The following is a 56,570-nucleotide window of genomic DNA, read 5'->3' on the forward strand; positions in this document are numbered from 1 at the left end:
GGCCGCAGGCTTGGCCAGCGTTTCGCCACCTGGCAGCGAGACACGCAGGAAATCAGGCGCCGCCACGACATCGTCCGGGTCGCGGCCAAGCAGCTCGCGCAACAGCTCGCTGCGCATTTGCGGATCGCGGCGGGACGATTGCATCAATTCGCGCAACCGGCATTGCGGGCCTTTGGCGAAGGTCACCTGATCCGTGGCGAGGCCGGTGACGCCGGCGACCGGTCGGTCACGGCTGTAATGCGGAATGACGACGAAGCGCGCGACGCGATCGACCGCACCGGTGAGCCGCCAAATCATGGGGTCGCCGGCAGCGGCCACGATCCACAATTTATCGTCGCCGGGTTGGATCGCGACCTCGCCCGACCAAGTGGATTCATCCTGACCCGCGACGCTGACGGTGGTGAGATCGCGTCCGCGCTGGGCGCTGAGCAGGACGAGGCGCTGGCCTTCCGGTATCGGCGGCAAGGTACAGCCGGCGATCAACTCACGCTGACGGTGGCGTAGCATGATGGCTTCATATTGCTCGGCCAGCGCTTTCCGCTCCACCTCGCCGATCTCGCCATCGCCATTGGTGTCGAAACGGGCGAAGATGGCTTGCGCCGCTGCCCGCACCTCGCGCAACGTCACCGAGCCATCACCATCGCCATCCATGGCGAGCAGCGCCGTGGCTCGGTCACCGCGCTGGTCGCCGCGTGCCGCAACCGAGTCCGCCGCGGCCTGGCGCATCTCTTCGAAGGTGATGACGCCGTCGGCATTCCCGTCCGGCGCCATGGCGCGGTCAAGTTCAGCGTTGCGCTGTTGTTCGATGATCGTCTGGTCTTGGGCCGTATTGCCATGCCTGCGCGAGGCCTTGCTCTTCTCCATCTCGGCTCGGGTCACCGATCCGTCGCCGTCAAGATCGGCGCGCAGGATCTCCTCGATCCTGTTGGCGCGCGACCCTGCCGCCGCGATCGCCGCCTTGTCGGCGATGATTTGCGCGTTCAGCACGCCGTCGCCATCGGCGACGTTGCGGAACTGGTTCAGCATGCCGGCGGAGAACTCCTCGACCGAGCTCTGGCGCAGGAGGCCGACCAGAAGTTCGAAGGGCATGGCATCGAGCGTTACGGTGGAGGCCGCGGCCGGGTTGGTTTCCTGTGCGGGAACGGGAGTGATCGGAAGCTCGAGAAGGAACGACAACAGCAAGGCCGATTGCAGTGGAATTCGCATAAATTTATCTCTTATAGTTAAATACTCGCATAAAGCGTAGCACCATAAATGCGCGATCGGAAAGGGAAAACCGTCGCGCCGACCGGCCCGCGACGCTGTTCGCCGTGGGGCCCGGCACGTGGAGACTGGCACGCGAGGCCGGACCTTGCGCCTTTGCCCATCGCGGTCTAGGGATCATCGCGATGTCGAGGAGATATCGAATGCCTTATTTCATGGTGATCGGCGCCGGCCTGATCGTCGTCCTGGTCATGTTTTTCGTGGTACTCTAGCCCCCGCCTGGGCCGGCATCCGTTGCTGCGCCGCAACAGTGACCTTCAAAATCCGTAATTACTTTTATTTTCCAATAGCATAACAAATCGGACATATATCCCACGCCACGCTTTACTCCGGGTGGGACCCGCTGATACATTCCGCGCGCCTTTCGACCCCCCGCATCCAAGATCCTGCGGCTTAGGGGAGGGGTTCTTTTGTCTTGTCATTGCTCGGCCTTAACCGGCGGCGGCGGGACGGAAGCCCGGATCGGAAGTTCGATATGGGTAGGCCGGCCGGGCCCCGCAAGGCTCCAGCCGCGTCAGATGCGGGATGAAGAGACGGCACAAGATGAAGATCCTTACCGGCAACAGCAACCGGCCCCTGGCGGAAGCGATTTCGGCCTATCTCAACCTGCCGCTGGTCAATGCCAGCGTGCGGCGCTTCTCGGACATGGAAGTGTTCGTCGAGATCAACGAGAACATCCGCGGCGAGGATGTCTTCATCATCCAGCCGACCTCCTTCCCGACCAACGATAACCTGATGGAATTGCTGGTGACGATCGATGCGTTGAAGCGCAGCTCCGCGCGCCGCATCACCGCCGTCATCCCCTATTACGGCTATGCCCGCCAGGACCGTAAGTCAGGGCCCCGCACGCCGATTTCTGCGAAGCTGGTGGCCAACCTCATCACCACGGCCGGCGTCGACCGCGTCCTGACCGTCGATCTCCATGCCGGGCAGATCCAGGGCTTCTTCGACATCCCGACCGACAATCTTTTTGCCGCCCCCGTCCTCACCAAGGACATCAAGGAGCGCTTCGGCACCGGCAACAATCTGTGCATCGTCAGCCCCGATGTGGGCGGCGTGGTGCGCGCGCGCGCCTTTGCCAAGCGCCTGGATGCTGAACTGGCCATCGTCGACAAGCGCCGCGAGCGCGCCGGCGTTTCCGAAGTCATGAACATCATCGGCGAAGTCGACGGCAAGCGCTGCATCCTGGTCGACGATATCGTCGATTCGGCGGGCACGCTGTGCAATGCCGCGGTGGCGCTCAAAGAAGCCGGCGCCCTCTCCGTTGCCGCCTATGTGACCCATGGCGTTCTCTCCGGCGGTGCCGTGGCACGCGTTTCCGCCTCGCCGCTCGAGAGCCTCGTCATCACCGATTCCATTCAGGCCACCGAAGCCGTGCGCGTGTCGCAGACGGTGCGCCAACTCTCGATCGCGCCGCTGCTCGCGGAAGCCATGGCGCGCATCAGTGAGGAGAAATCGGTCTCGTCCCTGTTCGACTAAAGAACTGGAAGAGACTGAAATCCGATCGGCACCCCTGGAGGTCGATCGGTCGAGGCCCGGATGGTCCGGGTTTCGGTAACTGCGATAATATAGGAGACAGCAATGTCCGCAGTTCAGTCCGTCAGCGCGGAAGCTCGCGACCGCGCCGGGAAGGGGGCCGCCCGTGCCACACGTCGCACTGGTCGAGTGCCCGCCGTTATCTATGGTGACAAGAAAGAGCCGACCCTGATCTCGCTCGATCCCAAGGAGATCGACCGTCACATCCACAAGAAGGGCTTCTTCGCGACCCTTCTGGATGTCGAGATCGCGGGCAAGAAGCATCGCGTCCTGCCGCGCGACGTGCAGTTCGATGTGGTCACCGACCGCACCCTGCATGTCGATTTCCAGCGCGTCGGCAAGGACACCAAGATCCACGTCAACGTGCCGGTCGTGGTCCGCAACGAAGCGGCCGCCCCGGGCATCAAGCGCGGTGGCGTCTTGAACCTGGTCCGTCACGAGATCGAGTTCATCTGCTCGCCCGATCACATCCCGCAGATGGTGGAAATCGACCTCACCGGTCTCGATATCGGTGGTTCGATCCACATCAGCGCCGTGAAGCTGCCGGAAGGTGCGACGCCGAACGTGCGTGAGCGCGACTTCACGCTCGTCACCATCGGTGCGCCGTCGGGCATGAAGGCCGAAGCGGAAGCGGCTCCGGCTGCTGCAGCAGCGGCGGCCCCGGCTGCCGGTGCGGCTGCCCCGGCCAAGGGTGCTGCGGCGGCGCCCGCCAAGGGTGCAGCAGCTGCGGCTCCGGCCAAGGCGGCGGCTCCGGCCCCGAAGAAGAAGTAAGACGCCGACATCCGTCGGGATTAGCGGGGCTCCTCGATGCGCCTTATCGTTGGATTGGGCAATCCGGGGCCCCGCTACGCCGACAACCGGCACAATATCGGTTTCATGGCGGTGGACACGATTGTCCGCCGCTATTCTTTTGGTCCGATCAAGGCGAAGTTCCACGGCGCCATTGCCGAAGGCACGATCGGCACGGAAAAAGTCATCTGCCTCTGCCCGACCACCTTCATGAACGAGTCCGGCCGCGCCGTGCAGGCAGCGATGCAGTTCTACAAGCTGGACGCCAGCGACATCACCGTCATCCATGACGAGATCGATCTGCCGCTGGGCAAGGTGAAGGTGAAGCGCGGCGGCGGTGCCGGTGGTCACAATGGCCTGCGGTCCATCGACGCCCATATTGGGCCCGATTACTGGCGCATCCGGTTGGGTGTCGGTCACCCGGGCGTCAAGGCAGCCGTGAAGAATTTCGTGCTGATGGATTTCGGCAAGGAAGAGCGCAAATTGGTCGACGAGATCAACGCGGTCTGCGCCGAGAACCTGCCGCTGCTGTTCGGCGCGGATGAGAACAAGTACATGAACAAGGTGAATGTGACCCTGTTCCCACCGGCGCCGAAGGACGAGACCGCGAAGGCGGATCGTCGGGCGAAGGCGGAAGAAGAGAAGAAGTAGAAGACTATTGCCGACCTATCTCATCCCCCTCTCCCCCGCCGACGAAGTCGGCATTAGCCTCCAGGCGGGAGAGGGTCGGGGTGAGGGGGTGGCGAGAGCGGACTGGTTGTGAGAGCCCCCTCACCCTGCCCTCTCCCGCGAGGGGAGAGGGTTCAAGAGGTGCAATCGGGCAGAGCGAAATAGACAGAAGGTAGAGTACCATGGGTTTCAATTGCGGTATCGTCGGCCTGCCCAATGTCGGCAAATCGACTCTGTTCAATGCACTGACGGCCACCGCCGCGGCGCAGGCGGCCAACTATCCGTTCTGCACCATCGAGCCCAATGTGGGCCGCGTTTCGGTGCCGGATGACCGGCTGGAGAAATGCGCGGTCATCGCCAAATCCGGCAAGCTCATCCCGACCCAGCTGGAATTCGTCGACATCGCGGGGCTGGTGCGCGGCGCCAGCAAGGGTGAAGGCCTCGGCAACAAGTTCCTCGCCAACATCCGCGAGGTCGACGCCATCGTCCATGTGCTGCGCTGCTTCGACGGCGAAGTGACCCATGTCGAGGGATCGGTCGATCCGATCCGCGATGCTGAGACGGTCGAGACCGAATTGATGCTGGCCGATATGGAAAGCGTCGAGAAGCGCCTGGATGCCGCCAACAAGAAAGCCAAGAGCGGCGACAAGGAAGCCAAGGCTCTGTCCGACATCCTCACCCCCGCGGTCGAAGCCCTGCGTGCCGGCAAGCCTGCGCGCACGGTGCTGAAGGATCTTTCGCCAGAACAGCGCCTGCAATTCCGCCAGCTGCAGCTGATGACCGGCAAGCCTGTCCTTTATGTCTGCAATGTCGACGAGTCTTCAGCCGCCACCGGCAATGCCTGGTCGGCCAAGGTTGCCGAGATGGCCAAGGCGCAGGGTGCTGCCACCGTCGTCATCTCCGCCGCCATCGAAGCCGAAGTGGCGCAACTCACCGACGAGAAAGAAAAGCAGGAATTCCTGGAGACATTGGGTCTTGAGGAAACCGGCCTGACCCGAGTCATCCGCGCCGGCTACAAGCTGCTCGATCTCATCACCTTCTTCACCATCGGGCCGAAGGAAGCGCGCGCCTGGACCGTGCGGCACGGCGCCAAGGCGCCGGAAGCCGCCGGCGTCATCCATACCGATTTCGAGCGCGGCTTCATCCGTGCCGAGACCATGTCGTGTGATGATTTCATCGCCTATGGCGGCGAAGCCGGGGTGAAGGAAGCTGGCAAGTTCCGTCAGGAAGGCAAGGAATATGTCGTCCAGGACGGTGACATTTTCAATTTCCGCTTCAATGTTTGATCACTGGGCCCGATCACTGGGCCTGATCACTGGGTCTGATCACTGGGCCTTGAGCCGGCGCAGATAGGCGGCGGCGGCGTAGTACTCGATATAGTGATAGACCTTGGTTTCCAGAGCCGCGGTGAAATATTTCGCCGCGGCTTCTTTATTGCCCTTCGTAAACTGACGCTCACCCAGATAGAAATTGGCTTCGCATAGCTGGTTCTGCACATCCTGGCGCGAGCCCTCATGCGCCTTCACCAGCAAGGTCTCGTCGTCATATTTGCCGAGCATCCAGCGTATCAGCATGCCCGGCCAATCATCCTTATGGTCAGCAACCGTCCGCTGCAGGAGCGTGCGCGCAGCGCCCGATTTACCGGCGCGGGTAAGCAGCATCGCCTTCCAGATCTGGCCGTAGCCATAGCCGCTATTATCCGCGATCTGCCGATCCGCCATGGCAAGCGCGTCCTTGTCGCGCTCGGCCAGATAGAGCACGGCAATGCTCTGCAGGCCGAAGCCGGTATCGTCATGGGCGACCGCCCGATTGGTGAATTCGATCGCCGCCTTCTCATTGCCGTCGGCCAGCGCCACATAGCCGCGCGTCGAGAGGATCTCGAAATTCTCGTCGATGGCGAGGGCCGCATCGAGGTCGGCGACGGCCTTCGCCGTGTCGCCGGTATAGAGATGGCTCAAGCCCCGATTGTAGAAATTCCAGGCATTCTTCGGCGCCAGTGCGACGGCCTTGTCATATGCGTCGATCGCCGCCGCATAATCACCTGCATCCGAGAGAGCGAGCCCGAGATTGGCGGGATAGACCGGTTCCTTGGGGTCGAGGCGCATCGCCTCGCGATAGGCCGTTTCGGCCGGCTCAAATTGCCGCAGATCGTAATGGGCGCGGCCGATTTCGTTGGTGAAATCGCCTTTGGCGATGTCGTCGAGGCCGCTCTTGGTGAGCGCCGCCTGGCAGGCCGCCAGGCGCTCTTCAGGGCTCTTGTCGTCTGTGTGGCAGATTTTGGCGGCCGCGTCGGGATCGACGTCAGCGGGCGTGGGTGCGGGTGCCGGTGCCGCCGCCTCCTGCACCGGCGCCGGATCTTCAACGGCCGGCGTCGGCTGCGCCTGCTTGGCCGGTGCCGTGGTCGCATCAGCGACACGGGTGCCGGTGAGCAGATTGAGGCGGTTCCTGGCGAGGCGCGCGAAGTTTCCTTGCGGATATTGTTCGAGATAGGCGACGAAATCGGCCGGGTCCTTGCTGTCCTTGATCGAGTTCCAGAAGGTGACCTCGACCGCGCGCGCGTCTTCCGCCGGCGCCGTGTTGGCTGGGGCTTGCGAAACGGCGGGAGCAGGCGCTGCCGGCATGAAGAAGAAGGGGGCGGTAAGCGACGAGGATTCCCACGGCGTCTGGGTATTGCCGGTTTCCTGCAACACGCTGCCACGCACATCGCGGAAGGCTTCCTCGATCGGCGCGCCCGGCGTGGTGATGGCGGCGGCGAGCGCCGCGGTGTAGGGCGAGTTCTGTCCAGCACCGTCGCTTGCCACCTCGCCCGGCGCCGTCGAATAGGCGACGAATGATCCGCGCGGCGCTTCCATGCGCGCCAGACCCATCTGTGCCGACCGGAAGCCGCGCGGCAGCGGGTTGTTGCGGCAGGCATCGAGGATGATGATGTTGACCCGCGCATCGGCGAATTGCATCTGCTTCAGGACGGTGTCCGCCGATATCGCTTCCAGATCGACATCGGCTTCCGCCGTGATATGCGCGTTCACGGGGATGAGGTAATTCTCACCGGCGACCTGCAGGCCGTGGCCCGAATAATAGAACAAGGCGGTCACGTCCGACCCGGCGGCCGTCAGCCGCTTGCCGAAATCGCTGATTGCCCGCTTCATCGCCTTCTGGTCGGCATCGGTGACGGCGATGATGTCGAAGCCCGCCTTGGTCAGGGCCTTCTTCATCAAGGCGGCATCGTTGACGGGATTGGCGAGCTGCCCCATCTCCTCGCCGTAATCGGCATTGCCGATGATGAGCGCCACGCGCGGCTCGGCATGAGCCGGCGCCCCGGCCAGCAGAGCGGCCAGAGAGAGGATTATGGCGGCGGCTTTAAGCTTTGCGACCGGCAACACGGCACATCATCCCGTCAAGGAGCCCCGGAGCCCAAAGCATAGCGCCGGGGAAGACCCTTGGCCATCGCCCGGAATGTGCCGGTGATCACACTTCGCGGCGTGGTTATGCGGCGGGAGGCGGCCCGTCGGGATGGCGCTTTGCCGGGCCCGTCGTTATGGTGAGGTTTCCCCATTGCCCATGAATCCTGCCCGTCCATGACCGCCCAGCCCAAAACGCCAATCCCGCACGCAGCCGACCGCCCGATCTTCGCCATCCTGTTGATGAATCTGGCGGTCCTCATCTTCACGTCGATGGACGGGTTGGTGAAGCATGTCTCGGAGGTCTATCCGACAGGCCAAGTGGTGTTCGTGCGCAACCTCTTCGCCTTCCTGCCGCTTATCAGCTACATGCTGGTGGTGGAAAAGCGCCTGCAGCTGCGCACCACACGGCCCTGGGGTCATGTCTGGCGGGGTGCTGCCGGCGTCTCAGCCATGTTCTGCTACTTTCTTTCCTATAAGCTGCTGCCGCTTTCCGACGCCATTGCCCTGGGTCTTTCCGGGCCGATCTTTCTCACCATCCTTTCCGTCCCACTGCTCGGCGAAAAGGTCGGCTGGCGGCGCTGGAGCGCCGTCACCGTCGGCTTCATCGGCGTCTTGATCATGACGCGGCCCGGCTCCGGCGTGTTCGATTTGGCTGCCCTGGTACCGCTCCTGGCATCGGTCTTCTATGCGCTCGCCATGGTGTCGATCCGCCGCCTCGCCGCCACCGAGCCGCCCACGACCATCGTCTTCTATTTCACCCTGTTCGCCACCGCCGCAGCACTTTTCACCCTGCCGCTAGGCGCGCTCGATGCCGATCTCGCCTGGCGCTGGCCGCAATCGCTGAATGAGCTTGGCCTTCTGGTCCTCATCGGCATCATGGGCGGCGCGGCACAGATAGCACTTACCACCGCGTTCCGCCGCGCCTCTGTTTCGGTGGTGGCGCCGTTCGATTACATGGCCCTGGTCTATGGCTTCCTGATCGGCTTCGTCATCTTTGGTGAGCGCCCCGACCGCTATCTCATCGTCGGCGGTACCGTCGTCGTGGCGAGCGGCATCTATATCATCCACCGCGAAACCTTGCTCGCCCGCCAGCGTCGGCGCGCGGCTTCCGTGCCGTCGATGCCGGTGACGCAATAGGAACGGCGCGCACTTCCCCCGCAGCCAACACCATGATCGGCAGGTCTGCGGAACTTTCCGAATGGAATCAGTTCCGACTTATTTTTCGCGCAGAAATGCCCGTTTTTCTTACACTTCCCAAGTCTTCAACTGTCTTGGGGAGTATGGATCATGGCGATTATCAACGGCACGAACGCACCCGAAGAACTCTACGGGACCGATGCTGCCGACACGATCAACGGCTGGGCGGCGAGCAACCTGCCCGGCGATTTCGGTCCGGCTGACGACAATGACACCATCTTCGGCTTTGCCGGCAATGACGCACTGAACGGCGGCAACGGCAATGATGCGCTGATCGGCGATGTGGGCCTCGACACGCTGAGCGGCGGCGCCGGCAATGACGGGCTCTGGGGCGGCGACGACAATGATTCCCTGCGCGGCGATGCCGGCGACGACCAACTCAACGGCGATGCCGGCAATGATTATCTTTCTGGCGGCAGCGGCAATGATTTCATCTGGGGCGGCGCCGGGATCGACACGCTGAAGGGCGAAGACGGCAACGATTACCTTTCCGCCGACGACGGCGACGATTTCGTCAATGGTGGTGCCGGCGATGACGATGTGCGCGGTGGTGCGGGCAACGATACCGCCTCGGGTGGCGATGGGAACGACCAGGTCATCGGCGACGATGGCGACGACAAGCTCAACGGCAATAATGGCGACGACCGGCTGTGGGGTGGCTTCGGTATCGACCGGCTCTATGGCGATGCGGGCCATGACCAGCTCAATGGCGAATTCGGCAATGATTTCCTTTACGGCGGCGCCGGCAACGACGCGCTGTTCGGCGAAGACGGCGACGACACGCTCAATGGCGATGCCGGCAATGACGCGTTGGTCGGCGGCAATGGCAACGACATCATCAATGGTGGCGACGATGCCGACAATCTGTGGGGTGCCGACGGCAACGACATCCTGTCCGGCGATGGCGGCGACGACTTCCTCGAAGCCGGCAATGGCAACGACACGGTGAATGGCGGCGCCGGCAACGACACGCTTTCCGGCGAATTGGGCAACGATACGCTCAGCGGTGGCGACGGCAACGACACCATGTGGGGTGGCGACGGTACCGATACGCTCGGCGGTGGCAGCGGCAATGACGGCATCCTCGGCGATGCCGGCAATGATACGCTGAACGGCAATGACGGCGACGACACGCTGTGGGGTGGCGACGGCACCGACAAGATCATGGGCGACGCCGGCAACGATTGGCTGGAAGGCAATGACGGCCATGATTCGCTGGATGGCGGCATCGGCGACGATACCTTGCTGGGCGGTGCCGGCAATGACAGCCTGACCGGCGGTGACGGCGCCGACCAGATGGTGGGTGAACTGGGCAATGATTCGCTCTATGGCGGCAATGATGGCGATACGCTGTGGGGATCGGACGGCGAGGACCGGCTGTTCGGCGATGGCGGTGATGACGCCCTTATCGGTGGGGTCGGCAATGACACGCTGACCGGCGGTGCGGGGGCCGACACCTTCATTTTCGGCCATGAAGCCGGCATCGACACGATCAAGGATTTCAGCGTCGCGGAAGACAGCATCGCCTTCGGCCGCGCCGATTATGGTATCGCCGATGATGCAGCGATCGAGGATTACCTGCTGTTCTCATCCAGCAAGACCTTGCCCACCCCACCCGATGCCGGTCATGGCTATTTCCTGGTCTCGACCGGAGCCGTCTGGTGGGATGCGGATGGCAGCGGATCGGAAAGTGCCGTGGCGGTGACGCGCTTTGCCGTCGAGACGCCGGGCCTCACCGCCGCCAATTTCGAGTTCGCGTGAGATAGACTGAGATTCCCCCTCACCCCACAACCGGGGTGAGGGCCGTGAAATCGCCTATTCTTGAATTCGTCATCCCCGGGCGAAGACCCGGGGATCCACCGGTGCAGTTGAGAAAGTGGATGCCCGGGTCAAGCCCGGGCATGATGACTTACGAAACCACAAGCGATGACTCGTCGGCGGTGCTGAGGGAGGAGCCTTTAGAGCCTTGCCTCGATCGCGTCCCAGATCTGGTCTTCGAGGCAGACGCCGTCGAAGCGGTTGATCTGCTGCAGGCCCGTGGGCGAGGTGACGTTGATTTCGGTGAGATAATTGCCGATAACGTCAATGCCGACGAAAATGAGGCCGCGCTTTTTCAGTTCCGGGCCGATGATCTCGCAGATTTCCTGATCGCGCTTGGAGAGGTCCGATTTAATCGCCTGGCCACCGACATGCATGTTGGAGCGTGCTTCGCCCTGCGCCGGCACGCGGTTGATGGCGCCCACCGCCTTGCCGTCGATGAGGATGATGCGCTTGTCGCCCTGGCGTACCGCCGGCTCATAGCGCTGGATCTGGATCGGCTCGCGGTAGAATTGCGTGAACATCTCGAGAAGCGAGGCCAGATTCTCGTCATCCGGTTTCACGTGAAACACACCGGCGCCGCCATTGCCGAACAGCGGCTTCACGATGATGTCCTTGTGCTCGTTGCGGAAGGCCATGATCTCGTACCGGTCGCTTGTGATGAGCGTCGGCGGCATCACGTTCCGGAATTCGGTGACCGACAGCTTTTCCGGCGCGTTGCGCACATGACCCGGATCATTGACCACCAGCGTGTCGGGGTGGATGCGCTCCAGGATATGCGTGGCGGTGATATAGGCCATGTCGAAGGGCGGGTCCTGGCGCATCAGAATGACATCGAGCGTGGCGAGGTCCAGCACCTCCTCCGCGCCCAGGGTCGCGTGGTTGCCGCGCTCGCGCCGGAACACCACCGGCCGCGCCCGCGCCGTCACCTTGCCGTCGCGCCAGGACAATTGCCGCGGATGATAGTGATAGAGGTGATGCCCGCGCGCCTGCGCCGCAAGGCCCAGCACAAAGCTGGAATCGCCGTCGATATCGATCGTTTCGACGGGGTCCATCTGGATGGCGACGGCTAGGGACATGGCAAATTCTCTCGGCTGGTTGGGCCGGCAGTTTAGCGGCCGGAAGTCGGGGCGCAACTCTCTTCGATGGGCTATTGCAGCCGCTGGGTAATGTCCTGCAGCAGGCGGGCCGCCTGGTGGCGCTGCGCGTCATTGTCGGCGATTTCGAGAAACCGCGACAAGGCGAGCTTGGCGGCGAGCAGATTGCCGAGCCGCGAATGGATGAGGCCGGCCTCGCGCCAGAAGGGGGCGGCAGCGGGGGCGATCAGCAGCATGCGTTCGACCACGGCGGCGGCGTGCGCCAGGTTGCCGTCCTGGATGAGGCGCACTTTGATGTTGTTCTGCAGGCGCAGCAGGATGTCGCGATTGCCGATGGCGGCATAATGGCTGGGCTGCAATTCGGCCGCCTCGCCGATGGTGGTCTTCAGGCGCTGCCGCAGATCGCCGGTTTCCAGCATGAGGCCGCCATCGAAGGGATCGAGGATCGCGGCCTTGCCGTCGTGAAACAGGCGAATGACAAAATGGCCGGGGAAATTGACGCCCTCGACCGACCAGCCCTGGCTGCGCGCGGCATGGATATAGAGGATGGCGAGCGCCACGGGCAGGCCCTGGCGGCGGTCGATCACCCGCATCAGGTCGGCATTCTGCAAATCGTCGTAATTGACCCGGTCGCCGCGATAGGCAAACTCGCCGGCCATGATGTCGGCGAGCAGCCGGCAGCGCGCCGACAACCCCTGCTGCCCGCCCAGCGCCAGCGACGGCAGGTTGGCGGCCAATGCCATCGCGTCGGCAATGGCCGCCAGATGTGCCTGATAGGCATGGCGGCTGGTATCGGGCCGGTCACTGGCGGCCAGCGCCAAGGCCGCTTCGGCAAGGTCGATCTCGGCATCGCTCAGGGCGCCGATCCGGGTCAGGTCGGCCTCGATATCGGCGCGGGCGTTGGTCTCTGGCATGTATTGCGTAGGCTGGGTCGGGGTTACGGCAGTGAAGCCGAAACGCCCTTCTGCGAAGCTGGTTGCGTCGATTTGGGCAAATCCGGCGGATTGAGGCTGGCGGATTGCGGGATGGGGCTTGCCGCCGGCAGCGGCGTTTGCGTCGTTGCCACCACGGGCGCATCGACCGGCCCCGGCTCCGTCGTCGGTTTTTGCGCCGGCACCGGCGGCAGCGGATCGCTGACGAGGCGCACGCGGCTCACTACCTCGCGCACATAGGCGATATCGCGGGCATGGTCGATGACGCGCTGGCGCTCGGTATCGTTCTGGGCGACGCCCATCAGATAGATGGTCGATCGGATGCAATCGATGCTGAAATTATTGGCGCGGATCTGCCGGTCCGCCATCAGTTTCAGGCGCAGGCGGTTGATCAGCCAGGCATCCTCCGAATAATCGCCAAGGTCGAGGCCGCGGCCAATCTTGATCTCGTTCATCACCTCGCGCACACCGCTCGAAGCCCACGCAATCTCAGAGGCGGCGAGGCGATCCTCAGGCTTCTGCACATAGCCGGTCAGCAGTACCCGGCCTTCGTGCACCTGCAGGCTGACCTTCTGGAAGAGATACTGGTCCTTGCGCAGCAGCCGTTCGTTGATGCCGACCCAGGTCAGGTTGTCGTCGACCCCTTTGACCAGGCCGCGTTCCTGGGTGGCAAGGTTGATGGTGGTGGCGGCCACGCCGACGGCGGTCCCGACCGGCGAACAGCCGGCCAGCAGGAAGGCAGCCAACAAACAGCCTGGAGCCCCCCCGGCGGCCAGGCGCAGCGGAAGACGTTCGACAAAACGCACAACGGGCGACTTGGCTGGCGACGGGGCCGGGTTCATGGGGCGAATCATGCCCGAACTCCGACTCGGGCTCAAGAGATGTATTAACGATCTCCGCTAACTATTTGTCAGAACTCGACTCGCCAGGCATCCCGGAGGTGGATCGGCCAGCCGAACCGGCCGAGGGCGATGACGTCGCAGCGCAGATCCAGCCCGGCAAGCTCCGGCCGGGTCTTCAAGTAATGACCCAATGCCCGCATCAACCTTTGCCGTTGGGGGGCCAGCACCGCACCGCTGGCCAGTCCCCGGTCGGCCCGGGTCTTCACCTCGACCAGGGCCAGGACCCTGCCCTTGCGCACCAGTATGTCGATCTCGCCCAGCTTCGAGCGCCAGTTGCGTTCCAGGACCCGGTAGCCCTTGAGACGGAGATAGGCCACGGCGAGGCTTTCCGCGAACAGCCCCCGCCGCCGCGCTTTCTTTCCCCGCTGCTGCCGCGCGCTAGTCATCGCCTCGTTCTGGGTCCCGTTCTTGTGCCTGCTTGAGCTCGAGCGCCCGCTGATAGACCTGCCGCTTCGGGAGGCCGCTGGCGGCGGCGACTGCCTCGGCCGCCTCCTTCACCCGCATCGCGGCCAGCGCCTTGAGGAGCGCTGCGTCGAGGTCCCCGGCATCGGCCTCGGCAGCGGGCAAAGGCGGACCGACGACGATGACGATCTCGCCCTTGGGCGGGCCGGCCTCCGTGTAATGGTCGAGCAGTTCCTGCAGCGATCCGCGGCGAACCTCCTCGAACATCTTGGTCAGCTCCCGCGCCACCGCTGCCGGCCGGTCGCCCAGAACCGCGCGCAGATCGCCCAGGGCCGCCACCAGGCGGGGTGCGGTTTCAAAAAGGATGAGGCTGGCGCGCAAGGCGGCCACCTCCTCCAGTTCCGAACGGCGCGCGGCCGATTTGGCGGCAAGGAAACCGAGGAACAGGAACCGATCGGTGGGCAGGCCGGAGAGAATGAGCGCCATGATCGGTGCCGAGGGGCCCGGCAGGGCCGTCACCGCCAAGCCTTGCGCTGCCGCCTCGCGCACCAGTTTGAAGCCGGGATCGGAGATGAGCGGCGTACCGGCATCGGAGACAAGGGCGATCTTCTCCCCCCGCCGCAGGCGCTCGATCAATCTGGGCCGCATCTCGTCGGCATTGTGGTCATGATAGGAGAGCAGCGGCTTCTTGATGCCCAGATGCTGCAGCAGGCGGATGGTGATGCGGCTGTCCTCGCAGGCGATGGAATCGGCCGCCTTGAGGTAATCGGCGGCCCGTGGCGTGAGGTCGCCCAGATTGCCGATCGGCGTCGCCACCAGCCCCAATTCGCCCGCTTCCCGGCCTGACGTCGGTTTACTTGAGGGGCCGCTATCGTTAGGCTTTGTCATCTGTTCTCAATTATTTGCCCGCCGGAGTGACCATGACGGAAGTATCGAAATCGCAGCGCCCCTTCTCTGCCTTGGCGGGTGCCGTCTTGTCGAGCTTCGTCTTGGTAACGAGCCTTGCCGCCTGTGCCCCCACCGTAGCGCCGCCGCCGCCGGTTAGCCAGCCGGCCCCGCCGCCGGTGGTGACGCCGCCGGTCGTCACCCCCAGCACCCCGGTCGAGCCGATCGATACCGATATCAAGGTGGGCCTGTTGCTGCCCCTCTCCGGCCAGCAGGCGAGCCTCGGGCGGTCGATGCTGCAGGCGGCCGAGATGGGCCTGTTCGACGTGGGCGGCGACAATTTCAAGCTGGTGGTGCGCGACAGCGCCACCTCGGGCGGACCGGCGGCGGCGGCGCGTGAAGCGCTCTCCGACAAGGCCGACATCGTCTTGGGCCCGCTCTTCGGCGCGGAACTCAAACAGGCCGCGGCCCCCGTCACCGCCGCGCGCGTGCCCATGGTGAGCTTCAGCAACGATTCCTCCCAGGCGCAGCCCGGCGTCTATATCCTGGGCGTCACGCCCGAAAGCCAGATTGCCCGCGTCGTCGCCTATGCCGCCAGCCAAGGCGTGAAGCGCTTTGCGATCATGACGCCCAATTCCGCCTATGGCCGCCTCGTGCTCGCCGCATATCAGGAATCGGTCGTGAAAGCCGGCGGCACCATCTCGCAGGTCACCTTCTATGACCCGAAATCGCCTGATCTCACTTTGCCGGTCCGGGAAATGGCTGACGCCTACAAGCGCAGCGGCTTCGATGCGCTGATGATTCCCGAAGGTGGGCAGCGCGTGCGCGCCTTCGCCGCCATGCTGCCGGCCTTTGAAATTCCCACGGGCCTCGTGCGCCTTCTCGGCACCGCGCAATGGCAGGACCCGGCCGTGGCCGCCGAGCCGGCTTTGGTCGGCGGCTGGTTCGCGGCCCCGGCGCCGGAGCGTTTCCAGAGTTTCGCGCAACGCTATGCCAACCTTTACGGCAGCCAGCCGGATCCCCGCGCCGGCATCGTCTATGACGCCGTCACCCTCGCCGCCGCACTCGCGCAGTCGAAAGAAGGCGGCGATTTCACCACCACGCGCATGACCGACCCTTCGGGCTTCTCCGGCATCACCGGCGTCTTCCGCCTCAGCGCCGACGGCAAGACCGAACGCGGCCTTGCCGTGATGGAGATCGCCCCCGGCACCTTCACGGTGAAGGACCCGGCACCCGGCACCTTTGCCGCCGCGATCAACTGAAGGCCGGCCAAGCAACCTGGCAGGACCAAAGTCCGTCCATTAAGTTCATGGAATAACAGCCTAATTCGGCTCCCGCCAAACCTAGATCGCGGTCACCTTTTCTTAGCTTTTGTATGACACAAGCAAACCTAAGTTTGCTTCGCGGGCGCGCTTTTTTACCGCCCGCGTCGCCGCCATTTTTGGAGGCTGTCCTACATGTTTAAGAAGATCTCTATCGCCGGGCGCATGACGATCGCCATCGGCGCCTTTCTGGTTTTGCTGTCGGCTGGCCTCGTTGTGTCGGCCTATCTCCTGGTCTCGGACAAGATGGCCGAGCAGGCGACGGCGGCACAGCAGACCAGCATGCGCGTGGCTTGGGATGTGTTGAAGCAAAGCGGCACCACTTTCAGCGTGAAGGACGGCAAACTTTATGCCGGCGAGACGCTGCTCAACGACAATCTGGCCGTCGTCGACAAGATCAAGGAACTGGTCGGCGGGACCGCCACCATCTTCATGGGCGACACCCGTGTCGCCACGAATGTGATGAAGCCGGATGGATCTGGCCGCGCCGTCGGCACGCAGCTCGCAAAGAACGCGGCCTATGATTCCGTGCTGGTCCAGGGGAATCCCTATCACGGCACCGTCGATATTCTCGGCCAGACCTTCTTCACCGGCTATGACCCGATCAAGAACGAGGCCGGCGAAACCATCGGCATCCTCTATGTCGGCGTCAAGAAGAGCGACTATTTCGCCCTGGTCGACAGTCTGTTGATCAATTTCGGCCTGGTGACGCTGGTCATCACGGCGATCCTGGTGATCCTGGGCTTCTGGGTCACGCGCCGCCTGTTGCGGCCGCTCACGCAATTGCGTGAATCGCTTTCGGCGATCGGTGCGGGCAACCTGTCGGTCGAGGTCGGGCATACCGATCGCCATGACGAGATCGGCGTGATGGCGCGCACGGTCAGCCTGTTCAAGACCGGGATGGAAGAGCGCAATCGCCTGCAGGCGGCCCAGGAGACCGAGCGGGCTGCGGCTCAGGCGGACCGGGCGAAGGCGCTTCAGGGTGTCGCCGAGCAGTTCCGCCAATCGGTGCTGGGCGTCGTCGACCGCGTCGCCGATGCCGCCAACAATCTCAAAGGCGGCGCCGATTCCGTTGCGACGCAGGCCGGCAGCACCACCGGCGATGTCGGCTCGGCCAATGATGCGGCCGAACGCGTGGCGCGCAATGTCGAGGCCGTGGCCGCCGCGACCGAGGAATTGACCGCCTCGATCGGCGACATCTCCCGGCAGGTGACGGAGACCTCGGCCGCGGCGGAACGCGCTGTCGGCGAGGCCAATGAGACCAGCGGCACCATGCAGAACCTGGCCGCCGCCGCCAACCGCATCGGCGAGGTGGTGAGCCTCATCAACCAGATCGCCAGCCAGACCAATCTGCTGGCACTCAACGCCACCATCGAGGCAGCGCGCGCCGGCGATGCCGGCAAGGGCTTCGCCGTCGTGGCGTCGGAGGTGAAGAACCTCGCCACTCAGACGGCCAAGGCCACCGACGACATCCAGGCGCAGATCCAGGACATTCAGACGGAGACGCAAAAGGCCGTCGGCGCGATCGGCGGCATCACCACCTCGATCAACGACATCAGCGGCAAGGCGACCGCCGTGAGCGATGCCGTCAACCAGCAGATGGAAGCAACCAACGAGATTGCCCGCAACGTGCAGCAGGCCTCGTCGGAAACCGAAACCGTGAGCAAGCGCATCTCGACCGCCGCCGCCGGCGCCCGCGAATCGGGCGCGGCAGCAGAGAAGCTGCGCGAGGAAGCGGTGGCCCTGGCGGGCGATGTCGACCAGTTGCGGGCCCTGTCGGGTGAGTTCATCAGCCGTATCGCCACGGTTTGAGATCGGCCGCACGTAACAGCCCGGTCACAAGGCTGGAACGCCGCGGCGCGCGTGGAATGAAAGGGCACCCAGCCTCGCAGCGGTGCCCTTTCGCCACTTCGGGGTTGAGAAAGCGTGGGATTTCCGCGATGTCGGATCGCTTTATCCGAATAGAATAGCTGCCCCCGTCTGTGTGCATTTTGTCGTTTGCCGCTAACGTCACGTTCAACCTAGAGTGCCCCTGTCAGTTCATCGGGGTGGGTAGGCGATTTACATGGCCGGCAAGGCGGGCGCGCTGTTGGAGCGTGGGGCGACGGCGGTACACAGGCTGATCAGCCGGCAGGTACCCAGTCACGTGGCATTCAACTATTGCCTTGCTTTGCCGCGTTTCTGCACCGGCAACCGCCGTTTGCCGCGCCGGCCGGTTCACCCGCGCGCGACCCTCAACGACATCATCTTCCATCGCATGATCCGGGATGAATGGTCGCCCCTGCAGCAATCATGCGTTGATAAAGAGCATGCCAAGGCCTTCGCGCAGGCCAGGGCACCGGGCGTGAAGGTGGCGCGGACCGTGGCCATATTCCATCTGCAGGAATCGACCGGCATGGGCGAGGTCGCCGCCTGGCTCGCGCCCTATCTGGGCCGCAAGCTGGTGGTCAAGCCGACCCATTCCTACGGCAGCATCCTCTATCTCGACGAGATGCTTGAAACCCGGCGCCTGGCGCAATTTGTCCGCTATGCCAAGCGGAACTTCTTTCATGCCGCGCGCGAAACGCAGTACCGCCATCTCAAGCACAAACTGATCGTCGAGGAAAACCTCGCCCCGGACCAGCGGATTAATGACTACAAATTCTCCTGTAGCGACGGGCGCGTTCTGCATGGCCGCATGGATGTGGGCCGCTTTACGCCGGATCATCGCCGTGCACTTTTCACCGTGCCTGATTTCACCATCATTCCGGTGCGCTGCGGCGGGCTCGATTTTCCGGACCGCATTGTCGAACCACCACATCTTGCCGAGATGATCGAGATTTCCGCGCAATTGTCGCGCGGCTTCGACTTCGTGCGCATCGACCTCTACGACACGCCGAACGGCGTCTATTTCGGCGAATTCACCTTCACGCCCAGCGCCGGCGGCTGCTCCTATTCGGATGAAGGCATCGCCATCGAGATGGCAAGGCGCCTGCGCGCCGCCTCAGCCGAGCAATTCCCCCAGAAGGGCATCGAGGCGCTGGCGCCCGGCATCGGTGGCCATGAGCCGGCCGTCACGGCTCTCGAGAAATCCGCCCTCGCCTAGGCGTCTTAGTCGCGCGGGATCGAGGCATTCGGCGAAAGGCCGGCCGGCCTCCGCCTCGAAGCGCGTGAACGGAATCCCTTCGGCCAGGCGCAGGCCCATCATGGCGAGTTCGCTGATGCGCGCGTCCACAGGGACGTCATCGGATTGCCGCGTGGCGTGACCCTGCGTCGCCACCATTTCCAGCCAACGCTCCGGCGCCCGGTGCTGGCGCGTCGCCAGCTTCCGGCCGTCGATGGTCAGGCGGCCATGGGCGCCGGGGCCGATACCGACATAATCGCCATAACGCCAGTAAGTGAGATTGTGGCGCGATTCGGAGCCTGGTCTGGCGTGATTGGAAATCTCGTAAGCCGCCAACCCCGCCGCACCGAGCATCGCTTGCGTCATCTCGAAGAGCTCGGCCTGCATATCCTCATCCGGCAGCACGAAATCGCCGCGCGCATAGGCCTGCTCGAACACCGTGCCCGTTTCGATGGTGAGCTGGTAGAGCGAGATGTGATCGGCGGCGAAGGTCAGCGCACGCGCCAGTTCCTTTTCCCACAGCTGCGGCGTCTGGCCGGGCCGCGCATAGATGAGGTCGAAGGTGAACCGATCGAACGTGTTCGCCGCGAGGTCGAGCGCCGCCAGCGCCTCCTGATGATTGTGCTGCCGGCCGAGGAATTTGAGGTCGACATCGTCGAGCGCCTGGATACCCAGCGACACGCGGTTGATGCCGGCTGCACGGAAGCCCTTGAGCTTGGCCCCTTCGACCGAGGTCGGGTTGGCTTCCAGCGTGATCTCGACATCGTTGGCCATACGCCAATGCCGCGCCACCGCATCGATCACCGTCTCGGCCGTCTTGGGGTCCATCAGCGACGGCGTGCCGCCGCCGAAGAAGATGCTGGTGACGGTGCGTCCCGGCGTCAGCGCGGCGTAATGCGCCAGTTCCTTGAGATAGGAATCGCGCCAATCCGCCTCCTCAATCCGCTCGCGCACATGGGAATTGAAATCGCAATAAGGGCATTTGGCCTTGCAGAAAGGCCAATGGATATAGATGCCGAAACCGCGGGGATCAGATGCCTGGGTCATGGCCGCAAGGGAAGCTTTCGGCGTGCCGTCGTCAAGATTGAATCTGGATCGCCCCCACCCAACCCTCCCCCTGAAGGGAGAGGGCTTTGCTGCCCGAGTCTGCACAGGTCACCTCGCTCCAACTCCCTCTCCCTTCAGGGGGAGGGTCGGGGTGGGGGCGGCGACTGAAGGTTACCCCCGCCGCCGTCGCCGTCTTCCGCCTTCGTCGCCGCCTTCCGGCTGCGAGGCGGCTTTGGGTTCGGGGAGGTTCACGGCCTTGGCAAGATGCGGATAGGGGGCCGTCTTGTGCGGCAGCGCCATGGCGTCGATGAAATGCTCCTGGAATTTCGCCTCGACCGCGGTTTCGATCTTTTCGACCTGCTTCACCACGCGCGCGATTTCATCGCGGGCACCCCGGTTGAGGAGGGCGATGCGGGCACCGGTCCCGGCGGCGTTGCCGGCCGACGTGACCTTGGCGAGGTCACAATCGGGAATCATCCCCAGCACCATGGCGTATTTGACATCGATATGGCTGCCGAAGGCGCCGGCGAGCGTAATGCGCTCGACCTTGTCGACGCCGAGCTTGTCCATCAGCAGCCGGGCACCGGCATAGAGCGCTGCCTTGGCGAGCTGGATGGCGCGGATGTCGTTCTGCGTCACCTTCAATTGCGGCTGGCCGTCATGCAGCAGGTAGAAGAAGGTGCGACCATCGGCCTGGATGCGCGGGCTCTTGGCCGCCATGCCGCCGTCGATGACGCCGTCCTGGGTGAGGATGCCGGCGAGGAACATTTCCGCCAGCGCCTCGATGATGCCGGAACCGCACACACCGGTAACACCGAAGGCTTCCGTCTCGCGTGGGAAATCCGGATGATCCGACCACAGATCGCAGCCAATCACCTTGAAGCGCGGCTCCAGCGTGTTGCGGTCGATGCGCACGCGTTCGACGGCGCCGGGTGCGGCGCGCTGGCCGCAGGAAATCTGCGCACCCTCAAAGGCCGGGCCGGTCGGCGAGGAGGCCGCCAAGAGCCTGTGCTTGTTGCCGAGCACGATTTCCGCATTGGTGCCGACATCGACGATGAGCGTCATCTCATCCGCCTCATAGGGCGTCTCGGACAGGATGACGCCGGCCGTATCGGCGCCGACATGGCCGGCGATGCAGGGCAGCACATAGATGCGGGCATTGGGGTGCACCTTGAGGTCGATCTCGCTGGCCCAGATCTGCACCGGCCCGTCGGTCGCCAGCGCAAAGGGCGCCCAGCCAAGCTCGATCGGATTAATCCCAAGCAGCAGGTGGTGCATGATCGGGTTGCCGACGAAGGTGCATTCCAGCACGTCTTCCTGGGTGCAGCCGGCTTCCTTGACCACCGCCTGCACCAGATCGTTCAAGGCTTCGCGCACGGCCTTGGTCATGTCCGCATCGCCGCCCGGATTCATCATCACATAGGAGACGCGGCTCATCAGATCCTCACCGAAGCGGATCTGCGGATTCATGAGGCCGGAGGATGCCACCACTTCGCCGGTGCCGAGATCGCACAGATGGGCGGCGATGGTGGTCGAGCCCACATCGACGGCAAGGCCATAGATCTTGTCATGGAAGCCCGGCCAGACGGCGGTGATCTGCTTGCCCATATGGACGGCGACGGTGACCTTCCATTCGCCCTTGCGCAACGCCTGCTGCAGGCCCTGGATGGCGCGCACGTCGCAATCCAGCCCTTCCAGGTCCCATTGGCTTTTGAGCGCCTTTTCCAGGCGCTGCAGGTCGCCGGTCGGATCATGCATGTCCGGCTCCTGCACCTCGACATAGTGCAGGCGGATGACCGGATCCAGCGTGATGTCGCGCATCTCGGCGCGCTTCCTGACCACCTGCTTGTGCACCTGGCTGTCGGCCGGCACGTCGATCACGAGATCGCCCAGCAGCTGGGCCGAGCAGGAGAGGCGCCGCCCCGGCTTCATGCCGCGCTTGTCGGCATAGCGCTGCTCGACGCTGGAGAAATCGGAGAGGTGATGCGCATCCGAGGTGACGCCGAGCTTGGCAAACTCGCCTTCCGACACCACGACCTGACAGCGCCCGCAAATGCCGCGCCCGCCGCAGACGGAATCGATGTCGACACCGAGCTGCCTGGCGGCGGTGAGAATCGGCGTGCCCTTGGGGAAATGCCCGCGCTTGCCGGACGGCATGAAGACGAGCGACGCCGTTTCGACGTTGCCATTGCCGTTTTCCAAGGTCGCCGTGCCGACATCCGCCATGATGCAAGTTCCTACAATAATCGTGTGGTCTTTTGGGGCCCAAAAATGCCAAACCCCATCCTTGGGTTCAAGGATGGGGAAGAGAGAATAGTCAGTTGCCTCGAGCCCTCACCCCATCCCCCTTCGGAGAGAGGGGTTGGGGTGAGGGGGTGTTTCAGAGCTTGTTACGCGCCGGCCGTCTCTGGCGCGGCACCACCGCTCGCACCGCCGCCACCGCGACGGCCCGAGCGTTCGCGGCGGCCGCGGCCGCCGGCAGCGTCGCCCTCGGCGGCGGGTTCGCGGAAGCGCTTGATCCAATGGGCGCAATGCGCGTCCGTGCCCATCAGCACGTCGGCGCCCCAGATGCCGGTCATTTCCTCCGGGTGCAGCGGGTTCATGATCGCCGAGGTCATGCCGGCGCCGATCGCCATCGCCAGGAAGGACTGGTTGAGGCCGTGGCGGTTGGGCAGGCCGAAGCTGATGTTCGAGGCGCCGCAGGTGGTGTTGACCTTGAGCTCTTCGCGGAGGCGGCGAATGAGGCTGAAGGCCGCCTTGCCGGCATTGCCGAGGGCGCCGATCGGCATGACCAGCGGATCGACCACGATGTCCTTATAGGGGATGCCGTAATCGGCGGCGCGCTGCACGATCTTCTTGGCGACTTCGAAGCGCACGTCGGGATCTTCCGAGATGCCGGTCTCGTCATTCGAGATGGCGACGACGGCGGCGCCATACTTCTTCACCAGCGGCAGCACGACTTCGAGGCGTTCCTCCTCGCCGGTCACCGAATTGACCAGCGCCTTGCCCTTGTAGACGGCGAGGCCGGCTTCAAGGGCCGCAACGATCGAGCTGTCGATCGAGAGCGGCGTGTCGGTCAGCGACTGCACCAGCTGGATGGCTTCGGCCAGAATGCGCGGCTCGTCGGCCATCGGGATGCCGGCATTGACGTCGAGCATATGGGCGCCGGCTTCAACCTGCGCCAGGGCGTCGGAACGCACGCGGCTGTAATCGCCCTGCGCCATTTCGGCGGCGAGCAGCTTGCGGCCCGTGGGGTTGATGCGTTCGCCGATCACGCAGAAGGGGCGATCGAAGCCGATCACGACTTCCTTGGTGGCCGAGCTGACGACGGTATCGGTCATAACGAACAATCCTTTCTGAGAACAAATACTGTGTTTAGGCCAGCACGCTGACGGGTTCCGCGGGCCGCGGGGCGCGTCTGGGCTGGCGATTCTTCATCACGCCCGAAGCGTGGATGATTTCGTTGACGAATTCTTCCTGGCGATAGGCCATGACATGGACGCCGTGGACGCCGTCGATTTCCTTGATCTCCTGGATGAGGTCGATGGCGAGCTGCTTGCCCTCCGCCTTCTCATTCTTGGATTTCTCCATCCGCTCGATCACGGCATCGGGGATATGGACGCCCGGCACGTTGGAGCGCATCCAGCGCGCGGTCTTGGAGGACGGCAAGGGGCCGACGCCGATGAGGAAGAACGCCTTTTCGTGGAGGCCCTGCTCGCGCACCTTGTCCATGAAGCTGCGCAGCATCGGCACGTCATAGCAGTACTGAGTCTGGATGAACTGCGCCCCGGCGGCGATCTTCTTGCCGATATGGATGGCGCGGTGCTCATAGGGCGGCACGAACGGATTGGCGGCACCGCCGAGGAACACGCGCGGCGGCACCGTGATCTTGCGCCCTGAGAGGAACTTCCCCTCGTCGCGCATGCCGCGGATGCATTTGAGGAGCGAGGTCGAATCGAAATCGAAAACCGGCTTCGCCTCCGGCTGGTCGCCGGCCTGCACGCCGTCGCCGGTCAGGCACAGGATGTTCTGCACACCCATGGCGGCAGCACCCAGCACGTCGCCCTGGATGGCGATGCGGTTCCGGTCGCGGCAGGAAATCTGCATGATCACGGCATAGCCGGCCCGCGTCAGCAGCGAGCAGATGCCGACCGATGACATATGGCAATTGGCGCCCGAGGCATCGGTGGCGTTGATGGCGTCGCACACTTCGGAGAGCACCAGCGCGCGGTCATAGACGTCGCGCGGATCGGCGGAATCGGGCGGGTTGAGCTCGGCCGTCACGGCGAATTTGCCGGCACGCAGGATGCGTTCCAGGCGTCCGCCCGAGGAATGGCCGGGCAGCGAGGGGAGCGGGGCTGCGGGATCGATCTGCGGGTCCATCACGCGGCCTTCCCTTCGCCGGCAGGCTTCGGTGCCGCGGCGACGTCAGGTTTTTTCGCGGGCGGCGCTTTAGGCGGCTTGGGCGCGAATTCGCCCACTTTCTTTTCCATGCGCACGACACGCAGCCAGGAGGAGCGGCCCTTCAACTTGTTGTCGACCTGGAGCTGCACTTCCTTGATCTTCGAGAGATCGCCCATCTGCTCGGCGCCCATCCAGCCCTGGACCCAGACGCATTTCATCTCGGGCTTCACTTCGCAATGACCGTTCGGTCGCACACCACCACAGGGGCCGTTGCGCAGGGTCTTGGGGCAGTTCATCGGGCAGGACATGCCGGTCGAGGACAGCGCGCATTGCCCGCACATCTGGCAATCGAACAGGAAGCCCTTGGTGGCTTTCTCGAAGGACTGGAACGGACCTTCGACCTTCTCATAGCCGATCTTGTTCCACAGCGGATGCAGCGCCACGAGCGCGCGCTCGAAGGCTTTGTAGAAGCGGTTGAGGCCCTTTGCGTGGCGCACCGACCAGAGGCGCACGGCGTACATCGGATCAGCCCTCGTTCGCAGCGATGGCAACGCCGCCGGTTTCGACCAGTTCTTTCAGCTTCTCTTCCGGAAAGGCCGCTTCGAGGGCAGCCTGCGCCTTGGCCGCTTCGGCTTCCAGATCATCGCTCACCTCGATTGGGGCGGCGCGGCGCCATTCCGCCAAGTACGAATCCGTATCGCGCAGATTGGCGCGCATGGCGGCGCGGTCGATCGCCTTCTCGAAGCGCTCGTCGAGCTGGCGTTTGGCGCTGTCGCGACCCTTTTTCACGATGACCTGGGCGGGGATGTCGCGCCAGTAGACGGTGATGAGCTGAGCCATCTTTTCTTTCAATCCTGCTTTGCTTCGCCGGCTGCCTGCTTCATGAAGGTCGCAAGCTCGCCATAACCTGTAAATCGCCGCTCGAACGCCAGACCCAATCTCTCTGCCGCCGCTTCCGCCTTCTTCGTCAGCGCCGGATCATCGACCTGCGCCAGATAGACGACCCGGCGGTAATGGCTGAAATAGGCGTCGCGCAAGTCGGGATGGCGATCCAGCCCCATGCCCTGCCAGATCAGCCGGTCGAAATGGCGGGTGATGTAGTCGGTGAGGAAGAACGTCCCCAGTTCCTCTTCCATCATCCCTTCAAAGACCGCATGCCCCGCGAAGAAATCGTAGCAATGCGGGCCTTCGATCCGTTCAACCCCTTCTTCCTTCAACACCTCGTCCAGCATGCCGCCGGTGCCGCAATCGCCATAGAGCACGAAGATCTCTTGAAAGTGCTTCCTGCCCCAGCGAATTTTAGCGCGCACCCCCTCCGGGATCTTTTCCGGGCGGTTATGCCAGATCGCCGGCAGGCAGGTCACCGCCAATTGACTGTCCGACCAGCCATTCGCCGCGCGCACGGCCATAAACTCCTTCGCCAGCGCACCGCAGGCGATGATCAGGCAACCGCTCTTGGCCTCATTCGACATTCCCACTCCAACAATCGGCTTATTGCTAGGCCCTCCACTATAGGATGGCTGCAATTGGGGCGACCGCTGATAGTCGATTAACGACTAGGTGTCATGTCGCAAACTGAACTTTTCTCACCGCCAGGTGAGGCTGGGTCATGGCCCGCCGCGGATCGGGCGGATCTTGATGCAAGATACCGCACGGATTTGACGCAGAGCGCGTTTGAAGGAGCACCTTCAGGAGAACAGAATCCCCAGATCCTGGGCTTTTCGGGCGGCCTCGGTGCGATTCCGGGCCCCCAGCAGGCGCAGGATGCGATGCACATGCACCTTGGCGGTCGCCTCGGCGATGCCGAGGCGGGTGGCGATCTGCAGATTTGTGGCGCCTTGGCACAGTTCGGTCAGCACCTGGCGGTGGCGCGGCGTGAGCTCGGCCGGCACGGTTGGGGGCCGGGACGCATCGAGACGGGCGAAGATGCCCGCGCCGGGTTCGCCCTCCAGCGGGTGCCCGGCCGACTGCGCCAGCAGGAATTCCGGCGAGACATAGCGATTGCCGGCAACGACGAATTGCAGAGCCGGCACCAGCATGTCGAGTTCGACGCTGCGCGCGAAATGCCCGCCAAAGCCCAGGCGCAGATCCGTGGCGATATCGGCCAGGGTGTATTGCCCGTAGCGCAGCAGTACCGGACGATCGCGCCGCTGTGCCGCCAGATCGGCCAGCTGCCGCCGCTCCTCCAGCGTGAGCTCGGCCGCGAGCAGCACCAGCCGCAGCGGTTCATCAAGCGAGACCAGCTCGCAAAGCTCAAGGAAGTCGGCGATGATCTTCGGCCGCGCCACGACGCCGGCGCTGCGGACGAAGGCCCGCAACGCCAGATGATCGAGACCGCCCGGCTTTACCAGAATGAGGCCGCGGGCGAGTGAGGTGACAGCGTTCATCAGCACTCGGATCTCATCAATCGCTCCGGCGGTGTGGTGGTGGCCGGCCGGCGGGGCAAAAAACCCGCCTCTCCTTAGCAAATATCCACACAGTCAGCACTGGAATTCTCCGGCACCCGCCGCATTTCTTCCGCTCCGGCCGGATGACATCGGACTTTCAACCCAACGCCCTAAGCAGAAATGTGTATTCATTCCCGAGTTAGGACTTCAGATAGTTTTTCGCGTGTATAGCATCGGAAATCGTTACGTTTATTCAATTTTTTTGCACCTGGCCTTGCCCTCTGATTAACTAGAGCAACTTCTGGTAGGCCATTTCCGCAAGGTGACCTTCGCGCTCAGCCATCCCCTTAAACCGTTGTAGTTAGCAGGTAGGGATCATGCAGACAGCCAAACAGGATCTTCATATTGCCGAGCGCCTCGCCTTTTCCGGTGTCGATGAAAAAGTCCTGAATACGATCGGCAGCTTCCGCGCCGAGATCGAGGCGGTCCTGCCCCACGCCTTGGAAGATTTCTATCAGTACCTGGCCAACTGGCCGCAGATGACCGGCATGTTCGCCGACGCGCAGCGCATGGAATATGCAAAGTCGGCCCAGGCCGCGCATTGGAAGCGGCTCTTTTCCGGCACACTCGACGAAGCCTATTTCCAATCGGCGCTGAAGATCGGCCTGGTGCATGCGCGGATCGGGCTGGAGCCGCGCTGGTATATCGCTGCCTATCAGCGGACCCTGTCGCACCTCATCCGCCGCGCCGTCATCGCCTGCTATTCGCGCCTCCATGCGCACCGCGCCACGGTGGAGCTGGGCGACATCGTCTCGGCCATGACCCAGCTGGCACTCCTAGACATGGACATTGCCGTTTCCGCCTATTTCGAGGAATTGCAGAACCGCCATGCCAAGGAGATCGAACGCATCGGCGAGGAATTCCGCAGCAAGGTGGGCAGCGTCATCGCCGCATTGAAGACCGTTTCGACCCATCTGCAATCCGGCTCGACCGAATTGCTGAGCAGCGCCAATTCGGCGGCCAGCGACGCGCAGGCTGTTTCGGAGGCCTCGCGCATCACCGCCGAGAATGTGGAAAGCGTTGCCGCCGCCGCCGAGGAGCTGACCGCCGCCATCAGCGAGATCCAGCGTCAGACCACGAGCGCCAGTGCCATCGCCCACCAGGCGGTCGCCGAAGCCAACTCATCCAACGATTCCGTGGCGTCGCTCGAGCAGGCGGCCGGGCATATCGGCAATGTGGTGAAGCTCATCGACGATATCGCCGGGCATACCAACCTGCTGGCGCTCAACGCGACCATCGAGGCGGCGCGCGCGGGCGATGCAGGCCGCGGTTTCCAGATCGTCGCCGCCGAGGTCAAGGGCCTGTCGCGCCAGACGGCCGATGCGACCAGTCAGATATCGGGCGAGATCAAGGCCATGCAATCGGCCACCGGGCAATCGGCCAGCGCCATCCATACCATCGCCAGCACCATCAGCCGCATCAGCGACACCACCACCGCCATCGCTGCGGCGGTCGATCAGCAGGGCGCGGCCACAACCGAGATCGCGCGCAGCGTCGAAAATGTGTCGCAAAGCACCACCGCCGTCACCAACCGCATCGCCGCCGTGGCGAGTTCGATCAGCGTCGCCAACCGCATCGCCGACAGCGTCTCGCACGAGATCGCCGATCTGATGGCCCAGACGAGCGCGCTGGAGCGCGAAGTGGAAGGGTTTCTCGCCAGTCTGTCGGCCAAGGATTGACGCACCGCGTCCAGCGGTTAGTTACGTAAAAAATGTTTCACGTGAAACATTGCAGTCCGGGCGGCCCATTCCCATATCGCTTTGTATGACGGATGGAGCCGCCCCAAGCGGCCGTCCTGGTCGAATTGGCCAGATGGCTTTAGGCTCCGCGCGATCCCAACCGCGCGACAGCGCCATCAGGCCCGCCGCCCAACCCTTTGCCAGATCACGGATGTACTGACTGGCAAGGCGCTGGGCCGGCGATGATTGTTTCCCGATAATCCTGACCTATAGCCCAGCCTCGTCGCGTTTCAGCGCGTTGAGGCTGTGGCTGATCCATTCGCGGGTCAGCTTCTCCTGGACCGATTGCTGGCCGAGACGCTGGCGGAGGCCCGCAAAGTCGACATGGTCGAGTTCCTGGTCCTGGTTGAAACAGGAGAAGACCACTGTTTCCTTGCCGGTTACCGGGTCCCTATGCGGCTGCAGGCACTGGGCGCAGATTTCCTTCATCATGCATTGCATGGGCGAGTTGATCGAGCCCACCGCGCAATGGCTGGGCTTGAGGTAGGGTTTCAGCACCCCATGCCGCGCGCGCTGCACCGCCGCCATCATGCCGTCGGAACCGATGGCGATGATGCGGTCGACATCGCCCAACGGAATGGCCGGCGCGCCCAGCTTCCCCTCGGCGTAATAGAGAATGCTGTCGATGATGTTGCCGACATGGGATTTGTCCTGCGGGCGCGTGGGCGTGAAGCCCGGCGCCTCGTCGGATGACCAGATGACGACATCGGCCGCGGCTTCGATATCGGCGACCTTGTAGCGATCCTCCAACTTCTTGTAGCCGGCGAAATAGAGCACCTTGGAGCCAGCGGCGCGAAGTGCGCGGCCGATCGAGAAGAGAACTGCATTGCCGAGGCCGCCGCCGGCCAGCAACACGGTTTCGCCCGCCGGCGTTTCGGTGGGTGCCCCCGTGGGGCCCATCAGGATCACCGGCTCGCCCGGCTTCAGGGACGCGCAGAGCGACGAGGAGCCGCCCATTTCCAGCACGATGAGGCCGACCAAGCCATGTTCGGCATCGGTCCAGGCGCCGGTCAGCGCCAGTCCTTCCATGGCGAGCACGGTGTCCTTGGTGCGCGGGGCCAGGGCCTCGAAATTCTGCAGGCGATAGAATTCGCCGGGCTGGAAATTGCCCGCGGCCTGCGGCGCCTCGACCACCACTTCGACAATGGTGGGGGTCAGCCGGTTGACGGCGCGGACGCGCGCGCGCAGGCGCCGGTTGAGATCCTGCAGGAAGGTGTCGCGCTCGGCACCGCCCCCGACCTGGCGCCTGGCAAGCGACGCCGAGACCACCGGCCAGCCCTGCTTGGCGCTGCCCATCGCCTTCACCACATTGCCGGCGAAGGAGGGATGAAGATCGCCGAAGAAACTCACCGCCCGTCCGTCGGCATGGGTCTGGGTGATGACGCGGACCTCGTTGGGCTTGGCCAGCTTTTCCGGTGTCACCACCGCGCCACCGGCGTCGAGTGCGCGGAAATATTGGCCGTCGAGGCCGAAATTGACGCCGTCCTCGCGCGCCAGCACCGTGTTGGGCCGCGTGCCCGCCGCCACCAGGATGGCGCGCGCCGGCAGCACATGTTCGCTGCCATCGGCATGTTTGAGATGAATGCGCTCGGCAAAACCCTGCGCATCGACATCGATCCGGGTGGGCGTCAGGCATTCGGCGAAGCGGATGTTCTCCTCGAGCGCCTTCTCCACTTCCTCGTGATTGAGCGTATAGGACGGTGAATCGATGAGGCGCCGGCGATAAGCCAGCGTGACACCGCCCCATTGCTGCAGCATTTCCGATATGCGCGGCGGCGTTCCGGCAGCAACGGCGCGGGCGCGCTCAGTGCGGAGCTTCTTCGCATGGTCCAGGAACTCGTCAACCACCACAATTTCCGCCGCCGACCAGGCGGCGCGCAAGGCAGCTTCGCCCTTCTCGCCAGCGATGGTCTCATAACGCTGCAGGAATTTTTCGACCTGCAGCGGGTAATAGGCCATCGCCTCGGTCGCGGTGTCGATGGCGGTGAGGCCGCCGCCGATGACGACCGCCGGCAGTCGCAGCTGCAGATTGGCAATGGAATCCGTCTTGGCAGCACCGGTGAGCTGCAGCGCCATGAGGAAGTCGGATGCCATACGGACACCCTTGGCGAGGCCACCTGGCATGTCGAGCAGCGTGGGCTTTCCGGCACCCATGGCGAGAGCCACGTGATCAAAGCCCATGCCCCAAGCCTGATCCAGGGTGATGGTGCCGCCGAAGCGCACGCCGCCGAACATGGCAAAGCTTCGGCGCCGTTCGATCAGCAGGCGGATGACTTTGAGGAAATTCTTGTCCCAGCGCACGGTGATGCCGTATTCGGCGACACCGCCGAAACCGGCCATGGCGCGACTGCCCAGATCCTCGGTCAATTGCCTAAGATCGCAAATCGGCTTGAACGGCACGCGGCCGCCATCCGGTGCCACACCGGCGATATCCTCGGCCAGCGGCTCGATCTTCAGCCCGTCGATCGCCACCACCGTATGGCCGTCATTCAGCAGATAATGCGACAGCGTATAGCCAGCCGGGCCCAGGCCCACCACCAGCACCTTCTTGCCCGAATCCGCCTTGGCGACGGGCCGGCGCAGATTGAGCGGGTTCCACCGCGTGAGCAGGCTGTAAAGCTCGAATCCATAGGGCAGCGCCAGGATGTCCTTGAGCGTGCGCGTTTCGGCCTGCGGAATGTCGACCGGTTCCTGCTTCTGATAGATGCAGGCCTTCATGCAGTCGTTGCAGATGCGGTGGCCGGTGGCGGCCACCATCGGATTGTCGATGGCGATGATGGCGAGCGCCCCCAGAGGCTGGCCGTTCGCCTTGGCCGCATGCATCTCGGAGATCTTTTCCTCGAGCGGGCAGCCGGCCAGCGTCACGCCGAAGACGCTCTTCTTGAACGAGCCATCCTTCTCATGCAGCCCCTTCGAGCAGCTGTCCTTGCCCTGGTGATGGCACCAGATGCAGTAATTGGCGTGGTCGAGGGCGCCCTTGAGATCGGTGCCCTTGTCGGTGAGGGCAAAGCCTTCGCGGTGCCGCAGCTTGTCGGTGCTGAGCTTGTAGGAGGTGACGCCGTCCCGGATCTCCGTTTCCATATGGAGGAGATGCAGGGGATCGATCTTGCGCGGCGCCTTGAAGAGCACGCCGCTCGCATGCAGCGCCTTGCCCGCCTCCGATTGCGTGGCCCAGGCGGCATATTGAAGGGCGAGGTCGATTTCGCGGGCATGCGCCGCTTCATCCTTGCCCCAGGCTTCGACCTCTGTCGCAAAGCGCAATTCGTCGAACGAACCGCCAAGAAGCGCCGTCAATTCCCGCCGCAGGGCATCGGCATCCATGGCGGCGACCTTGTCCGGCCCATAGGCCTTGAGCGCGCGGCGCTGCACGAAGAGGCGCTTGCAGGTGTAAAGCGGGGCCAGCGCGTTGTGCTGCGCCTGCAGGGCGCGCAATTCCGCCCCGATGCCGAACAGGGTGCCGAGGAAATCCTCGAGCGGGCCGGCCAGGTCGAGAATGAGCTGGGATTCCGCCTTGGCATCCAGGCCCGAAGCATCCGCGCGGGCTGCCGCCAGGCGTCCGAGAAGCGCCGGATCGCTTGATCCCAGATCCTTCAGGAATTGAGCGTCGAGCCGGGCGAGGCCCGCCGGTTCGTAGAGATCCTCAAAACGCAAACCATGCGCCAGCGTGAGATCTTCCATTGGGTGGCTTCCTTCATAACACACTGAACGCGCGGCATTTAGGTGGCTCCAGGGATGATATTATTCGTATACAAACAAAAACCTGCAAGGCATTTCCGGATGATCTGCCGCGGCACGTTGTTGCGGCGCAAAGGGGGGGCGCGCTGCCCGCCGGTAACAATCGGCCCACCGCTCGCGAATTCGTGCTTGGACATTTAACGGGCCATTCCAAATACTTGTGCCCCCAACGGCCAGTGACTGGGACGAAAGGGGCGAGTTCCCGGAGCTTGTGACCCGGTTCACAGCACCCCCGGTGAGGTTCGGCTAAATGAATGAATGAAGGCGCCAGGGATCATGGGGTCCAGAGGGCGCCCCGGCACGTAACAGCAACAATCGAGATCGAACAGGAGAGACACCATGAAGAACCAGCGCCTTGCCTTGATCGCCGCCCTGACCGGATTGAGCCTGGGCTTTGCCAGCCACGCCTTTTCGATGGGCTCGGATTCGACCACGCCGGCAGCCAAGGCCGACGATTACAAGAAAGCCGTCGCCCTGATCGACGATGAAAAATACACCGCCGCCATTCCCCTGCTGCAGAAATCGATCAAGGAAAAGGGCGAATATGCCGACGCCCTCAACCAGCTGGGCTTCGCCAATCGCAAGATGGGCAATTGGAAGGCCGGCATGGAATATTACCTCAAGGCCCTGTCGCTCGAGCCCAAGCATCTCGGCGCAAATGAGTATCTGGGCGAGCTCTATCTCGAGCAGAAGGACCTGCCCAATGCCGAGAAGCAGCTCGCCGTCCTCAAATCCGCCTGCGGCGATTGCGACGAATTCGATACGCTCGAGGAAGCGATCGACGATTACAAGAGCGACAACAACATCAACTGAGGCATCCCCCTCACCCCAACCCCTCTCCCCACCGCGTGGGGCGAGGGGCTAGTAAGAGGCCACGCCGGAATCCCCCTCGCCCCGCGATAGCGGGGAGAGGGATGGGGTGAGCGGCGTTTCAGCCTTTCATCACCACCAGATAGCCCCTCGGCTTCCCATCCTCGCAAGGCCGTGCCATCGCTTTGAGAAGATGCTCGAGCGGCGCCCAGGCGGGTTCGTAATCGGCCTTGTAGACGTCGAGTACCAGCACGCGGTCGCCGGCCGCGTCGAAGGCCGCGAGCGGCGAGAAATGGCCGATATCGCTGCCGTCGCCATAGAAATCGTCGAGATGGAAATTGGCGATCGGCAGGACGCCGGGTGCCGCTTCCATGGCGGCAAGATCGCTGCGCAACTGGGTGGCCGTTCGGGCATCCGCTGCCGACACCGGGCGTGTCTCGACATGCCAGTCGTCGAGACCGTAATGCGCCAGCGCTTCGCCAAGATGGGCGGCGAGTTCGAGGAGCTGGCGGCCGCCCCCTTCCGGCGCGATGCCCGCCCGCCAATCGGTATGGTCGAAGAGATCCAGCAGCCGCTTCTCGCTGACCAACCCGCCGACGCGGTTCTGCCCGGCCAGCCCCCGCGCCGCATTGAGCACCATGGCGGCGCTGGCCAGCGAGCAGGAGGAATCGGTGTGCTGGTGCAGCTGATGCGGCATCAGGGCCCAGAAATTCGGCGCCGGATGGGTGCGCAGATAGGCGTTGTCGCGCGCAAGCGGCAAGAGCGGCGGCCGGGTGGCGCTGTTATGGTCGGTGGGTGTTGCGTCGATCTCAGTCATTTTCACTCCGCGGCATGCGCAAGATCCTGATCCTGCGCCGATTTCAGCGCCAATACGCCCAATGTCTGTTCTCGCCCACGCACCATCAGCGGATGGAGACGCGATGGGTCGAAATCGAGGCCCGCGCGGCGCGCCACCTGTTCGGAAATGACCAGCTGGCAATCGAGTTCCTTGGTCGCGGTTTCCAGCCGGCTCGCCGTGTTGACCGCGTCGCCGATGGCCGTGAGATGCTGGCTGGCGCCGTAGCCCATGTCGCCGACGATGACGGGACCGAAATGGATGCCGATGCCGATGCGCAAGGGCTGTTTTAGGTCGGCCTTGAGATGGCCGTTGAGTTCGTCGAGATTGACCGACATGCGGCGCGCGGCTTCCAGCGCCTGGGTGCAGGCGCGCTTACCGTCATCGCCCGCCATCCCGCTTTCGATGCCGAAGAGCGCCATCACGCCATCACCGATGAACTTGTCGAGATGCCCGCCGGCCCCGCTCACCGCCTCGCCCATCGCCTTGAAATAGCGGTTGAGCAGGAACACCACGTCATAGGGCAAGCGCTGTTCGGAGAGCTGGGTGAAGCCGCGAAGATCGGCAAAGAGAATGGCGATTTCCAACTCCCGTCCCGAATGATAGTCGCCGCGCGCCAAGGCTTGCCGCGGTCCCGCCTGTGCCGGCAGAAGCGGCGCCACCGTCAAGGGCGCCGTCGGGCGCAGCTGACAGGCAAGGCGCGTATCGGGGGAGGCACCGACCCGCGCCAATACGCGCTTCTCATCGTCGCTGGGTGCCGGCGCATGGGCGCCGCCTTTCAGGATCTTGATGCGACAGGTCGAGCAGCGCCCGCGCCCGCCGCAGACCGAGGCATGGGGAATATTGGCGCTGCGGCTGGCTTCCAGCACGGTCATGCCGGCCTGGATGCGCACCTTGGCGCCGCTCTCATAGCCGATCTCGATTGCCTGGCGGCGATGCACCTGGTCGCGCACCAGCCTTGCCCCCAGCACGAAAACAAGGAGGCCGCCGCAGATCCAGAAACCCAGGCGCTGCAGGGCATGCACCTCGGCCGCAGCTTCCACGCCGGGAAGATGGTCGCGTTCGATCAGCGCCGGCAGCCAGGTCTCGTCCTCCATCCGCTCGGCAATGGCGCGGCCGCCATCGGCAAAGCCGATGAGGGCCAGAACCGGCAGGATCACGGCAAAGGCAAAGAGGTAGGGCCGCGCTTTCGGATACCAGGGCTTCAACCGCAGCCAATAGGCAAGGCCGATGCAGCCATGGATCCAGGTCGTCACCACCGCCAGCGCCTGCAAGGCGCCATAGCCCGGCTGGAACACCCAGAGCGAGAGCAGCACATAGGCATAAGAATCCTTGAACTGGTACTGGTCGTGCGCATAGGCCGTGCCCAGCACATGCAGCATCAACAATGGCGGCGTCATCAACCCCAGGATCAGCTGCGCCGCTTCCCAGAACGGCATCTTGAGCGAGCGACGGCGGTAGAGGGCCACCAGGGCCACGGTGATATGCAGCAGGACGGCGGTGAAGAGCGCCCATTCGATCGGCAGGAAACGCCAGAAGCCGAGAAAGATGGCGCGGCCCGCCTCCAGCCATTTCAGCGAGACGATACCCAGGGCGTGATTGAGGTTATGGGTGAGCACATAGGTGAAGAGAATGAGACCCGTCGTCAGCCGGATCTGGCCGAGCAGCCGGTTGCCATGCGCCGCAAGGTATGTGGAGAAGGCTCGGGTGGATGGCAATCTATGCAGCTCCCGGATAGGTCGCACGCGTTGCGGTCGTTTGCGAGATGGTCGGCGGTTTGATACTACTCGCAGCCATGACCGAATGGAAACCGCCCCGCCTCGCCGCCCATATCATCATCAACCGGCATTTGAGCCCGGCCGAGGAAAGCCTCGAATCCGCCGCCCCCGGCGTGGTCGACGCGGATGGCTTTCACCGTGCCGCAACCGAGATCAAGGCCTGGCCCGGCTATCAGCCGACCGCCTTGCGCCAGCTGGACGGCCTTGCCGCACGGCTGAAACTGGGGCGCATCTTCTACAAGGATGAAAGCACCCGCTTCGGCCTCGGCGCCTTCAAGGCCGTTGGTGGGGCCTATGCGGTGCTGCGGCATCTGCAGGACAAGCTGGGCGGCAGCGTCACCGCCAGCGACCTCATCGCCGGCAAATACCGCGACCGGACGAAAGACATTACGGTCTGTACGGCGACCGACGGCAATCACGGCAAATCCGTGGCCTGGGGTGCAAGGCTGTTCGGCTGCCGTGCCGTCATCTACATCCACCAGGGCGTCAGTGTCGGGCGCGAGCAAGCCATTGCCGCCTATGGCGCCGACATGCGGCGCATCCCGGACAATTATGATGCCTCGGTTCGTGCCTGCGCCGCCGATGCCGAAAGGAATGGCTGGCAGGTGATCTCGGACACGACCTGGGACGGCTATCGGGAGATTCCGCGCCATGTCATGCATGGTTATGGCGTCATGATGGACGAGGTGCTGGAGCAATTGCCGCCGCGCGAAGACCTCACGCATGTCTTCATCCAGGCGGGCGTCGGCGGCCTGCCGGCAGCGGTTGCCGGCTATCTGTGGCTGGAACAGGACGCTTTGCGCCCCAAGATCGTCGTGGTCGAGCCGGAAAAGGCCGATTGCCATTATCAGAGCTCCAAGGCCGGCAAGCCCACCGCCGTCACCGGCAAGCTCGACACGCTGATGGCGGGCCTCGCTTGCGGCGAGGTTTCGCCGCTAGCCTGGACCCTGCTCGACAAGGCAAGCTTTGCCTTCATGACCGTGCCGGACGACGCGGCGGTCTTTGCCATGAAGACTCTCGCTGAAGGTATCGGCAACGACCCCAAGGTCGTGGGCGGGGAAGCCGGCGTGGGTGGCCTCGCCGGGCTCATCGCCGCCGCCATCGACGCGGAAGCGCGCAAGGCCCTGCTGCTCGACGAACACTCGAAAATCCTCATCATCGGCAGCGAGGGCGCGACCGATCCCGTGCTCTATGCGCAGCTGGTCGGCCGCAAGCCTGAAGAGGTGCTGGCCGCATGAGCGACGAATTGCGCCAGAAGGGCCTTGCCGAGGGCCAGCGCCTGATGCGGGACAAGCTGGCGCGCCAGGAACGGCGGGCGGAGCGCATGCGCCTGCTTGCTTCTGGCCCGCCTTCGCCCTGCATCAGCGTCTGCCAGATGGACCCGATGACCGGCTATTGCATCGGCTGCACGCGCACCATCGACGAGATCCGCGACTGGATCATCTCGACACCCGACGAGCGCAACGCCATCCTTGCCCGCATCAACGAGCGCCGCGCCAAGGCTGCGGCACGGTGAACCACAGATGACAGATCAGGCAAAGCCACTGGCCGAAACGGCCCGCGGCGAGAACGCGGCGACGGGCCTCATCCTGCTCGCCCTCATCACCCTCTTCTGGGGCGTCAACTGGCCGGCGATCAAGCTCTCGGTCAACGAGGTGCCGGTCTGGGCTTTCCGCACCATCTGCCTGGCTGCGGGTGCCGGCGGGCTGTTCGGCATCGCCGCCCTGGCGCGCCTGCCCTTGCGCATCCCGCGCCAGGATCTCAAGCCCCTCCTCATCGCCGCACTCGGCAACATCACCGGCTGGCATCTCTTCTCGGCGCTGGGTGTGACCATGATGCAGCCGGGCCGCGCCTCGATCCTCGCCTTCACCATGCCGCTCTGGGCCGCGCCCATCGCCGCCATCTGGCTCAAGGAAAGGATCGACGGTCTGCGCCTCGCCGGCCTCAGCGTCGGCATGATCGGCCTCGCGGTTCTGGTGGTGCCGGACTGGGCCAATATCAGCGCCGCCCCTTGGGGTCCGGTCTTCATGCTGCTCGCCGCCATCGCCTGGGCCTTCGGCACCGTCGCCTTGAAAACGCATCGCTATGCCATGCCGACCACCTCGCTCGTCGCCTGGCAGATGCTGCTGGGCGGCGTGCCGATCTTCCTCGGCGCGCTGCTGCTCGATCGCGATTTCGATCCCACGGCGGTGAGCGGTCTCGGCTGGAGCGCCGTCGCCTACGCGGCCCTCATCCCGATGATATTCTGTCACTGGGCCTGGTTCCGCGTCGTTGCCATCTATCCCGCGGTCGTCGCCGCCATCGGCACGCTGGCCATCCCCGTCATCGGCATCATCTCGTCAGCGCTCATCACTGGCGACATCATCGGCTGGGACGAAATCCTGTCGCTGACCCTCGTCGTGCTTGCCCTCTTCCTGGTGCTGGTGGCGCCGCAATTGCGGCGGCGCTGAAAGCCTTAGCGTTTCACAGCGACGCAGTTGAGCAGCGTTTCTTCGCGGATCTTCGGCGGTTTGATGCCGAACCAGCGCTCAAACAAGCCCAGATCGTTGCGGCTCCACCACAGATAGGGATACGAGATCGCACTTTCGCCCACGTCGAAGCCGGCGGTGCGGATCATGGCGAGATATTCGGGCGCCGTGCGCTGCACGTCCATCGGATGGCGGAAGAGCAGGCGGATCATCGGCGAGTGAATGTATTTGCGCGTCGATTCGGCAAAGAGGAACAATCCGCCCGGTTTGAGCACGCGGTTGAATTCCTGGAGTGCTGCTTCCTGGTCCATCAGATGATGAAAGGTCTGGTGACAGAAGATCATGTCGACCGAGGCATCCGGCAGCATCAGGCGCGACGATGTCGTCTGCTGGAACTCGACTTCCAGCCCGTCGCGCGCCGTCTCGGCGGCGGCGATCTCCAGCATGGTGCCATCGACATCGATACCGATCATGCGGTCCGGGCGGAAGCGCGCTTTCAGCAGGCCGAATGAGCGGCCGCGACCGCAACCCACATCGACGATGGTGGGATAGGCGGGAAGACGCGCCGGTATGAGCCGCTCCAGATCCTTGAGCGCCCGCAGGAGCACATGCACGGCCCAGGTCTCGGTCTTCAGGAACCACATGCCGAAACGCGATTCCGGCACGAACATGCCGGCGCTGAGCGCGTCGTTGCGTTGATAGAGCGGTGAAATCATGTGCGGTCCAAGGGTTGCAGAATCTTGGACGTTGATGCCACTCGGAGTTGTTACTGGCAAGCCCCTCGCCCCATGAAATGGGGAGAGGGGTTGAGGTGAGGAAAACTGCTTAGGCCGCCGTGCCGCCCACGGTGAGGGCGTCGATGCGCAAGGTGGGCTGGCCGACACCCACCGGGACACCTTGGCCTTCCTTGCCGCAGGTGCCGACACCGGTGTCGAGCTTCATGTCGTTGCCGATCATGCCGACCTTGGTGAGCACGTCCGGGCCGTTGCCGATGAGGGTCGCACCCTTGACCGCCGGGCCGATTTTGCCGTCCTCGATGAGATAGGCTTCCGAGGCCGAGAAGACGAATTTGCCGGAGGTGATGTCGACCTGGCCGCCGCCGAAATTGACCGCATAGAGACCCTTCTTCACGCTGGCCAGCACCTCGGCCGGGTCGTGCTTGCCGTTCAGCATGATGGTGTTGGTCATGCGCGGCATCGGGTTATGGGCAAAGCTCTGGCGCCTGCCGTTGCCGGTCGGCTTCATGCCCATGAGGCGCGCATTCTGCCGGTCCTGGATATAGCCTTTGAGGATGCCGTCCTCGATGAGGGTCGTGCATTGCGTGGGCGTGCCTTCGTCATCGATGGTGAGCGAGCCGCGCCGGTCGGTCAGCGTGCCGTCATCGACCACGGTGACGCCCGGTGCCGCGATGCGCTGGCCCAGCAACCCGGCAAAGGCCGAGGTCTTCTTGCGGTTGAAGTCGCCCTCAAGCCCGTGGCCGATCGCTTCATGAAGGAGGATGCCGGGCCAGCCTGGACCCAGCACCACCGGCATTTCACCGGCCGGTGCCGGGACGGAGGAGAGATTGACGATGGCCTGGCGCAAGGCTTCGTCGGCGCCCGCCTGCCAATGGGCGGGATCGACCACGCCGTCATAGGTGACGCGGCCGCCGGAGCCGAACGAGCCCGTTTCCATGCGGCCGTTCTCTTCGACCATGACCGAGATGTTGAGCCGCACCAGCGGGCGCACATCGGCCATGCGGCTGCCATCGCCGCGGATGATCTGGATCGCGGACCAGGAACCGGAGATGGAGCACATCACCTGGCGCACGCGGCTGTCCTTGGCGCGGGCATAGGCGTCGATCTCCTCGAGCAGCTTCACCTTCTTCTCGAAGGGCAGCAACCCTAAGGGATTGTCCGGCGTATAAAGCTGGCGGTTGGTGCCGACGGGGCCGACATCGAGACGCCCGTCATGGCCGGCATGCACCGCCTTTACCGTCTGCGCGGCGCGGGCCAGCGCCCCTTCGGAAAGGTCGCTTGCATGCGCATAGCCGGAGATTTCGCCGGAAATGGCGCGGAGGCCGAAACCCTGCGTCGTGTCGAAGCTCGCACTCTTCAGGCGCCCGTCATCGAAGGAGAGGGCTTCCGATTGCTGGTATTCGAGATAGAGCTCACCATCATCGGCGCCGTTCAAGGCATCGCCCACCAAGGTTTCGGTCTTCGCACGGTCGAGGCCGGCGCGGTCGAAAAAGAGCTGGTCGGTGGTGGCAAGATTGGACATCGGTCTCGTGCTCCGAATGCGGCGGATAAACTGGCTATCAGATATAGGATGCCGGCCGGGGAAATGCCACCGTCGCCATTTCCCCAATGTCAGGCGGGAATCAGCCGGAAATACCGATGCGCCGCTCGATTTCGGAGAGAAGGCGCGGAATATCCACCGGCTCTCCGCCACCGCTGGTGCGTTCGCTGGCCTGGTTGGCGCCGAAATCAAGCACCGGAATCCGGCGCTGTTCCGCCACCGCCAGGAGCCGGCGGCGCGATTCCTGTCGCAGCGGGTCGGGATCGCCGCAGTCGATGAGAATGAGGCTGGGTGCCATCGAGCGCATGGCGACCAAGGCCAGTTCCGCCGTATGCACGGTGGTAAGGGACACGGCCGGAATCTGGCCGAGAGCGCGTTCGATCAGGCGCACATAGGCCGGATTGTCCTCGACATAGAGGAGGCGCCTCTCCTCCCGTGTAATACGCGAATTGCTGCCGGCCCGGGCCGGCTGCAGGCCCTCGCCATGGGCCGGGATGGGCGGTTCGGCGGAGGCCGCCTGGCCTCGCACCTGTCCGGCGATCGGCAGATCGACCCAGAAGGTGCTGCCCTCTTCCACCACGCTTTGATAGCCGATCCGGCCGCCCATCAGTTCGACCAGCTTCTTGGTCAGCGACAGGCCGATGCCGGTTCCCTCGATCGCCATGGATTCGGCACCCAGGCGGCTGAAGGGCACGAACAGCTCCGCCTGCCGCTCGGGCTTGATGCCGATACCCGTGTCACGCACCGAGATGCGCAGGAAGCCGGGGCGCGTTTCGGCGCAGGTGACGTCGACGCGGCCACCCAGCTTATTGTACTTGATCGCATTGCTGAGGAGGTTGAGGAACACTTGGCGCAACCGGACGCGGTCGGCCAGCATCAGCGGCAGGGCCGTCACCGGCCTGGCCACATGCAGGGTGATGGCGCGCGCCGCAGCCATTCTTTCGATGAGCGGCAGCGCGTCACCGATGACCGTCAGCGCGTCGATCGGCTCGATCTTCAATCCGATGCGGCCGGCATCGATCTTGGCCAGTTCCAGGATATCCTGGATGAGTTCCAGCAGATGCCTGCCGCCGGTCATGATGTCGCGCAGATACTCGCGCTGCTTGGGCTGGAGCGGCCCCGCATGCTCGGTCTCCAGCATCTGCGCGTAGCCCAGGATCGCGTTGAGCGGCGTGCGCAGCTCGTGGCTCATATTGGCCAGGAAATCCATTTTCGCGCGGTTGGCGCTCTCGGCGCTTTCCTTGGCCTGACGCAAGGCTATCTCGGCCAGCTTGCGGTTCGTCACGTCCTGAACGGTCCCCACCGAGCGCAGCGGCGTGCCGTCATCGGCATAACTGGTCTGGCCGCGCACCTCGACATATTTGATCCGCTCGTCCGGCATCAGCAGACGGTGCGTCAAATCGTAGGGTGCACGGTTGGCGATCGCCTCTGCGTTGGTCTTCTGGATGAGGGCGCGGTCCTGCGGATGCACACGTTGTTCGAACAATTCGAAAGTGGGATTGTCGACGGTGCCCTCAATTTCCAGAATCGCGAACAGCTCCTCGGACCAGATGCGCGATTCGTCGCGGTGATCGATTTCGTAGGAAGCGATGCGCGCGATGTTCTGCGCCTGGCGCAGGCGCGTTTCGCTGGCGCGGAGCGCCTGCTCGGTCAGCATCATGTGGTTGATGTCTTCGATCACGCCGACTAAGCGATAGGGCGTGCCGTCGGGCTTGCGTGCCAGCGTCACGGTAATCCGGACCCAGACGATCTCGCCCGATTTGCGGATGTAGCGCTTTTCCAGCGTATAGGGCCCGCGCGTTCCCGCGATCAGTTCGTCGCCCAGGCGTGCATCGATCGCGATGTCATCGGGATGCGTGATCTCGGCAAAGCTGTGGCCGACCAGTTCCTCGGCCGTGTAGCCGGTGATTTCGCAGAAGCGCGCATTGACGCGGATAAAGACGCCTTCGAAATCCGAATAGCAAATGCCGACGCCGGATTGGTTGAAGACGGCATGAAAGAGCGAATCCGATTCCTCGCTTTCGCTCATCGGGGCGGCCGGGTGGGGGCGTTTCTTGTCGGCCTGCTTCATCGCTCCTGACTTGCCGGTCTTTACCAAACTCTGGACGGCGCAAGGGCCCAATCCGTCGGTCTGCGCATGAAGAGTTAGTCTAGGTCCCAACTTGCTAAGGATTCCTTAGCCGAGACAAGGCATTGGGCGGTCGAAACCCCGCCTTTCGGGACCGGAGCAGAGCCCGAAAGGCGGGGTTCTAGGACTTAATTCCATTCGATATTGAAGTCGTTGAACGTCATGCCGTTCTGGTACTGGACATTGGCCAGGGTCAGGGTGCCGCCGCCGTCGAAAGTGAACTCCACCCAGCCATTGGCATTGGCGCCGATGGTGACGTCCGTGTCGTAGGCGTCGTTGAAGACCAGAATGTCCTGGTCGACGTTGAAGTCCACGATATCCGACGCCAGCAGGGCATTGTCGGGGTTGACCGCAAACTTGTCGGCGCCGGTGCCGCCGGTCGCGTTGTTGGCGCCGGCCGTCAGTTCGAAGTAGTCGTCGCCGGTCCCGCCGATCAGAACGTTGATGCCGTCGCCGCCGACGAGGAAATCGTTGCCGGCTCCACCATTCAGATAATCGACGCCTTCATCGCCGAACAGCACGTCGTTGCCATTGTCGCCATAGAGGTCGTCATTGCCCTCGCCACCGGTCAGCGTGTCGTTCTGGTCACCGCCGAACAGCTGGTCGTCGCCGCCTTCACCGAACAGCTGGTCAATGCCGCCGTCGCCGTGAACCTCGTCATCGCCGGTACCACCGCGCGCCGTATCGTTGCCCGATCCGCCATGCAGCTCGTCATTGCCCGACCCGCCGGAAAGCGTGTCGTCGCCGGCATTGCCGTTCAGCACATCGTCACCCGATCCGCCGGCGACATAGTCATTGCCGTCGCCGCCGCTGACATGGTCGTTCTGCTCCTCGCCGTTGAGATAGTCGTTGCCGGCACCGCCGAACATGAAGTCCTGGCCTTCATCGCCATAAATCAGGTCGTTGCCGGCCTCGCCCCACATCCAGTCGTCGCCGGTGCCGCCATCCATCCAGTCATTGCCTTCGCCGCCGGTGACGCCGTCATTGCCGGCATCGCCATAGAGGCGATCGTCATGGAGGCCGCCATAGATTCTGTCACTGTCATTGCCGCCATAGATGATGTCGTTGCCGGCACCGCCCCAAAGCGTATCGTCGCCGTCGCCGCCATTGAGCTCGTCGCGGCCGCCGGCCCCGTTCAGGAGGTCATTGCCGCCATAGCCATAAATGTGATCGGCGTTTTCGGTGCCGAGAATCTGGTTGAAATTGTCATTGCCGAAAATCGCATTATGGACGGCATAGTGAACGCGGTTCTTGCGAATTGTGCCTTCGATCGGTTCGGTGGGCATGATCTTCTCTTGTCCTCATGTTTTCGTGGTGGTGATAGCGATTGGTCTCATGAGGCCTATTGCCGGTTCTCTCAGGCAGGCGAGGTTGTGACTGCCCGCACATCCGCCTTTGCGAAGCTAAATATCTGAATGGGTTAGATAAAATGATGCATATCAAATGATGTTTTTTTGGCCGGATAGAGGCATTGCCCAGGCAGGGCCGGGCCTGTAGGGTCCCGGCCGAATTCATCCATTTAAAGGCTTTCATCATGCGTCCTTCCGGCCGCGCCGCCGACCAGCTGCGCAATATCGAATTCATCGTCGGCTTCAACCGCCATGCCGAAGGCTCGTGTCTGGTGAAGTTCGGCGATACGCATGTCATCTGCACCGCCTCGCTCGATGAAAAGGTGCCGCCCTTCCTGAAGAATTCCGGCAAGGGCTGGGTGACGGCGGAGTACGGCATGCTGCCGCGCGCCACGCATACCCGCGGCGACCGCGAGGCGGCCAAGGGCAAGCAATCGGGCCGTACCCAGGAAATCCAGCGCCTGATCGGCCGGGCGCTCCGCGCCGTCACCGACCTCAAGGCCATCGGCGAAAAGCAGATCAAGATCGATTGCGACGTCATCCAGGCCGATGGCGGCACGCGCACGGCAGCGATCACGGGTTCCTATATCGCGCTCCATGAATGCTTCCGCCTGATGAAGGATCTGGGCGCCATCAAGCAGATTCCGCTCATTGACCAAGTGGCCGCCATCTCCTGCGGCCTCTATGAAGGCAATGCGGTCCTCGACCTTGACTATCCGGAAGATTCCAATGCCGAGGCCGATGCCAATTTCGTCCTCACCGCCAAGGGCGGCATGGTCGAAGTGCAGGCGACGGCCGAGAAGGAAGCCTTCACCGACCCGCAATTTGCACAATTGCTGGCGCTGGCGCGCAAGGGCACGGCCGAGCTCTTCGATCTGCAACGCGCAGCTCTGGCACAGGCTGCTGAAAAGAAGAAATAATGGCGCGGCATTTTTCGAGCGGGAAGCTGGTCCTGGCCAGCCACAATCCCGGCAAGCTCCGCGAGATCGTCGACTTGCTGGCGCCCTTTGGCATCGATGTCGTCTCGGCCGGCGCACTGGGCCTGCCGGAACCGGAAGAGACCGAAACCACCTTCATCGGCAATGCGCGTCTCAAGGCGGTGGCGGCGGCGACCGCCAGCGGCCTGCCGGCGCTCGCGGACGATTCAGGCCTTGAAGTGATGGCGTTGAACCGCGATCCCGGCATCTATTCGGCGCGCTGGGCGGGCCCCAACAAGGATTTCGGCCATGCCATGGCGCGGGTGCTCGATCTGCTGAAGGGGAAAGCCGATCGCCGCGCGCGCTTCGTCTCGGCGCTGGCACTCGCCTGGCCGGACGGGCATTGCGACGAGTTCGAGGGCGATGTTTGGGGCGATATCGTCGATCGGCCCCGCGGTTCGCGCGGCTTCGGCTATGACCCGATCTTCCGGCCCGATGGCTATGAGGTGACGTTCGGCGAGATGGACCCGGCGAAGAAACACGAAATGAGCCACCGCGCCGTGGCCTTCCGCCTGTTCGTCGAGGCGTGTTTCAGGAAGTAGGACCCCTCACCCCAACCCCTCTCCCCAAAGGGGCGAGGGGCTTCAGAGAGCGTCCGCCCCAGACTCCCTCGCCCCACGAAGTGGGGAGAGGGTTGGGGTGAGGGGTCGCTAAACCGCCCGGCTATGGCGCTTGTTTTCGGGGGCCAGATAGGCATCGAAGGCCGCCGCGACCACGCGCTGGAACGGCAGGCCGCGTTCGGTCACGGTGAGATTGCTGCCGTTGAGATGGACGAGCCCGTCCTCGATGAGCGGCCACAGGGCCGGCATCGCCAGCGCCGGATCAAATTGGAAGGCGGCGAGATCGACCGTCCCGTAGCACATGATCTGTTCGATGATGGCACGCCGGCGGCGGTCCTCGTCGGTGACGGCCACACCCTTGACCACGGCAAGGCGACCCTCGCTGACCGCCCGTGCCCAGGGCGCATGGTCCGGCGCATTCTGGATATAGCCTTGCGGCAGGGCCGAGATGGCCGAAGGACCAAAGCCGATCAAGGCATCGGCCCGGTCGACGGTATAGCCCTGGAAGTTCCGTTTCAGCGTGTGATTATCCCGCGCCACGCGCAGGGCATCGCCGGGCTTGGCGAAATGATCGAGGCCGATGCGCGCATAATCAGCTGCGGCCAGCGCCTGTGCCGCCGCCTCGAACTGGCGGAAGCGGGCATAGGCGTCGGGAAGCGAGGCCTCGTCGAGGAGGCGCTGATGCGGCTTCATCCAGGGCACATGGGCATAGCCGAACAGGGCGATGCGGTCAGGCGCCAGTTCCACCGCCTGCGCCACTGTGCGCCGGAGGCCGGAGACGCTCTGGAACGGCAGGCCGTAGATGAGATCGAGATTGAGCGAGCGGATGCCGTTGGCGCGCAGCTTGGCGACGCATTCCTTCACCAGGTCGAAAGGCTGCACGCGGTTGACTGCCGCCTGCACGACGGGGTCGAAATCCTGCACGCCCAACGAGGCACGGTTGACGCCGACGCGGCGCATGGCGGCAAGAAATTCATCACTCACCGTGCGCGGGTCGAGTTCGATGGCAAGGTCGAGATCCGGTTCCAGCGCGAAATGATGGGCGAGCGCCGCCATGATGCGCTCGAACTCGTCCGCATCCAGGCTGTTGGGCGTGCCGCCGCCGAAATGGATGGAACTGACGATGCGCTGATGGCCGGCGGCCTTCAGCATGTCGCCGATGCGGGCGATTTCGGCGAGCAAGGTGTCGGCAAAATCGGCGATCGGCTTGTGACGCGCGACGATCTGGGTGTTGCAGCCACAATACCAGCACATCTGCTGGCAGAAGGGGACATGGAGATAGAGCGAGAGCGGCGCCTCGGGCGCCAGGCCCCGTAGCCAATCCGCCATCACGCCGGCATCGACGCCCTCATGAAAATGCGGCGCCGTCGGATACGACGTGTAGCGCGGCACCGGCCGGTCGTAGACGGCAATGAGATGATCCGTAATCATGCTGCCAAAGCTAAGGATTGACCGGGCCGGGTATCTTGATTCAAATCAAGAAAATCGGCGGTTTCGGCCGGGATTCAAGGGAGAAAGTCGGAATATGGGTGCGACACAATTGACGATTCCGGCCCGCAAGGGCCTCGCCGTGAAGGTTGCCAAGGGGGGAACCTTCAGCGTGGTGAATACCCATGGCACCCAAGTGGTCGACAGCTGGGCCTTCAACGCGGCGGATATGAACGAGTTCATGTCGATGGAGCACAGCCGCGCCGGATTCCACCGGCTGGTGAGCCAGGTGGGCGATTCCTATCTCACCAACAAGCGCCGCCCGATCATCACCGTGACCGACGACACCTCGCCCGGCCGCCACGACACGCTGATCGCCGCCTGCGACATCTATCGTTATCAGGCACTGGGCCATCATGGGCACCACGACAATTGCACCGACAATCTGCGTGACGCGCTGGCGGCCATCGGCCTCAAGGCGCCGGAGACGCCGTCGCCGCTCAACCTCTTCATGAACATTCCCTGGGAACCCAATGGCGATCTCTATTGGAACGAACCGATGAGCATGGCCGGCGACGGCATCACCTTCCGCGCCGAGATGGATATCGTCGCCGTCTTTTCCGCCTGCCCCATGGATTTGCTGCCCATCAACGGCAAGGATTGTGTCATCCGCGATGCCCATGTGGTGCTGGGGTGAGGTAAGGCCGGACGCATCAGCGCGTGAGAGAATCGACGATCGCGCTATGCGCGTGATAGCTGGCGCATTCCAGTGCAAGTTCCTCCCGCGCCGGCATCGTACTGAACTGCACGATCACAATCTTTTCGCGCGGAAAGATGTGCAGCATCTGGCCATGGATGCCGAGGCCCAGGAACCCATGACGCGGATCGACGAACGGCCACCACTGGTAGCCATAGTCGAGCTGGTAGCCGGGGCATGAAGTGGCGGCCACATCTGTGACACCGCCTTGCGGCCGAAGGGCACGCTGCATCCAGCTGGCAAGGGGCGTTGTCGGGTTGTCGGAAGGCGCCGTAGCGTTCTCCAGGATGAACTGCCCGAATTTGGCGAGGTCACGCGCGCGCATGTAGAGACAACAGAACGGCGCGGGAGTGCCGCTGGCATCCACCTTCCACCTCGCGTCATACTTCATGCGCAGTGGCTGCCAGATCCAGGCGGCGAGCAAGTCGCTGAGATGCCACCCCGCCGTATCGGGATGGCGCTGCAACAGCGATTCAAGTGTCAAACCCGCCAGCGTCGTGTCGAGGCCGGAGTAATTGAACGCCGGCGGGCCTTCGCTGGGTTGTGCCAGATCGCTCGCGGCATCAGCGAAGGGCTCACCTGCATGTGCAGAATCCTTGATGGTACGTTCATAAAGCAGGTTGTCGCGGTCGTCCCAGATGAAGCCGCTGCGCATCCGCAAGGCCTGCTCCAGGCTCGGCCGAGCCGCTGCGCCGGTCAGGGCGGGGACGTAATGACCGACCGGTTTGGCAAGATCGATGTCGCCCCAGGGATGTGTGGGATCGGACTGGTTGCGCGCGATCAACAGGCCGAGCAAGGTCGAGGTGAAGGATTTCGTGATCGAGGCAAGGCCGTATGGCGCATCGCGGCCATTGTCAGGGTCGCCGGGCTCGAGTTTGCAGCGCGTTGAACCTTGGATGGGTGCATAATTCTCGTAGACGATAGTGCCCGCCTTCACCACGAGCAGCGCGCAGACACGCGAGCGCCACATGAACTCGCCGAGCGGGCAAGGCCACCACCGTCCGCAATCATATTCTCCCGCCAGCGCCGCGCTCGGGATCTGCTGGGGCAGATCGGCCCCGTCGGCTGGAGCGGCGATGGGAACCGATTTTGACTTGGGGGCAACGTCCGCCCCCGCGCAGGCCGGGAGCAGTGTGAGCTCACACAGCACGAGCAGGGCGCTTGTCCAGCATGCCTTCGTTCCCGCTCTCATCGCCATGGCATTCTCCCCAAAGGCGGAAGCTCCATTAGGTATTCTACACGCAAAAAGGGTTAAAAACCACACGGACCGGCAGCGTCGGTTGAACTATTTGTCGGGCGGCGGGTTAGGTCATAATCTTGCGATAACGCAGTGCAGCAAAGAATGGGTATGATGGCCCATGGGAACGCGGCCTGCCCTATCGAAGGTCGCCTTGGCTAATCGTTCAGTTGAATCAATGAAAGGTCCATTTCATGCAACTCAAAGGTAAGGTAGCCCTCATCACCGGTGCGGCGAGTGGGATCGGCAAGGCGATTGCCGAGACCTATGCCAAGGCCGGCGCCGCCATCGCCATCGCCGATCTCAACCAGGCCGGCGCCGATGCGGCCGCGGCCGAGATCGTGGCCAAGGGCGGCAAGGCCATCGGCATCGCCATGGATGTGACCAAGGAAGCCGCCGTCGACCAGGGCACCGACCTTGCGGTGGAGAAGCTGGGCGGGCTCGACATCATGATCTCGAATGCCGGGATCCAAATTGTCAAACCGATCGTGGAGTTTGCCTTCAGCGACTGGCAGAAGATGCTGGCCATCCATATGGATGGCGCCTTCCTCACCACCCGCGCTGCCATGCGCCACATGTACAAGGACAAAAAGGGCGGGGCCATCATCTATATGGGCTCGGTGCATTCTCATGAAGCGTCGAAGCTGAAGGCGCCCTATGTGGCGGCCAAGCACGGCCTCCTTGGCTTGGCGCGCGTCGCCGCCAAGGAAGGCGCCGACTACAATGTGCGCGTCAACGTGATCTGCCCCGGCTTCGTGCGCACACCGCTGGTCGAGAAGCAGATCCCCGAACAGGCGGCACAATTCGGCATCTCGGAAGAACAGGTGATCAAGACCATCATGCTGAAGGACACGGTCGACGGTATCTTCACGACGGTCGAGGACGTGGCGCAGACGGCCCTGTTCCTGGCGAGCTTCCCCAGTGCGGCGCTGACCGGCCAGTCGATCACCGTCAGCCATGGCTGGCACATGCAATAACTGGACATGGCGGTGAAGAAGAAGTTGAGGATCGAATTGCCGGCTTACGAGACGATCGCCCTCGTCCTCCAGGGCGGCGGCGCCTTGGGAAGCTATCAGGCGGGCGTCTATCAGGGCCTCCATGAGGCCGGCATCGAGCCCAACTGGTTTGCCGGCATTTCGATCGGTGCCCTGAATGCCGCGATCCTCGGCGGCAACCCGCCGGAAAAGCGCCTCGAAAAGCTCACGGAATTCTGGGAGACGATCTGCCAATCGGCGCTTTTCCCCGCCTTCACTTTAGGCGCAGAAGTGGCGAGCCTGCTGGGTGATGGTGACATGCGCACCCTGGCCGGCGCCTGGTCCTCCATGCGCGCCGTCGTCGAAGGCCAACGCGGCTTCTTCGTGCCGCGCCTGGTGCCGCCCTTCCTCAACACTTTCGGCGGCCCGGAATCGAGCAGCTTCTACGACACCGCCCCCTTGAAGGAGACGCTGGAGCGGCTGTGCGATTTCGACCGCATCAATGCGCGCCTCGAGCGCGTCTCGGTCGGCGCCGTCGATGTCGAGACCGGCAATTTCGAATATTTCGATAATGCCAACCGAAAGCTGGGACCTGAGCATTTCATGGCTTCCGGCGCTTTGCCGCCGGGCTTCCCCGCAGTCAAGATCGATGGGCGTTATTACTGGGATGGCGGGCTTGTCTCCAACACGCCGCTGATGGAAGTGCTCTCCTGCCCGCCCCGGCGCGATACGCTGGCCTTCCAGGTCGATCTGTGGTCGGCCAGGGGGCCGATGCCGCAGAACCTGCTCGACGTCGACGAGCGGCGGAAAGACATCGTCTATTCCAGCCGCACGCGGCTGGTGACGGACGTCGCCGGCTATATCCAGCATCTGCGGCATGCGCTGATGAAGGCGATCGACAAGATCCCGGCGGAACTGCAGAACGACCCGGAGGTGCAGAAGCTCCGCGAGCTGTCCTGCTCCAAGGTCTACAACACCGTCCAGCTCGTCTACCGCGACAAGCAATACGAGACGCATAGCAAGGATTACGAGTTCAGCATCCTCAACATGCGCGAACACTGGCAGGCCGGGCTCGACGACATCCGCCACACGCTGCAACACCCCGAATGGCTGGCAAGGCCCAGCGGCGACAGGGCCGTCGTCACGCATGACGTGCACCGGGTGGAGGGGTAGCTCTCAGCATCGAACAAGCGCCCCCTCACCCCAACCCCTCTCCCGCGAGGGGAGAGGGACTACACGCGTACTTTTCAATAGCTTTCAGTTCCGAACAGAATTGGGATCGGCACCACATTCCCTCTCCCCCGTCGACGCAGTCGGCTTCGCCTCCGGGCGGGAGAGGGTTAGGGTGAGGGGTGCCAGCCACACGCACGATTTCTCACCGCAACGCTGCCTGCACCTCGCCGGCGCGCGTCACCCAATGCTCTTCCTCTTCCGTCATGTTGAAGAGCTTGCCGTGCCGGACGACCTCGGTGAGCTGGGCCAAGGCGCGGTCCTTCAGCCCCTGCTTCCAGAGCATTTCGGCGAAGTAATAGCGCGCTTCCAGGCGCCGCGCTTCCAGGCTGTCCTTGCGCTCCAGCAGCGTTTCAAGCTCGGCCGTGGCAGTTGCAAAATCGCCGGCGCCGGCAAGCGCGCGGGCAGTGAGGATGGCGCGTTCCTGGGCGAAGGAGCTGGGATGCGCCTCGCCCAATTCGCGCAAGGTCTGGCGGCATTTTGCAAAGTCGCCATGCTCCAGCAAAGCACGGGAGAGGCCGATCAGCACATCGGCGGCGTTGACGAAATAGCCTTCGCGGGCGCTTTCATAGAGCCGCACGGCATCGCCGAAAAGCTCCCGCGCCATGCAGGCCTCGGCGAGCGCGATCTTTTCATTGATCGAGCCGGTATCGATGACATCCTCGATGCGGCGACCGGAGACTTCCCGCTCCTGGCGAAGGTCGGCCTGTGCCCGCTGCCAGCGCGCGCGCTGCATGCGCACCACCTTGGGCTGCGGCTTCATATCCAGCGTCGGGAAGATCTCGACGAAGAAATAGGCCAGGCTGCCGATCAGCGGCACAATCAGGATGATGCTGATCCACCAGCAGGTCTTGCCATTGCGGATGACATGCACCGCCATGAAGACATCGAGGGCAAGGATGGCCAGCGAGAGGATGGGCATGGGTAGAGTCCGACGGGTTGTTCCTGCTTGAACGATGGACGTCTGTCTGCCGAAACCGTCGATCGGTTCAGCAGATTTAATATACTCTTATTAGACGAATAGAACATAACGAACACAACCCGTCAAGTCCGAGTATTCCAACTTGTCCCATCCGCCGCTTTTTGGCGAAATAGGCCCCCCGACTTGCGCGCGATTCGGCGGCGCTGACCTCAGTCCCACGGCGATGAACATGGCTTCTGCGACCAACACGGTAACAATCACACCACTAGCAATGGAACGGCGATGGCGGTCGCCGGCTGTCGAGACGACCCTCACCATCAAGCGCGGCGCCGCCCGCGTGCATCGTGATCGGAACGGCATGGTGAGCCTGCAGGTCACTCTGAGCAGCGCTGAGACCTTTCTGGACCAGATGGGCCGCGATTCATTGACCTGCTGTTCCCTGAAATGGTCTTTCTGTTGTTTTGACGGCGATGAGCGACTGAGTACTCACCACCTTGACGTCGGCGCTTTGCAGACGCACAGTCATCGCTGGAGCAACATCAGGCTCTCCTATTATGAGGCCTATGCCGCCGGTTTCAGATGCCGGCATATGACGGCGACGCTTGTCGAGGACGGAGACGTTCATCTGCAAGCATCGCTCACCGCCCTCGATGCGGGCGGTGAGCCAATCTTCGACGTCGCACTCGATGTCATCCTCAAACAGCCGACGAACACTCGAAAGGGAAATTCAAAAATACCGTTGTGGCGTGCCTTGGCGATAGGTTGGTATGGCGTCGAGGAATCTATCGAACGCGGCATCATTCCGCCTAACGGTCATCCAATGTGGGGCGACCTTCACGATCCTCAGCGCCCACCTGTTCGGATGTGGGGCGATACCATGATGGTGGACGATGATCTGCCGAAGCACTACAGGGATCCGACAGCGAACTACATAATTTTGCGCGACAACCCGTGCCTGACTGATGAAACTCTGAGGCGCATATCGGGCCTCTGGCAACTCACGGGTCTCGAACTGGGCAATACGCTCGTCACCGGTCACGCGTTCGCTGGCTTCCGGGGTTGGCGCCCTATCCGTAGTCTCGACCTCAGCAACACCCTACTGGACGATACGGGATGCGCTCTTCTGAGCCGTTTCAAGAATCTTAGGGACTTGAGTTTGCGCGGCACAAGAATAGAGGGACGCACTTTGTCTGCCTTGGGACAACTGAAGAAGCTGGAAAATCTAAACCTAGCCGATACGATCATTGATGCTGAGGCACTTCAAGGCATTGGGAAATTGGAGTCACTTCTTCGAATCCACCTGCCGAAATCCTTGAATGCGGTTTCGAACAGTGCTCTCCGGGCCCAATTCCCACAATTGAAGCACATGTTGTAGGACCGAAACAAAAACCCCGCGGCATTGCTGCCGCGGGGTCTTCGTTAGATCTGAGCTTGAGTGGCTTGGACTTAGAAGTCCATACCGCCCATGCCGCCCATGTCCGGCGCGCCGCCCATCGGGGGGGCCTTCTTTTCCGGGCGGTCGGCGATCATGGCTTCCGTCGTGATCAGCAGGCCGGCCACCGAAGCGGCATCCTGCAGAGCGCAACGCACGACCTTCGCCGGGTCGATGACGCCGTCCTTCACGAGATCGGTGAATTCACCGGTCTGCGCGTTGTAGCCCCAGTTGGCACCCTTGCCTTCGAGGAGCTTGCCGGCGATCACGGCACCGTCGACGCCGGCGTTTTCGGCGATCTGACGGACCGGGGCCTGCAGCGCGCGGCGGATGATGTCGATGCCGACCTTCTGGTCGTCATTGTCCGACTTCAGCTTCTCGAGCGCCTTGATCGAATAGAGGAGGGCGACGCCGCCGCCGGCGACAACGCCTTCTTCGACCGCCGCACGGGTGGCGTGCATGGCGTCGTCAACGCGATCCTTGCGCTCCTTCACTTCGACCTCGGTCGCACCGCCGACGCGGATGACGGCAACGCCGCCAGCCAGCTTGGCGAGACGCTCAGCGAGCTTTTCCTTGTCGTATTCCGACGAGGTTTCCTCGATCTGGGCGCGGATCTGGGCGCAACGGCCTTCGATCTCTTTCTTCTTGCCGGCGCCGTCGACGATGGTGGTGTTTTCCTTCTCGATCACGACCTTCTTGGCCTTGCCGAGCATGTCGAGGGTGACGGTCTCGAGCTTAATGCCGAGATCTTCCGAGATGACCTGGCCACCGGTGAGGATGGCGATGTCTTCCAGCATGGCCTTGCGGCGATCGCCGAAGCCCGGGGCCTTCACGGCCGCGACCTTCAAGCCGCCGCGCAGCTTGTTGACGACGAGGGTCGCGAGAGCCTCGCCTTCGACGTCTTCCGAGATGATGAGGAGCGGACGGCCCGACTGCACCACGGCTTCGAGGACCGGCAGCATCGACTGCAGGTTCGAGAGCTTCTTCTCGTGGAGAAGGATGTAGGGGTTGTCGAGGTCGGTGATCATCTTCTCGGCGTTGGTGATGAAGTACGGCGAGAGATAGCCTCGGTCGAACTGCATGCCTTCGACGACTTCGAGCTCAGTGTCGAGGCCCTTGGCTTCTTCAACGGTGATGACGCCTTCGTTGCCGACCTTCTGCATCGCCTTGGCGATCATGGCGCCGATTTCTTTTTCGCCATTGGCGGAAATCGTGCCGACCTGGGCGATCTCTTCCGAGGTCGAGACCTTCTTGGCGCGCTTCTTGATGTCTTCGACGACGGCTTCGACAGCGAGGTCGATGCCGCGCTTCAGATCCATCGGGTTCATGCCGGCGGCCACGGCCTTGGCGCCTTCACGAACGATCGACTGCGCCAGAACGGTCGCGGTCGTGGTGCCGTCACCGGCGAGGTCGTTGGTCTTCGAGGCCACTTCGCGCACCATCTGGGCGCCCATGTTCTCGAACTTGTCGGCCAATTCGATTTCCTTGGCGACCGTCACACCGTCCTTGGTGATGCGCGGGGCGCCGAAGGCCTTGTCGATGACGACGTTGCGGCCCTTGGGGCCCAAGGTCACCTTCACCGCATTGGCGAGGATGTCGACACCGCGCAGCATGCGATCGCGGGCATCGGCGGAAAAGCGTACGTCTTTAGCAGCCATGTGGAATAACTCCTGTTAGGTTTTCGAGAAAAGCGGTACCGAGCGTCAACGCGCTCAGGCGACCTTCTTCTTCGAACCGGAAGCGGTGCCCTCGATGATGCCGAGGATGTCCGATTCCTTCATGATGAGCAGGTCTTCACCGTCGACCTTCACTTCCGTGCCCGACCACTTGCCGAACAGGATGCGGTCGCCCGCCTTCACGTCGAGCGGGGTGATCTTGCCGTCTTCGTTCTTCACACCAGCGCCGGCGGCGATGACTTCGCCCTCTTGCGGCTTTTCCTTGGCGGTATCGGGGATGATGATCCCACCGGCGGTCTTTTCGATGCCCTCGATACGACGCACAAGAACGCGGTCGTGGAGCGGACGGAACTTCATGGTGATCCTCCGTAAATATCTGAAAGGTATTGAGTTTCCCTAGCGCGCCTGCCCTGGGACCAGCGCCGCTTCACACGGCTGTTAGCACTCGGGGCAAACGAGTGCCAGCGATGTAGGCGGAATACCCACGCCCGTCAAGGGCCGGACCGCTGATTTCTGCGGCGGCTTTCGCGCGGAAAGACGAATCCCGTCAATCACTTGCCCATTGCCGCAGCGGGCGTCTTGGCAGCAATCTGCGCCACTGAGTGCTAAGCTGCTGTAATCACAAAGATTTTTATTCTTTCTTAGCGATCCCTGCGGCATCATGACGTTAACGAATCAGTCCTCAAACGATCAGCAAAGGTTCATCGACCATCGGACAGCGCGAAGGAGGGTATATGGGAATGAATGCGCTCAGCCTGCAGCTCAAGGACTATCGCCTCGTCACCGCCGAAATCCTCTACCACCTGCCGGACCATCCCGGCCTGCTGCAGAGCTATCTCTGGCAGGATTACGACCTCGCCCCGCGCCTGCCGGTGCTGCACAAATTCCTCGATTTCTGGAGCCACAATCTGGAGGGCAAGCTGCATTCGGTGAAAGTGGCCAAGGCCGACCTCATCACCCACGGCCGCTGGCGCCATACCGAGGCGCTCCTCAGCCTGCACTGACGTTCACGAATTCTGCCGCGCTGCCTGCCGCCAGGTCGCG

General features: G+C 63.4%; 49 protein-coding genes (2 of these 49 running past the window's edge). 21 read left to right on the plus strand and 28 right to left on the minus strand.

The genetic code is table 11. The annotated features are described in order from the left end of the window. On the minus strand, positions 1-1,206 hold the 5' portion of the coding sequence (locus ACE3OA_RS09730; RefSeq protein WP_374310450.1) for an EF-hand domain-containing protein. It extends 432 nt beyond the left edge of the window; 1,206 of the gene's 1,638 nt are visible here — the first part of the coding sequence; its start codon is at positions 1,204-1,206; the stop codon falls past the left edge of the window. A gap of 600 nt (positions 1,207-1,806) precedes the next feature. On the opposite strand from ACE3OA_RS09730, the gene ACE3OA_RS09735 reads away from it, so the two are divergent. The 4 genes from ACE3OA_RS09735 to ychF all read left to right on the plus strand — a co-directional run bounded on the left by ACE3OA_RS09735 (position 1,807) and on the right by ychF (position 5,543). Further along, positions 1,807-2,742 carry a ribose-phosphate pyrophosphokinase gene (locus ACE3OA_RS09735; protein WP_320500828.1) on the plus strand — a complete coding sequence of 312 codons (936 nt, stop codon included), beginning with the start codon at positions 1,807-1,809 and terminating at the stop codon, positions 2,740-2,742. A gap of 102 nt (positions 2,743-2,844) precedes the next feature. Next, positions 2,845-3,570: a 50S ribosomal protein L25/general stress protein Ctc gene (locus ACE3OA_RS09740; protein ID WP_374310452.1), complete on the plus strand. Its 726-nt coding sequence runs from the start codon at positions 2,845-2,847 to the stop codon at positions 3,568-3,570. A 36-nt stretch (positions 3,571-3,606) separates the two neighbouring features. Next, positions 3,607-4,239: an aminoacyl-tRNA hydrolase gene (gene pth, locus ACE3OA_RS09745; protein ID WP_374310454.1), complete on the plus strand. Its 633-nt coding sequence runs from the start codon at positions 3,607-3,609 to the stop codon at positions 4,237-4,239. A gap of 200 nt (positions 4,240-4,439) precedes the next feature. After that, positions 4,440-5,543, plus strand: a complete 1,104-nt coding sequence (gene ychF, locus ACE3OA_RS09750) for a redox-regulated ATPase YchF (protein ID WP_374310456.1) — start codon at positions 4,440-4,442, stop codon at positions 5,541-5,543. A gap of 39 nt (positions 5,544-5,582) precedes the next feature. Here the strand turns inward: ychF and ACE3OA_RS09755 are convergent, their stop codons facing one another. Next, positions 5,583-7,637: a caspase family protein gene (locus ACE3OA_RS09755; protein ID WP_374310458.1), complete on the minus strand. Its 2,055-nt coding sequence runs from the start codon at positions 7,635-7,637 to the stop codon at positions 5,583-5,585. A 195-nt stretch (positions 7,638-7,832) separates the two neighbouring features. Here ACE3OA_RS09755 and ACE3OA_RS09760 point away from each other — a divergent pair, with 195 nt between their 5' ends. Then, a complete protein-coding gene (locus ACE3OA_RS09760) occupies positions 7,833-8,795 on the plus strand; it encodes a DMT family transporter (RefSeq protein ID WP_374310460.1) in 963 nt (320 codons plus the stop codon). A 150-nt stretch (positions 8,796-8,945) separates the two neighbouring features. Then, entirely contained in the window at positions 8,946-10,616 is a 1,671-nt protein-coding gene (locus tag ACE3OA_RS09765; RefSeq protein ID WP_374310461.1) for a calcium-binding protein, read from the plus strand. Between the two features lie 197 nt (positions 10,617-10,813). Here the strand turns inward: ACE3OA_RS09765 and gshB are convergent, their stop codons facing one another. From gshB to rsmI, 5 genes are all read right to left on the minus strand, one after another. Continuing rightward, a complete protein-coding gene (gene gshB / locus ACE3OA_RS09770) occupies positions 10,814-11,752 on the minus strand; it encodes a glutathione synthase (RefSeq protein ID WP_374310463.1) in 939 nt (312 codons plus the stop codon). A 71-nt stretch (positions 11,753-11,823) separates the two neighbouring features. Next, a complete protein-coding gene (locus tag ACE3OA_RS09775) occupies positions 11,824-12,684 on the minus strand; it encodes a SirB1 family protein (protein WP_374310465.1) in 861 nt (286 codons plus the stop codon). Positions 12,685-12,707: 23 nt separating this feature from the next. Further along, the gene (locus ACE3OA_RS09780; protein WP_374310468.1) at positions 12,708-13,556 is read right to left on the minus strand and encodes a BON domain-containing protein; all 849 of its coding nucleotides are present in this window, start codon (positions 13,554-13,556) and stop codon (positions 12,708-12,710) included. Between the two features lie 56 nt (positions 13,557-13,612). Further along, a complete protein-coding gene (locus ACE3OA_RS09785) occupies positions 13,613-13,990 on the minus strand; it encodes a YraN family protein (RefSeq protein ID WP_374310470.1) in 378 nt (125 codons plus the stop codon). Continuing rightward, the gene (rsmI, locus tag ACE3OA_RS09790) at positions 13,983-14,894 is read right to left on the minus strand and encodes a 16S rRNA (cytidine(1402)-2'-O)-methyltransferase (protein WP_374310472.1); all 912 of its coding nucleotides are present in this window, start codon (positions 14,892-14,894) and stop codon (positions 13,983-13,985) included. Before rsmI ends, ACE3OA_RS09785 begins: the two co-directional genes overlap by 8 nt. Positions 14,895-14,926: 32 nt before the next feature. On the opposite strand from rsmI, the gene ACE3OA_RS09795 reads away from it, so the two are divergent. The 3 genes from ACE3OA_RS09795 to ACE3OA_RS09805 all read left to right on the plus strand — a co-directional run bounded on the left by ACE3OA_RS09795 (position 14,927) and on the right by ACE3OA_RS09805 (position 19,298). Next, positions 14,927-16,153, plus strand: a complete 1,227-nt coding sequence (locus tag ACE3OA_RS09795) for a penicillin-binding protein activator (RefSeq protein WP_374310474.1) — start codon at positions 14,927-14,929, stop codon at positions 16,151-16,153. Positions 16,154-16,348: 195 nt separating this feature from the next. After that, positions 16,349-18,025, plus strand: a complete 1,677-nt coding sequence (locus ACE3OA_RS09800; RefSeq protein ID WP_374310476.1) for a methyl-accepting chemotaxis protein — start codon at positions 16,349-16,351, stop codon at positions 18,023-18,025. A 253-nt stretch (positions 18,026-18,278) separates the two neighbouring features. Beyond that, complete coding sequence (locus tag ACE3OA_RS09805) at positions 18,279-19,298, plus strand: ATP-grasp fold amidoligase family protein (RefSeq protein WP_374310478.1); 1,020 nt, start codon at positions 18,279-18,281, stop codon at positions 19,296-19,298. Here ACE3OA_RS09805 and hemW read toward each other — a convergent pair. The 8 genes from hemW to ACE3OA_RS09845 form a co-directional block, all read right to left on the minus strand. Then, entirely contained in the window at positions 19,197-20,363 is a 1,167-nt protein-coding gene (gene hemW / locus ACE3OA_RS09810; protein ID WP_374310481.1) for a radical SAM family heme chaperone HemW, read from the minus strand. The genes ACE3OA_RS09805 and hemW overlap by 102 nt on opposite strands. Positions 20,364-20,534: 171 nt before the next feature. Continuing rightward, positions 20,535-22,589: an ASKHA domain-containing protein gene (locus ACE3OA_RS09815; protein ID WP_374310483.1), complete on the minus strand. Its 2,055-nt coding sequence runs from the start codon at positions 22,587-22,589 to the stop codon at positions 20,535-20,537. Between the two features lie 164 nt (positions 22,590-22,753). After that, complete coding sequence (locus ACE3OA_RS09820) at positions 22,754-23,704, minus strand: methyltetrahydrofolate cobalamin methyltransferase (RefSeq protein WP_374310485.1); 951 nt, start codon at positions 23,702-23,704, stop codon at positions 22,754-22,756. A 34-nt stretch (positions 23,705-23,738) separates the two neighbouring features. After that, entirely contained in the window at positions 23,739-24,746 is a 1,008-nt protein-coding gene (locus ACE3OA_RS09825) for a methylenetetrahydrofolate reductase (protein WP_374310487.1), read from the minus strand. Further along, on the minus strand, positions 24,746-25,288 hold the full coding sequence (locus ACE3OA_RS09830; RefSeq protein WP_374310489.1) for a methylenetetrahydrofolate reductase C-terminal domain-containing protein: 543 nt from the start codon (positions 25,286-25,288) through the stop codon (positions 24,746-24,748). The genes ACE3OA_RS09825 and ACE3OA_RS09830 overlap by 1 nt, the downstream gene beginning before the upstream one ends. 4 nt (positions 25,289-25,292) lie before the next feature. After that, entirely contained in the window at positions 25,293-25,607 is a 315-nt protein-coding gene (locus tag ACE3OA_RS09835; RefSeq protein WP_374310491.1) for a virulence factor, read from the minus strand. An 8-nt stretch (positions 25,608-25,615) separates the two neighbouring features. Next, a complete protein-coding gene (locus tag ACE3OA_RS09840) occupies positions 25,616-26,239 on the minus strand; it encodes a DUF1638 domain-containing protein (RefSeq protein WP_374310493.1) in 624 nt (207 codons plus the stop codon). Between the two features lie 216 nt (positions 26,240-26,455). Further along, complete coding sequence (locus tag ACE3OA_RS09845; RefSeq protein ID WP_374310495.1) at positions 26,456-27,154, minus strand: LuxR C-terminal-related transcriptional regulator; 699 nt, start codon at positions 27,152-27,154, stop codon at positions 26,456-26,458. 377 nt (positions 27,155-27,531) lie between these two features. Here ACE3OA_RS09845 and ACE3OA_RS09850 point away from each other — a divergent pair, with 377 nt between their 5' ends. Continuing rightward, positions 27,532-28,893, plus strand: coding sequence for a protoglobin domain-containing protein (locus ACE3OA_RS09850; protein ID WP_374310497.1), 1,362 nt, complete (start codon positions 27,532-27,534; stop codon positions 28,891-28,893). Between the two features lie 267 nt (positions 28,894-29,160). Here ACE3OA_RS09850 and ACE3OA_RS09855 read toward each other — a convergent pair whose 3' ends face one another. Further along, the gene (locus ACE3OA_RS09855; protein WP_374310499.1) at positions 29,161-32,631 is read right to left on the minus strand and encodes an FAD-dependent oxidoreductase; all 3,471 of its coding nucleotides are present in this window, start codon (positions 32,629-32,631) and stop codon (positions 29,161-29,163) included. A gap of 396 nt (positions 32,632-33,027) precedes the next feature. Between ACE3OA_RS09855 and ACE3OA_RS09860 the strand changes: the two genes are divergently transcribed. Continuing rightward, entirely contained in the window at positions 33,028-33,501 is a 474-nt protein-coding gene (locus ACE3OA_RS09860; RefSeq protein ID WP_374310501.1) for a tetratricopeptide repeat protein, read from the plus strand. A 118-nt stretch (positions 33,502-33,619) separates the two neighbouring features. On the opposite strand, the gene ACE3OA_RS09865 is transcribed toward ACE3OA_RS09860, so the two are convergent. Both ACE3OA_RS09865 and ACE3OA_RS09870 read right to left on the minus strand, forming a co-directional pair. Further along, a complete protein-coding gene (locus ACE3OA_RS09865; RefSeq protein WP_374310503.1) occupies positions 33,620-34,315 on the minus strand; it encodes a phytochelatin synthase family protein in 696 nt (231 codons plus the stop codon). A gap of 2 nt (positions 34,316-34,317) precedes the next feature. Next, positions 34,318-36,051 (minus strand): adenylate/guanylate cyclase domain-containing protein, encoded by a 1,734-nt coding sequence (locus tag ACE3OA_RS09870; protein WP_374310506.1) that lies wholly within the window; start codon positions 36,049-36,051, stop codon positions 34,318-34,320. A gap of 77 nt (positions 36,052-36,128) precedes the next feature. On the opposite strand from ACE3OA_RS09870, the gene ACE3OA_RS09875 reads away from it, so the two are divergent. From ACE3OA_RS09875 to ACE3OA_RS09885, 3 genes are read left to right on the plus strand one after another with little or no spacing between them, the layout of a single operon-like run. Next, positions 36,129-37,349: a diaminopropionate ammonia-lyase gene (locus ACE3OA_RS09875; protein WP_374310509.1), complete on the plus strand. Its 1,221-nt coding sequence runs from the start codon at positions 36,129-36,131 to the stop codon at positions 37,347-37,349. Further along, positions 37,346-37,627 (plus strand): DUF1289 domain-containing protein, encoded by a 282-nt coding sequence (locus tag ACE3OA_RS09880; RefSeq protein ID WP_374310510.1) that lies wholly within the window; start codon positions 37,346-37,348, stop codon positions 37,625-37,627. The genes ACE3OA_RS09875 and ACE3OA_RS09880 overlap by 4 nt, the downstream gene beginning before the upstream one ends. 7 nt (positions 37,628-37,634) lie before the next feature. Beyond that, positions 37,635-38,561 (plus strand): DMT family transporter, encoded by a 927-nt coding sequence (locus ACE3OA_RS09885; RefSeq protein ID WP_374310512.1) that lies wholly within the window; start codon positions 37,635-37,637, stop codon positions 38,559-38,561. Positions 38,562-38,566: 5 nt separating this feature from the next. On the opposite strand, the gene ACE3OA_RS09890 is transcribed toward ACE3OA_RS09885, so the two are convergent. The 4 genes from ACE3OA_RS09890 to ACE3OA_RS09905 all read right to left on the minus strand — a co-directional run bounded on the left by ACE3OA_RS09890 (position 38,567) and on the right by ACE3OA_RS09905 (position 44,270). Further along, positions 38,567-39,295 (minus strand): class I SAM-dependent methyltransferase, encoded by a 729-nt coding sequence (locus ACE3OA_RS09890; protein ID WP_374310514.1) that lies wholly within the window; start codon positions 39,293-39,295, stop codon positions 38,567-38,569. A gap of 109 nt (positions 39,296-39,404) precedes the next feature. Further along, positions 39,405-40,838 (minus strand): metalloprotease TldD, encoded by a 1,434-nt coding sequence (gene tldD, locus ACE3OA_RS09895; protein WP_374310516.1) that lies wholly within the window; start codon positions 40,836-40,838, stop codon positions 39,405-39,407. A gap of 100 nt (positions 40,839-40,938) precedes the next feature. Continuing rightward, a complete protein-coding gene (locus ACE3OA_RS09900; RefSeq protein ID WP_374310518.1) occupies positions 40,939-42,927 on the minus strand; it encodes a PAS domain S-box protein in 1,989 nt (662 codons plus the stop codon). 185 nt (positions 42,928-43,112) lie between these two features. Beyond that, entirely contained in the window at positions 43,113-44,270 is a 1,158-nt protein-coding gene (locus tag ACE3OA_RS09905; protein ID WP_374310520.1) for a calcium-binding protein, read from the minus strand. A 248-nt stretch (positions 44,271-44,518) separates the two neighbouring features. Between ACE3OA_RS09905 and rph the strand changes: the two genes are divergently transcribed. Beyond that, a complete protein-coding gene (gene rph, locus ACE3OA_RS09910; RefSeq protein WP_374310522.1) occupies positions 44,519-45,253 on the plus strand; it encodes a ribonuclease PH in 735 nt (244 codons plus the stop codon). Then, positions 45,253-45,852, plus strand: coding sequence for an RdgB/HAM1 family non-canonical purine NTP pyrophosphatase (rdgB, locus tag ACE3OA_RS09915; RefSeq protein ID WP_374310524.1), 600 nt, complete (start codon positions 45,253-45,255; stop codon positions 45,850-45,852). The genes rph and rdgB overlap by 1 nt, the downstream gene beginning before the upstream one ends. 108 nt (positions 45,853-45,960) lie before the next feature. Here the strand turns inward: rdgB and hemN are convergent, their stop codons facing one another. Further along, complete coding sequence (gene hemN / locus ACE3OA_RS09920) at positions 45,961-47,301, minus strand: oxygen-independent coproporphyrinogen III oxidase (protein ID WP_374310526.1); 1,341 nt, start codon at positions 47,299-47,301, stop codon at positions 45,961-45,963. Between the two features lie 94 nt (positions 47,302-47,395). Between hemN and ACE3OA_RS09925 the strand changes: the two genes are divergently transcribed. Next, complete coding sequence (locus tag ACE3OA_RS09925) at positions 47,396-47,995, plus strand: DUF1989 domain-containing protein (protein WP_374310528.1); 600 nt, start codon at positions 47,396-47,398, stop codon at positions 47,993-47,995. Positions 47,996-48,011: 16 nt separating this feature from the next. On the opposite strand, the gene ACE3OA_RS09930 is transcribed toward ACE3OA_RS09925, so the two are convergent. After that, positions 48,012-49,253 carry a serine hydrolase domain-containing protein gene (locus ACE3OA_RS09930; protein WP_374310530.1) on the minus strand — a complete coding sequence of 414 codons (1,242 nt, stop codon included), beginning with the start codon at positions 49,251-49,253 and terminating at the stop codon, positions 48,012-48,014. 233 nt (positions 49,254-49,486) lie between these two features. On the opposite strand from ACE3OA_RS09930, the gene ACE3OA_RS09935 reads away from it, so the two are divergent. Further along, on the plus strand, positions 49,487-50,269 hold the full coding sequence (locus ACE3OA_RS09935; protein WP_374310532.1) for a 3-hydroxybutyrate dehydrogenase: 783 nt from the start codon (positions 49,487-49,489) through the stop codon (positions 50,267-50,269). Positions 50,270-50,281: 12 nt separating this feature from the next. Continuing rightward, positions 50,282-51,439, plus strand: a complete 1,158-nt coding sequence (locus ACE3OA_RS09940) for a DUF3734 domain-containing protein (protein WP_374310534.1) — start codon at positions 50,282-50,284, stop codon at positions 51,437-51,439. 202 nt (positions 51,440-51,641) lie between these two features. Here ACE3OA_RS09940 and ACE3OA_RS09945 read toward each other — a convergent pair whose 3' ends face one another. Continuing rightward, a complete protein-coding gene (locus tag ACE3OA_RS09945) occupies positions 51,642-52,418 on the minus strand; it encodes a tetratricopeptide repeat protein (RefSeq protein WP_374310536.1) in 777 nt (258 codons plus the stop codon). Between the two features lie 229 nt (positions 52,419-52,647). On the opposite strand from ACE3OA_RS09945, the gene ACE3OA_RS09950 reads away from it, so the two are divergent. Continuing rightward, positions 52,648-53,793 carry a hypothetical protein gene (locus ACE3OA_RS09950; protein ID WP_374310538.1) on the plus strand — a complete coding sequence of 382 codons (1,146 nt, stop codon included), beginning with the start codon at positions 52,648-52,650 and terminating at the stop codon, positions 53,791-53,793. A 71-nt stretch (positions 53,794-53,864) separates the two neighbouring features. Here the strand turns inward: ACE3OA_RS09950 and groL are convergent, their stop codons facing one another. Further along, the gene (gene groL, locus ACE3OA_RS09955) at positions 53,865-55,508 is read right to left on the minus strand and encodes a chaperonin GroEL (protein WP_374310540.1); all 1,644 of its coding nucleotides are present in this window, start codon (positions 55,506-55,508) and stop codon (positions 53,865-53,867) included. Between the two features lie 54 nt (positions 55,509-55,562). Next, the gene (gene groES / locus ACE3OA_RS09960) at positions 55,563-55,883 is read right to left on the minus strand and encodes a co-chaperone GroES (protein WP_320500294.1); all 321 of its coding nucleotides are present in this window, start codon (positions 55,881-55,883) and stop codon (positions 55,563-55,565) included. 383 nt (positions 55,884-56,266) lie between these two features. Between groES and ACE3OA_RS09965 the strand changes: the two genes are divergently transcribed. After that, positions 56,267-56,530, plus strand: a complete 264-nt coding sequence (locus ACE3OA_RS09965; protein WP_374310542.1) for an usg protein — start codon at positions 56,267-56,269, stop codon at positions 56,528-56,530. Between the two features lie 3 nt (positions 56,531-56,533). Here ACE3OA_RS09965 and ACE3OA_RS09970 read toward each other — a convergent pair whose 3' ends face one another. Then, positions 56,534-56,570, minus strand: partial view of a cupin domain-containing protein gene (locus ACE3OA_RS09970; RefSeq protein ID WP_374310544.1) — the end only. Its footprint extends 1,019 nt past the window's final position; only the last 37 of its 1,056 coding nucleotides appear in the window; the start codon falls outside the window, past its right edge; its stop codon occupies positions 56,534-56,536.

The organism is Dongia sp., assembly GCF_041906375.1.
Taxonomy (GTDB): domain Bacteria; phylum Pseudomonadota; class Alphaproteobacteria; order Dongiales; family Dongiaceae; genus Dongia.

What these genes read in the sequence shown, in the direction of transcription:
- tldD (WP_374310516.1), bottom strand. Translation starts at nt 40,838, where the DNA reads ATGTCCAATCTTGCCACCACCGACCAGCTCTTTTTCGACCGCGCCGGC.
- ACE3OA_RS09890 (WP_374310514.1), bottom strand. Translation starts at nt 39,295, where the DNA reads ATGATTTCACCGCTCTATCAACGCAACGACGCGCTCAGCGCCGGCATG.
- ACE3OA_RS09805 (WP_374310478.1), top strand. Translation starts at nt 18,279, where the DNA reads ATGGCCGGCAAGGCGGGCGCGCTGTTGGAGCGTGGGGCGACGGCGGTA.
- ACE3OA_RS09905 (WP_374310520.1), bottom strand. Translation starts at nt 44,270, where the DNA reads ATGCCCACCGAACCGATCGAAGGCACAATTCGCAAGAACCGCGTTCAC.
- rdgB (WP_374310524.1), top strand. Translation starts at nt 45,253, where the DNA reads ATGGCGCGGCATTTTTCGAGCGGGAAGCTGGTCCTGGCCAGCCACAAT.
- ACE3OA_RS09900 (WP_374310518.1), bottom strand. Translation starts at nt 42,927, where the DNA reads ATGAAGCAGGCCGACAAGAAACGCCCCCACCCGGCCGCCCCGATGAGC.
- ACE3OA_RS09815 (WP_374310483.1), bottom strand. Translation starts at nt 22,589, where the DNA reads ATGGCGGATGTCGGCACGGCGACCTTGGAAAACGGCAATGGCAACGTC.
- gshB (WP_374310463.1), bottom strand. Translation starts at nt 11,752, where the DNA reads ATGTCCCTAGCCGTCGCCATCCAGATGGACCCCGTCGAAACGATCGAT.
- ACE3OA_RS09785 (WP_374310470.1), bottom strand. Translation starts at nt 13,990, where the DNA reads ATGACTAGCGCGCGGCAGCAGCGGGGAAAGAAAGCGCGGCGGCGGGGG.
- ACE3OA_RS09765 (WP_374310461.1), top strand. Translation starts at nt 8,946, where the DNA reads ATGGCGATTATCAACGGCACGAACGCACCCGAAGAACTCTACGGGACC.
- hemW (WP_374310481.1), bottom strand. Translation starts at nt 20,363, where the DNA reads ATGACCCAGGCATCTGATCCCCGCGGTTTCGGCATCTATATCCATTGG.
- pth (WP_374310454.1), top strand. Translation starts at nt 3,607, where the DNA reads ATGCGCCTTATCGTTGGATTGGGCAATCCGGGGCCCCGCTACGCCGAC.
- ACE3OA_RS09830 (WP_374310489.1), bottom strand. Translation starts at nt 25,288, where the DNA reads ATGTACGCCGTGCGCCTCTGGTCGGTGCGCCACGCAAAGGGCCTCAAC.
- ACE3OA_RS09795 (WP_374310474.1), top strand. Translation starts at nt 14,927, where the DNA reads ATGACGGAAGTATCGAAATCGCAGCGCCCCTTCTCTGCCTTGGCGGGT.
- ACE3OA_RS09740 (WP_374310452.1), top strand. Translation starts at nt 2,845, where the DNA reads ATGTCCGCAGTTCAGTCCGTCAGCGCGGAAGCTCGCGACCGCGCCGGG.
- groES (WP_320500294.1), bottom strand. Translation starts at nt 55,883, where the DNA reads ATGAAGTTCCGTCCGCTCCACGACCGCGTTCTTGTGCGTCGTATCGAG.
- ACE3OA_RS09820 (WP_374310485.1), bottom strand. Translation starts at nt 23,704, where the DNA reads ATGACCGATACCGTCGTCAGCTCGGCCACCAAGGAAGTCGTGATCGGC.
- ACE3OA_RS09935 (WP_374310532.1), top strand. Translation starts at nt 49,487, where the DNA reads ATGCAACTCAAAGGTAAGGTAGCCCTCATCACCGGTGCGGCGAGTGGG.
- ACE3OA_RS09780 (WP_374310468.1), bottom strand. Translation starts at nt 13,556, where the DNA reads ATGATTCGCCCCATGAACCCGGCCCCGTCGCCAGCCAAGTCGCCCGTT.
- ACE3OA_RS09845 (WP_374310495.1), bottom strand. Translation starts at nt 27,154, where the DNA reads ATGAACGCTGTCACCTCACTCGCCCGCGGCCTCATTCTGGTAAAGCCG.
- ychF (WP_374310456.1), top strand. Translation starts at nt 4,440, where the DNA reads ATGGGTTTCAATTGCGGTATCGTCGGCCTGCCCAATGTCGGCAAATCG.
- rph (WP_374310522.1), top strand. Translation starts at nt 44,519, where the DNA reads ATGCGTCCTTCCGGCCGCGCCGCCGACCAGCTGCGCAATATCGAATTC.
- ACE3OA_RS09855 (WP_374310499.1), bottom strand. Translation starts at nt 32,631, where the DNA reads ATGGAAGATCTCACGCTGGCGCATGGTTTGCGTTTTGAGGATCTCTAC.
- ACE3OA_RS09950 (WP_374310538.1), top strand. Translation starts at nt 52,648, where the DNA reads ATGGCTTCTGCGACCAACACGGTAACAATCACACCACTAGCAATGGAA.
- ACE3OA_RS09735 (WP_320500828.1), top strand. Translation starts at nt 1,807, where the DNA reads ATGAAGATCCTTACCGGCAACAGCAACCGGCCCCTGGCGGAAGCGATT.
- ACE3OA_RS09930 (WP_374310530.1), bottom strand. Translation starts at nt 49,253, where the DNA reads ATGGCGATGAGAGCGGGAACGAAGGCATGCTGGACAAGCGCCCTGCTC.
- rsmI (WP_374310472.1), bottom strand. Translation starts at nt 14,894, where the DNA reads ATGACAAAGCCTAACGATAGCGGCCCCTCAAGTAAACCGACGTCAGGC.
- ACE3OA_RS09885 (WP_374310512.1), top strand. Translation starts at nt 37,635, where the DNA reads ATGACAGATCAGGCAAAGCCACTGGCCGAAACGGCCCGCGGCGAGAAC.
- ACE3OA_RS09800 (WP_374310476.1), top strand. Translation starts at nt 16,349, where the DNA reads ATGTTTAAGAAGATCTCTATCGCCGGGCGCATGACGATCGCCATCGGC.
- hemN (WP_374310526.1), bottom strand. Translation starts at nt 47,301, where the DNA reads ATGATTACGGATCATCTCATTGCCGTCTACGACCGGCCGGTGCCGCGC.
- ACE3OA_RS09865 (WP_374310503.1), bottom strand. Translation starts at nt 34,315, where the DNA reads ATGACTGAGATCGACGCAACACCCACCGACCATAACAGCGCCACCCGG.
- ACE3OA_RS09760 (WP_374310460.1), top strand. Translation starts at nt 7,833, where the DNA reads ATGACCGCCCAGCCCAAAACGCCAATCCCGCACGCAGCCGACCGCCCG.
- ACE3OA_RS09835 (WP_374310491.1), bottom strand. Translation starts at nt 25,607, where the DNA reads ATGGCTCAGCTCATCACCGTCTACTGGCGCGACATCCCCGCCCAGGTC.
- ACE3OA_RS09945 (WP_374310536.1), bottom strand. Translation starts at nt 52,418, where the DNA reads ATGCCCATCCTCTCGCTGGCCATCCTTGCCCTCGATGTCTTCATGGCG.
- ACE3OA_RS09860 (WP_374310501.1), top strand. Translation starts at nt 33,028, where the DNA reads ATGAAGAACCAGCGCCTTGCCTTGATCGCCGCCCTGACCGGATTGAGC.
- ACE3OA_RS09875 (WP_374310509.1), top strand. Translation starts at nt 36,129, where the DNA reads ATGACCGAATGGAAACCGCCCCGCCTCGCCGCCCATATCATCATCAAC.
- ACE3OA_RS09775 (WP_374310465.1), bottom strand. Translation starts at nt 12,684, where the DNA reads ATGCCAGAGACCAACGCCCGCGCCGATATCGAGGCCGACCTGACCCGG.
- groL (WP_374310540.1), bottom strand. Translation starts at nt 55,508, where the DNA reads ATGGCTGCTAAAGACGTACGCTTTTCCGCCGATGCCCGCGATCGCATG.
- ACE3OA_RS09880 (WP_374310510.1), top strand. Translation starts at nt 37,346, where the DNA reads ATGAGCGACGAATTGCGCCAGAAGGGCCTTGCCGAGGGCCAGCGCCTG.
- ACE3OA_RS09965 (WP_374310542.1), top strand. Translation starts at nt 56,267, where the DNA reads ATGAATGCGCTCAGCCTGCAGCTCAAGGACTATCGCCTCGTCACCGCC.
- ACE3OA_RS09925 (WP_374310528.1), top strand. Translation starts at nt 47,396, where the DNA reads ATGGGTGCGACACAATTGACGATTCCGGCCCGCAAGGGCCTCGCCGTG.
- ACE3OA_RS09840 (WP_374310493.1), bottom strand. Translation starts at nt 26,239, where the DNA reads ATGTCGAATGAGGCCAAGAGCGGTTGCCTGATCATCGCCTGCGGTGCG.
- ACE3OA_RS09850 (WP_374310497.1), top strand. Translation starts at nt 27,532, where the DNA reads ATGCAGACAGCCAAACAGGATCTTCATATTGCCGAGCGCCTCGCCTTT.
- ACE3OA_RS09825 (WP_374310487.1), bottom strand. Translation starts at nt 24,746, where the DNA reads ATGGACCCGCAGATCGATCCCGCAGCCCCGCTCCCCTCGCTGCCCGGC.